The 45,219-nt window shown below is 70.7% G+C and carries 42 protein-coding genes and 1 tRNA gene; 11 read left to right on the top strand and 32 right to left on the bottom strand.

Annotated elements, in window-relative coordinates; all coding sequences use genetic code 11:
• The 4 genes from ACFHNC_RS22370 to ACFHNC_RS22355 all read left to right on the top strand — a co-directional run.
• Positions 1-1,379, top strand: a 1,379-nt coding sequence (locus ACFHNC_RS22370) for an HWE histidine kinase domain-containing protein (RefSeq protein WP_437171459.1), incomplete at its 5' end; no start/stop codon positions are given.
• Between the two features lie 66 nt (positions 1,380-1,445).
• Positions 1,446-2,693 (top strand): phosphoglycerate dehydrogenase, encoded by a 1,248-nt coding sequence (gene serA / locus ACFHNC_RS22365; RefSeq protein WP_437171458.1) that lies wholly within the window; start codon positions 1,446-1,448, stop codon positions 2,691-2,693.
• Between the two features lie 67 nt (positions 2,694-2,760).
• A complete protein-coding gene (locus tag ACFHNC_RS22360) occupies positions 2,761-3,999 on the top strand; it encodes an Hsp70 family protein (RefSeq protein ID WP_437171457.1) in 1,239 nt (412 codons plus the stop codon).
• Positions 3,996-4,910, top strand: a complete 915-nt coding sequence (locus tag ACFHNC_RS22355) for a DMT family transporter (protein WP_437171456.1) — start codon at positions 3,996-3,998, stop codon at positions 4,908-4,910. The genes ACFHNC_RS22360 and ACFHNC_RS22355 overlap by 4 nt, the downstream gene beginning before the upstream one ends.
• Before the next feature lie 69 nt (positions 4,911-4,979).
• Here the strand turns inward: ACFHNC_RS22355 and katG are convergent, their stop codons facing one another.
• From katG to ACFHNC_RS22335, 4 genes are all read right to left on the bottom strand, one after another.
• Positions 4,980-7,190 carry a catalase/peroxidase HPI gene (katG, locus tag ACFHNC_RS22350; protein ID WP_437171455.1) on the bottom strand — a complete coding sequence of 737 codons (2,211 nt, stop codon included), beginning with the start codon at positions 7,188-7,190 and terminating at the stop codon, positions 4,980-4,982.
• Between the two features lie 332 nt (positions 7,191-7,522).
• Positions 7,523-7,598: transfer RNA gene (locus ACFHNC_RS22345), tRNA-Glu, on the bottom strand.
• A 41-nt stretch (positions 7,599-7,639) separates the two neighbouring features.
• Positions 7,640-7,843 (bottom strand): DUF2256 domain-containing protein, encoded by a 204-nt coding sequence (locus ACFHNC_RS22340; RefSeq protein ID WP_437171454.1) that lies wholly within the window; start codon positions 7,841-7,843, stop codon positions 7,640-7,642.
• A 7-nt stretch (positions 7,844-7,850) separates the two neighbouring features.
• Positions 7,851-8,093: a DUF6476 family protein gene (locus ACFHNC_RS22335; protein ID WP_437171453.1), complete on the bottom strand. Its 243-nt coding sequence runs from the start codon at positions 8,091-8,093 to the stop codon at positions 7,851-7,853.
• Here ACFHNC_RS22335 and ACFHNC_RS22330 point away from each other — a divergent pair.
• The 4 genes from ACFHNC_RS22330 (at position 8,092) to ACFHNC_RS22315 (ending at position 12,695) form a co-directional block, all read left to right on the top strand.
• Positions 8,092-9,147 carry an RluA family pseudouridine synthase gene (locus ACFHNC_RS22330; protein WP_437171452.1) on the top strand — a complete coding sequence of 352 codons (1,056 nt, stop codon included), beginning with the start codon at positions 8,092-8,094 and terminating at the stop codon, positions 9,145-9,147. The genes ACFHNC_RS22335 and ACFHNC_RS22330 overlap by 2 nt on opposite strands.
• A gap of 271 nt (positions 9,148-9,418) precedes the next feature.
• Positions 9,419-10,303, top strand: coding sequence for an RNA polymerase sigma factor RpoH (gene rpoH / locus ACFHNC_RS22325; RefSeq protein WP_437171451.1), 885 nt, complete (start codon positions 9,419-9,421; stop codon positions 10,301-10,303).
• A gap of 142 nt (positions 10,304-10,445) precedes the next feature.
• Positions 10,446-12,083: a histidine kinase famiy protein gene (locus ACFHNC_RS22320; RefSeq protein ID WP_437171450.1), complete on the top strand. Its 1,638-nt coding sequence runs from the start codon at positions 10,446-10,448 to the stop codon at positions 12,081-12,083.
• A gap of 93 nt (positions 12,084-12,176) precedes the next feature.
• Positions 12,177-12,695: a VOC family protein gene (locus ACFHNC_RS22315; protein WP_437171449.1), complete on the top strand. Its 519-nt coding sequence runs from the start codon at positions 12,177-12,179 to the stop codon at positions 12,693-12,695.
• A gap of 12 nt (positions 12,696-12,707) precedes the next feature.
• Here ACFHNC_RS22315 and ACFHNC_RS22310 read toward each other — a convergent pair whose 3' ends face one another.
• From ACFHNC_RS22310 to ACFHNC_RS22290, 5 genes are all read right to left on the bottom strand, one after another.
• The gene (locus ACFHNC_RS22310) at positions 12,708-13,817 is read right to left on the bottom strand and encodes an MFS transporter (protein WP_437171448.1); all 1,110 of its coding nucleotides are present in this window, start codon (positions 13,815-13,817) and stop codon (positions 12,708-12,710) included.
• Positions 13,818-14,031: 214 nt separating this feature from the next.
• Positions 14,032-14,397 (bottom strand): cupin domain-containing protein, encoded by a 366-nt coding sequence (locus ACFHNC_RS22305; RefSeq protein ID WP_437171447.1) that lies wholly within the window; start codon positions 14,395-14,397, stop codon positions 14,032-14,034.
• A gap of 17 nt (positions 14,398-14,414) precedes the next feature.
• Positions 14,415-15,704, bottom strand: coding sequence for an adenylosuccinate synthase (locus tag ACFHNC_RS22300; RefSeq protein ID WP_437171446.1), 1,290 nt, complete (start codon positions 15,702-15,704; stop codon positions 14,415-14,417).
• Positions 15,705-15,709: 5 nt separating this feature from the next.
• On the bottom strand, positions 15,710-16,852 hold the full coding sequence (locus tag ACFHNC_RS22295) for an ATP phosphoribosyltransferase regulatory subunit (RefSeq protein ID WP_437171445.1): 1,143 nt from the start codon (positions 16,850-16,852) through the stop codon (positions 15,710-15,712).
• A gap of 84 nt (positions 16,853-16,936) precedes the next feature.
• Positions 16,937-17,563, bottom strand: coding sequence for a hypothetical protein (locus ACFHNC_RS22290; RefSeq protein WP_437171444.1), 627 nt, complete (start codon positions 17,561-17,563; stop codon positions 16,937-16,939).
• A gap of 85 nt (positions 17,564-17,648) precedes the next feature.
• Between ACFHNC_RS22290 and ACFHNC_RS22285 the strand changes: the two genes are divergently transcribed.
• Positions 17,649-18,182 (top strand): hypothetical protein, encoded by a 534-nt coding sequence (locus tag ACFHNC_RS22285; RefSeq protein ID WP_437171443.1) that lies wholly within the window; start codon positions 17,649-17,651, stop codon positions 18,180-18,182.
• Positions 18,183-18,346: 164 nt separating this feature from the next.
• Positions 18,347-18,661 carry a hypothetical protein gene (locus ACFHNC_RS22280; RefSeq protein ID WP_437171442.1) on the top strand — a complete coding sequence of 105 codons (315 nt, stop codon included), beginning with the start codon at positions 18,347-18,349 and terminating at the stop codon, positions 18,659-18,661.
• A gap of 55 nt (positions 18,662-18,716) precedes the next feature.
• Here the strand turns inward: ACFHNC_RS22280 and serA (ACFHNC_RS22275) are convergent, their stop codons facing one another.
• From serA (ACFHNC_RS22275) to ACFHNC_RS22165, 23 genes are all read right to left on the bottom strand, one after another.
• Positions 18,717-20,309 (bottom strand): phosphoglycerate dehydrogenase, encoded by a 1,593-nt coding sequence (gene serA / locus ACFHNC_RS22275; RefSeq protein ID WP_437171441.1) that lies wholly within the window; start codon positions 20,307-20,309, stop codon positions 18,717-18,719.
• Positions 20,306-21,478: a phosphoserine transaminase gene (locus ACFHNC_RS22270; RefSeq protein ID WP_437171440.1), complete on the bottom strand. Its 1,173-nt coding sequence runs from the start codon at positions 21,476-21,478 to the stop codon at positions 20,306-20,308. Before ACFHNC_RS22270 ends, serA (ACFHNC_RS22275) begins: the two co-directional genes overlap by 4 nt.
• Before the next feature lie 95 nt (positions 21,479-21,573).
• A complete protein-coding gene (locus ACFHNC_RS22265; RefSeq protein ID WP_437171439.1) occupies positions 21,574-22,677 on the bottom strand; it encodes a hypothetical protein in 1,104 nt (367 codons plus the stop codon).
• Positions 22,674-23,537 (bottom strand): PhzF family phenazine biosynthesis protein, encoded by an 864-nt coding sequence (locus ACFHNC_RS22260; protein WP_437171438.1) that lies wholly within the window; start codon positions 23,535-23,537, stop codon positions 22,674-22,676. The genes ACFHNC_RS22265 and ACFHNC_RS22260 overlap by 4 nt, the downstream gene beginning before the upstream one ends.
• Positions 23,534-24,364, bottom strand: a complete 831-nt coding sequence (gene thiD, locus ACFHNC_RS22255) for a bifunctional hydroxymethylpyrimidine kinase/phosphomethylpyrimidine kinase (RefSeq protein ID WP_437171437.1) — start codon at positions 24,362-24,364, stop codon at positions 23,534-23,536. The genes ACFHNC_RS22260 and thiD overlap by 4 nt, the downstream gene beginning before the upstream one ends.
• Positions 24,361-25,752, bottom strand: coding sequence for a phosphoglucosamine mutase (glmM, locus tag ACFHNC_RS22250; RefSeq protein WP_437171436.1), 1,392 nt, complete (start codon positions 25,750-25,752; stop codon positions 24,361-24,363). The genes thiD and glmM overlap by 4 nt, the downstream gene beginning before the upstream one ends.
• An 86-nt stretch (positions 25,753-25,838) precedes the next feature.
• Positions 25,839-27,431, bottom strand: a complete 1,593-nt coding sequence (locus tag ACFHNC_RS22245) for a hypothetical protein (RefSeq protein WP_437171435.1) — start codon at positions 27,429-27,431, stop codon at positions 25,839-25,841.
• Between the two features lie 159 nt (positions 27,432-27,590).
• Positions 27,591-28,637 (bottom strand): dihydropteroate synthase, encoded by a 1,047-nt coding sequence (gene folP / locus ACFHNC_RS22240; RefSeq protein WP_437171461.1) that lies wholly within the window; start codon positions 28,635-28,637, stop codon positions 27,591-27,593.
• A 139-nt stretch (positions 28,638-28,776) separates the two neighbouring features.
• Positions 28,777-30,705 (bottom strand): ATP-dependent zinc metalloprotease FtsH, encoded by a 1,929-nt coding sequence (gene ftsH, locus ACFHNC_RS22235; protein ID WP_437171434.1) that lies wholly within the window; start codon positions 30,703-30,705, stop codon positions 28,777-28,779.
• Between the two features lie 139 nt (positions 30,706-30,844).
• Positions 30,845-32,119 carry a tRNA lysidine(34) synthetase TilS gene (tilS, locus tag ACFHNC_RS22230; protein WP_437171433.1) on the bottom strand — a complete coding sequence of 425 codons (1,275 nt, stop codon included), beginning with the start codon at positions 32,117-32,119 and terminating at the stop codon, positions 30,845-30,847.
• The gene (locus ACFHNC_RS22225; protein WP_437171432.1) at positions 32,091-32,984 is read right to left on the bottom strand and encodes a tetratricopeptide repeat protein; all 894 of its coding nucleotides are present in this window, start codon (positions 32,982-32,984) and stop codon (positions 32,091-32,093) included. Before ACFHNC_RS22225 ends, tilS begins: the two co-directional genes overlap by 29 nt.
• Before the next feature lie 97 nt (positions 32,985-33,081).
• Entirely contained in the window at positions 33,082-33,561 is a 480-nt protein-coding gene (gene pal, locus ACFHNC_RS22220; protein ID WP_437171431.1) for a peptidoglycan-associated lipoprotein Pal, read from the bottom strand.
• A 173-nt stretch (positions 33,562-33,734) separates the two neighbouring features.
• Complete coding sequence (tolB, locus tag ACFHNC_RS22215) at positions 33,735-35,102, bottom strand: Tol-Pal system beta propeller repeat protein TolB (protein ID WP_437171430.1); 1,368 nt, start codon at positions 35,100-35,102, stop codon at positions 33,735-33,737.
• Positions 35,099-36,331 carry a hypothetical protein gene (locus tag ACFHNC_RS22210; protein WP_437171429.1) on the bottom strand — a complete coding sequence of 411 codons (1,233 nt, stop codon included), beginning with the start codon at positions 36,329-36,331 and terminating at the stop codon, positions 35,099-35,101. The genes tolB and ACFHNC_RS22210 overlap by 4 nt, the downstream gene beginning before the upstream one ends.
• 10 nt (positions 36,332-36,341) lie before the next feature.
• The gene (tolR, locus tag ACFHNC_RS22205; RefSeq protein WP_304809285.1) at positions 36,342-36,815 is read right to left on the bottom strand and encodes a protein TolR; all 474 of its coding nucleotides are present in this window, start codon (positions 36,813-36,815) and stop codon (positions 36,342-36,344) included.
• A 3-nt stretch (positions 36,816-36,818) separates the two neighbouring features.
• Positions 36,819-37,547 (bottom strand): protein TolQ, encoded by a 729-nt coding sequence (gene tolQ, locus ACFHNC_RS22200; RefSeq protein WP_437171460.1) that lies wholly within the window; start codon positions 37,545-37,547, stop codon positions 36,819-36,821.
• An 83-nt stretch (positions 37,548-37,630) separates the two neighbouring features.
• The gene (locus ACFHNC_RS22195) at positions 37,631-38,047 is read right to left on the bottom strand and encodes a YbgC/FadM family acyl-CoA thioesterase (protein ID WP_437171428.1); all 417 of its coding nucleotides are present in this window, start codon (positions 38,045-38,047) and stop codon (positions 37,631-37,633) included.
• Positions 38,048-38,056: 9 nt separating this feature from the next.
• Complete coding sequence (gene ruvB, locus ACFHNC_RS22190; protein WP_437171427.1) at positions 38,057-39,106, bottom strand: Holliday junction branch migration DNA helicase RuvB; 1,050 nt, start codon at positions 39,104-39,106, stop codon at positions 38,057-38,059.
• Complete coding sequence (ruvA, locus tag ACFHNC_RS22185) at positions 39,103-39,729, bottom strand: Holliday junction branch migration protein RuvA (protein WP_437171426.1); 627 nt, start codon at positions 39,727-39,729, stop codon at positions 39,103-39,105. The genes ruvB and ruvA overlap by 4 nt, the downstream gene beginning before the upstream one ends.
• Before the next feature lie 85 nt (positions 39,730-39,814).
• Positions 39,815-40,339 (bottom strand): crossover junction endodeoxyribonuclease RuvC, encoded by a 525-nt coding sequence (ruvC, locus tag ACFHNC_RS22180; protein WP_437171425.1) that lies wholly within the window; start codon positions 40,337-40,339, stop codon positions 39,815-39,817.
• 25 nt (positions 40,340-40,364) lie between these two features.
• Positions 40,365-42,401: an acetate--CoA ligase family protein gene (locus ACFHNC_RS22175; RefSeq protein ID WP_437171424.1), complete on the bottom strand. Its 2,037-nt coding sequence runs from the start codon at positions 42,399-42,401 to the stop codon at positions 40,365-40,367.
• Positions 42,398-43,180, bottom strand: a complete 783-nt coding sequence (locus tag ACFHNC_RS22170) for an enoyl-CoA hydratase/isomerase family protein (protein ID WP_437171423.1) — start codon at positions 43,178-43,180, stop codon at positions 42,398-42,400. Before ACFHNC_RS22170 ends, ACFHNC_RS22175 begins: the two co-directional genes overlap by 4 nt.
• A gap of 14 nt (positions 43,181-43,194) precedes the next feature.
• Positions 43,195-44,181: a Bug family tripartite tricarboxylate transporter substrate binding protein gene (locus ACFHNC_RS22165; RefSeq protein ID WP_437171422.1), complete on the bottom strand. Its 987-nt coding sequence runs from the start codon at positions 44,179-44,181 to the stop codon at positions 43,195-43,197.
• 126 nt (positions 44,182-44,307) lie between these two features.
• Here ACFHNC_RS22165 and ACFHNC_RS22160 point away from each other — a divergent pair.
• Positions 44,308-45,219 (top strand): LysR family transcriptional regulator (locus tag ACFHNC_RS22160; protein ID WP_437171421.1); only part of this gene is annotated, 912 nt, incomplete at its 3' end.

Here is a 45,219-nt window from a genome sequence, read left to right as displayed (position 1 = left end):
CGTCGTTGGCCGCGGTCTACCGCCTGATGATGCATTCGCGGCAGCCCATGTTCCTCGCCTGGGGCCCGGACCTGACCTTGCTCTACAACCTGCCCTATGCGGCCATGCTCGGCCCCCGCCACCCGGATGCCTTTGCCCGCCCGTTCGAACGCGTGTGGCCCGAGATCTGGCCGGACCTCAAGCCGCTGGTGGACCGCGCCTTGGCCGGGGAGGCCATCTGGCGGGAGAACATGCACCTCGTGATGTCCCGCCACGGCTACCCGGAGGACACCTGGTACACCTTCTCCTACAGCCCGCTGCACGATGACGAAGGCCGCATCGTCGGGATGTTCTGCAGCGGCATCGAAACGACCGGCCAGGTCCTCGCCGAGCGGGCCTTACGGGAGAATGAGGGGCGCTTCCGCTCCCTTCTGGATGCGGCACCGGCCATGATGTGGGTGACCGACCGGCATGGCGACTGCACCCATCTCAACCGCAGCTGGTACGCCTTCACCGGCCAGACCCCCGCCACCGGCCTCGGCCATGGCTGGCTGGATGCGGTGCATCCGGCGGACCGGCCGGAGGCGGAGCGGAAATTCGAGGAGGCGATCCTCGACAAGGCGGCGCTGCGCTTGGACTACCGGCTGCGCCATGCGGATGGAAGCTGGCGCTACGCGATCGACGCCGCGCAGCCGCGGCTGGATGAGAAGGGCGGCTATCTCGGCCATGTCGGCTCCGTGCTCGACATCACCGACCGGCGGAAGGCGGAGGAACGCCAGACCCTGCTGGCGCGGGAGGTGGACCACCGCGCCAAGAATGTGCTGGCCGTGGTGCAGGCGATGATCCGGATGACGCGGGCCGGGGATGTGGATGGCTATGCCGAGGCCCTGCAGGGCCGGGTGTCCGCGCTGGCCCGCGCACATACGCTGCTGGCCGCCGATAGCTGGGCAGCGGCGGATCTCGGCGCGCTGCTCGCCGGCGAGCTCACCGCCTTCCTGGGCGCGGAGCGGGCGGTGCGGGTGGTCCTGACCGGGCCGACCGTGGCGCTGCCGCCCGGCACGGCGCAGCCGCTGACCATGATCGTGCATGAACTGGCGACCAACGCCATCAAGCACGGCGCGCTTTCGGTGCAGGCGGGCCGGCTGGATGTGCGCTGGTCGCTGCAGGACGGACGCCTGCGCCTGGACTGGACCGAGCGCGGCGGCCCGGCGCTGGCCGGCGCCCCAAGGCGCCTCGGCTTCGGCACCCGGGTGCTGGATGGCACGGTGCGGCGCCAGCTTGGCGGCTGGCTGCAACTGGATTGGCGGGCGGAGGGCCTGGCCTGCCGGCTGGAGGTGCCGCTGACCCCGAAGGCGGCAGAGACGGCGGAACAGCCCGGGCTGATGTGGGGCGCGGGCTGAGGCCAGGCCCTTGCCGGGGCGGCCCGCAGGGCGCAGAACGCGGCGTTTTCCATACGGCCAGGCGCAATGAACGACCGCATCTCCCTCCCCAAGGACCGCATCAAGATCCTGCTGCTCGAAGGCATCGCCGACAGCGCGGTGGACCTGTTCGGCCAGGCTGACTACGTCACCATCCAGCGGGAAAAGAAGGCCCTGGAAGGCCAGGCGCTGATCGAGGCGGTGAAGGGCGTGCATATCCTCGGCATCCGGTCCCGCACCGAGGTGACGGAGGACGTGCTGGCCGCCGCCGACCGGCTGATCGCGATCGGCTGCTTCTGCATCGGCACCAACCAGGTGGATCTGCAGGCCGCCGCCCGGCGCGGCATCGCCGTATTCAACGCGCCCTTCAGCAACACCCGCAGCGTGGCGGAGCTGACGCTGGCGGAATCCGTAATGCTGATGCGCGGCATCGTCGACAAATCGAATTCGGCCCATGCCGGCGGCTGGGACAAATCCGCGGCCAATAGCTGGGAGATGCGCGGCAAGACGCTGGGCATCATCGGCTACGGCAATATCGGCAGCCAGCTCTCGGTGCTGGCCGAGGCCTTCGGCATGCGGGTGCTGTACCACGACCACACCGGCAAGCTGCCGCATGGCAACGCAACGCCAGCGGCCAGCCTGCACGACCTTCTGGCGCAATCGGATGTCGTGACCATCCATGTGCCGGAGACGCCGGACACGATCGGCATGATGGGCGCGCGCGAATTCGCCGCGATGAAGCCGAGCGCCATCTTCATCAACAATGCCCGCGGCACCGTGGTGGATGTGGCGGCCCTGGCCGCGGCCCTGCGGGAGAAGCGCATCCTGGGCGCCGCGCTGGACGTGTTCCCCGAGGAGCCGAAGCGGAACGGAGAGGCCTTCGTCTCGCCGTTGCAGGGCCTGCCCAACGTCATCCTGACGCCCCACATCGGCGGCAGCACGGCGGAGGCGCAGGACCGCATCGGCCAGGAAGTGGCGCGCAAGCTGGTGGATTATTCCGACACCGGCGCCACCATGGGCAGCGTCAACCTGCCACAGGTGCAACTGCCGGCGCGGCCGACCGGCGCGCGCTGGACCCATCTGCACCGGGATTCGCCCGGCATCCTGTCCCAGATGAACACCTGCTTCGCCCGGCGCGGGCTGAACATCACGGCGCAGTACCTGCAGACGGATTCGGAACTCGGCTACGTCGTGATCGAAAGCGTCGAGGCGCGGGCGGAGGCGGAGCTGATCCTGGCCGAGCTGCGCGCTTTGCCCGGCACGGTGCGGGCACGGCTGATCTACGAGCGGCATTAGCCGCGGGGTTGCCAGGGGCGTCCGCGTGGGGTCTAAGCCGCCGCCCTCCCCGGCCAAGGTTTTCGCCATGCAACCCGTCATCGGTATCGATTTCGGCACCACCAACAGCGTGGTCACGGCGCTCGCCGCCGATGGCAGCGTGCGCGTGCTGCGCCATGCCACGGATGACGTGTTCCGCAGCGTCATCTGCTTCTGGAACGGCGCCGATGGCCGCGTGAAGCACGCCGCCGGGCCGGCGGGGATCGAGGCCTATCTCGATGACCCGCTCGATTCCCGCCTCATCATGTCGATGAAGAGCTACCTGGCGCAGCGCAGCTTTCAGGAGACGCGCATCCTCGGCCAGCCCTGGGCACTGGAGCCGCTGGTGGCGGTGTTCCTGCGCGAACTTCTGTCTCCGTTCCGGGACGATCTGGCCGGCGCGCAGGTGGTGGTGGGCCGCCCGGTACGCTTCGTGGGCGAATCCGCCGACGATACATTGGGCGAGCGCCGGCTCCGCGCCGCCTTCGGCCTTGCGGGCATGGAGCATGTCCAAGTGGCGCTGGAACCGGCCGCCGCCGGGCACCGCTTCGCCGCCGGGCTGGACCGGCCGGCCACCGTGCTGGTGGCGGATTTCGGCGGCGGCACCAGCGACTTTTCGCTGTTGCGCTTCGACCCGGGGCCGCCGCGGCGCGTGACAGCACTGGGCCAGGCCGGCGTCGGCGTGGCGGGCGATGCCTTCGACTACCGGATCATCGACCGCGTGGTGTCCCCGCTGCTCGGCAAGGGCGGCACCTATCGCGTCACGGGCACCGATTTGCCGATCCCACCCGCCTGGTACAGCAGCTTTGCCCGCTGGCATCTGCTGTCCCTGATGCGCGCGCCGAAGACCATGCGGGACATCGAGGCGGTGGCCCGGACCGCCGAACACCCCGAGCAACTGCACCGCCTGATGCGGCTGGTGAAGGATGAGGCCGGCTACGCGCTGTACCGCGCCGTCTCCGCCGCCAAAGCCGCGCTGTCCGGCGCCGACCACGCCACCCTGTCCTTTCGCCACGCCGATTTCGAGGTCTCGGCAGAGATCGCGCGCACCGATTTCGAGGCATGGATCGCGCCGGAGCTCGGACAAATGCGCGTCGCGGTGGATGCGGCGCTGGCCGATGCCGGGCTGCCGGCCTCGGCCGTGGACCGCGTCTTCCTCACCGGCGGGTCGTCCCTTGTCCCCGCCGTTCGTCGCATCTTCGAGGACCGCTTCGGGGCGGATCGCGTGGTGGCGGGCGGTGAGTTCGTCTCGGTGGCGGAGGGGCTGGCCCTGATGGGCAGCGCGTGACCGCCCCGCGCGAACACCCCTTGTGGGGCATCGCGCTGCGCCTGTCGGCGACGCTGCTGTTCACCGTGATGGGGCTGCAGGTGCGGCTGGCCTCGGCGGAGGCGCCGGTCGGGCAGATCGTTTTCCACCGCAGCGCCTGGGCGCTGATTCCGGTGCTGGCCTATCTGGCCTGGCGCGGCCAGTTCCCGCGGGGGCTGCGGACGCGCAATCCGCTCGGCCATGTGCGGCGCAGCCTGTACGGCTGCGCCTCGATGTTCTTCTCCTTCCTGTCGCTGTCCAAGTTGCCGCTGGCGCTGGCCACCGCGCTGAGTTTCCTTGCGCCGCTGCTGGCGGTGCCGGTAGGCATGATTTTCCTGCGCGAAAGGCCGGGGCTGCTGGTCGGCGGCGCCGCGGTGCTCGGCTTCGGCGGCGTGCTGCTGATGCTGCTGCCCGCCTTCATCGGCCCGACGCTGGACGCGGATACGCTGATCGGCGTCGGGGCCGGGCTGGCCACCGCTGCCACCGTGCTCGGCGCCAGGGTGGAGGTGAAGCGACTGACGGCAACGGAACTGCCGGGCACGATCGTGCTGTATTTCTCGCTGGTCTGCGCCGCTGGCGGGCTGGCGACCTGGCCGTTCGGCTGGGCCGATGTCTCAGGGCAGGCCTTCCTGTACCTGGTTGGCGCCGGCTTCGCGGGGGGGCTGGCGCATATCTGCATGACGGAGGCGGTGGCGCGCGCGTCGATCTCGCTGCTGGCGCCCTTCGAATACACGGCGCTGCTCTGGGCGGTGCTGTTCGACCTGCTGATCTTCGGCCTGGTGCCGGCACTGCCGAGCCTGCTGGGCGCGATGCTGATCGTGGTCGCGGCGGTGCTGGTGGTGTTCGCGGACCGGCTGGGGCCGGTGCTGGCGCGGTTGGTTAAGGGGAGGTAGCGCCGGGTGGCGCTGCCCCCCCTCACCCAACCCCCTCCCCCCGTCGGGGGGAGAGGGCTTTGGCGTGGGTCAGGCGAGGTCGAAGCGGTCCAGGTTCATCACCTTGGTCCAGGCGGCGACGAAGTCCTTCACAAAGGCCTCCTTCGCATCCTCGCAGCCATAGCGTTCCGCCAAGGCGCGAAGCTGGGAGTTGGAGCCGAACACCAGATCCACCCGCGTGCCGGTCCACTTCACCGCGCCGGTCGCCCGGTCACGGCCCTCGAACACCTCGGCCGCCTCCGAGGTCGGGCGCCAGACCGTGCCCATGTCGAGCAGGTTGACGAAGAAGTCGTTGCTCAGCGTCTCCGGCCGCTGGGTGAAGACGCCATGCTGCGCCTGGCCGGTATTGGCGTTCAGCACGCGCAGGCCACCCACCAGCACCGTCATTTCCGGCGCCGACAGCGTCAGCAACTGCGCCCGGTCGACCAGCAGTTCTTCCGCCGTCAGGGTGTAGCGGGTCTGCTGGTAGTTGCGGAAACCGTCCGAGGTCGGCTCCAGCACGTCGAAGGATTCGACATCCGTCTTCTCCTGCGCGGCGTCGGTGCGGCCCGGGGTGAAGGGCACCTCCACCTCATGCCCCGCCTTGCGGGCTGCCCGTTCGATGGCGACGCAACCGCCGAGCACGATCAGATCCGCCAGCGAGACCTTCTTGCCGCTGGTTTGCGCCGCGTTGAAGTCCTGCTGGATCGCTTCCAGCTTCGCCAGCACGCCGGCGAGCTGGGCCGGCTGGTTCACCTCCCAGTCCTTCTGCGGCGCCAGGCGAATGCGCGCGCCATTGGCGCCGCCGCGCTTGTCGGACCCACGGAACGTGGAAGCCGAGGCCCAGGCGGTGGCGACCAGCTGATGGATCGGCAGGCCCGAGGCCAGGATGCGGCCCTTCAGCGCCGCGATGTCCTGCGCATCGACCAGCTTGTGGTCCACCGGCGGCACCGGGTCCTGCCACAGCAGTTCTTCCTGCGGCACCAGCGCGCCGAGGTAGCGGTCCTTCGGCCCCATGTCGCGATGGGTCAGCTTGAACCAGGCGCGGGCAAAGGCATCGGCCAGCTGGTCCGGGTTCTCATGGAAGCGCTTGGAGATGGGCGCGTAGGCCGGGTCCATCTTCATCGCCATGTCGGCCGTGGTCATCATCGGCGCGTGGCGCACCGACGGGTCATGCGCGTCCGGCACCGTGCCATCGCCGCTGCCATTTGCCGGAGTCCACTGCCAGGCACCGGCCGGGCTCTTCGTCAGTTCCCATTCATAGTTGAACAGGTTGTCGAAGTAGCCGTTGTCCCACTGCACCGGATTGTTGGTCCAGGCGCCCTCGATGCCGCTGGTGATGGTGTGCACGCCGACGCCGCTGCCGAATGTATTGCGCCAGCCGAGGCCCTGTTCCTCGATGCTCGCGCCCTCCGGCTCCCGCCCCACCTGCGCGGCATCGCCCGCGCCGTGGCACTTGCCGAAGGTGTGGCCGCCAGCGACGAGCGCCACCGTCTCCTCGTCGTTCATCGCCATGCGGGCGAAGGTCTCGCGGATGTCGCGGCCGGAGGCCAGCGGGTCCGGCTGGCCGTTCGGGCCTTCCGGATTCACGTAGATCAGGCCCATCTGCACGGCGGCCAGCGGGTTCGCCAGCTCACGGTCGCCGCTGTAGCGGGCATCGCCGAGCCAGGTGTCCTCGCTGCCCCAATAGACGTCCTCCTCCGGCTCCCACTGGTCGACGCGGCCGCCGGCGAAGCCGAAGGGCTTCAGGCCCATGGATTCGATGGCGCAGTTGCCGGCGAAGACCATCAGGTCGGCCCAGGAGAGCTTGTCGCCGTATTTCTGCTTGATCGGCCACAGCAGGCGGCGGGCCTTGTCCAGATTGCCGTTGTCCGGCCAGCTGTTCAGCGGCGCGAAGCGCAGCGTGCCGGCGCCGGCGCCACCACGGCCATCGCCGGTGCGGTAGGTGCCGGCGCTGTGCCAGGCCATGCGGATGAACAGCGGGCCGTAATGCCCGTAATCCGCCGGCCACCAGGGCTGCGAATCCTTCATCAGCGCGAAGATGTCCTGCTTCACAGCCTCGAGGTCGAGCTTCTTGAATTCCTCGGCGTAGTTGAAGGCCGGGTTCATGGGGCTGGAGGCGGGGGCGTTCTGGTGCAGGATGCGCAGGTTGAGCTGGTTCGGCCACCAGTCACGGTTGGACCTGCCGCCGAAGCTCGTATGCCGCGGTGCGTTGTGCATCACGGGGCATTTGCCGGCGCCGGGGGCGCTGTTTCCGTCCATGGTTTCTCTCCGATCCTGTTCGTTCTGCCGCGGCGGAGGGGAGTGTTGGCGGCCCGCTTCGGCGCGGCGCAAGCCCGGCCAGACCGTCCTCCGGTGACGTCAGTGCGGGCAGGCTAGACGTTCCGCCTGCATCAATGGAAGTCTGGCACTTCAATGGGATCGATTGAGCAGGACTATAGGGTCAGGGGCGCTGACAGGTTCGCGCCAACCGCGGCGCGAAGCCGGATGCGATGTTGGCCGCGGAGCGCCATGCATTCACCACGGGCGGGGCGCGGGACTGAATCCGGCACCCGGCCTGCAACGCATCATACCCATTAAGTATTCAAAAGGAATGGCGTCCCCTAGGGGATTCGAACCCCTGTTACCGCCGTGAGAGGGCGGTGTCCTAGGCCTCTAGACGAAGGGGACCCAGACAACTCGCGTCGCCGAAGCATCGCGAGGCGCGCTGATTAGCCGCCCGGCGGCTTGGGATCAACCCGGTCCGCGGCAGATTTTTCGGACCCACCCCGCGCCGCATCCCGTCGCCCGCTGCGGCAGGCGTCGGAGCAGTAGCGCACGCTCTCCCAGTCCCGCGCCCATTTGCGGCGCCAGGCGAAGGGGCGACCGCAGGCGGCGCAGATCTTCTCCGGCAGGTTCGGCTTGCGATGCGCCATCAGGCCCTCACTCCGCCGCCCGCAGTTCCCCGACCACGCGGCCCCGCGCGGCATCCAGCAGCAGCAGGCGCTCCGTCCCATCCGGGCGGGCCACCAGCACGGCAATGCGCCCTTCCGCCGCGGCCACCGAGAGCAGCCGCGTGCCGGCCGGCTGGCCGAGCGAGGCTGGTGGCAGCGTCACCTCCACGCTCGCCGCGCCCATGCGCTGGACGAGAACCAAAACCAGGGCCACCGTGCCGAGGATAATCATGACCCCCATCACCCCGACCAGCCATTTGAGCGCCGCCACGCAAACCCCCCTCTCCGACCCCGATGCAGGTCAAACCCTTGAAATCCTGGCCCCGCCGGAGGCCGCGGGCCTGCGCGCCGATCGGTTCCTGACCGATGCGCTGGCCCCCGGGATAGGCGGCCTGTCGCGGTCCCGGGTCAAGGCCCTGATCGAGTCGGGCCAGGCGATGCGCGACGGTGTGCGGGTGCACGACCCGGCGGAGCCCGTACGCCCCGGTGCCCGCTACACGCTGCACCTGCCGCCACCCGATGATGCGGTGCTGCAGCCGCAGGACATTCCGCTGACCATCCTGTTCGAGGATCGGCATCTGATCGTCCTCGACAAGCCCGCCGGCCTGGTGGTTCACCCCGCCCCCGGCAATCGCGACGGCACGCTGGTCAACGCCGTGCTGGCCCATGCGGCGGAGGATCTGACCGGCATCGGCGGGGAGAAGCGGCCCGGCATTGTGCATCGGCTGGACAAGGACACCTCCGGTGTCATGGTGGTGGCGAAATCCGAACGTGCCCATACAGCGCTGTCGCTCGCCTTCGCCAACCGGGACCTGGACCGCGAATACCTTGCCCTGGTCTGGGGCCTGCCCAGCCCGGTGGAGGGGGAAATCGTGGGCGACATCGGCCGCCACCCGATGGACCGCAAGCGGATGGCGGTGGTTACCCGCAACGGCAAACATGCGCTGACGCGCTACCGCACCGAACGCGCCTTCGGCACATCTTGCGCCCTGCTGCGCTGCCGGCTTGCCACCGGGCGCACCCACCAGATTCGCGTCCATCTGGCGCATATCGGCCACCCGGTAGTGGGAGACCCGGTCTATCTGCGCCGTATTCCGGCGGCGGCGCGTAACCTTGCCGGCCCTGCGCGCGAAATGCTGACTGGGTTTCCGCGCCAGGCGCTGCACGCGGCCACCCTGGGCTTTAACCATCCGGTCACAGGTGCCGCCCTAAGTTTCAGCGCAGAACTGCCGCCGGACATGGCTGCGCTGATCGCCTGCCTCGATGGAAATGTTACCGGCCGGTAACCGAACGTAAACCTACCTTGCAGGTCGGTTTTTCTTGATCACCGTCTGAATACGCTCTAAGAATCGCCAGCCAGCTACGGTCGGGTGCCGCTTCGCACCCCCAGGCCCCGGGTCATACCCCGGGCGCCAGGAGCGCCCCTCCATCATCACCCCGTCGTGACCGGGGTCGGGATGGAAAGGGAGGGCCCGTCCCACGTTGGCAGAACAGCACAGCCGTCATGGGCCCCGCCGTCACGGGGGGCACCAGGCGACCGAGGAGGCAGTTCTCACCATGGCTTCCACTATGTCCATTCCGATGGCGCCCGAAGGCAACCTGTCCCGGTATCTTCAGGATATCCGCAAGTTTCCGATGCTGACGCCGGAGGAGGAGTACAACCTCTCCAAGCGCTGGAAGGATGAGGGCGACGAGCCCTCCGCCCACCGCCTGGTCACCTCCCACCTCCGCCTCGTCGCCAAGATCGCCATGGGCTACCGCGGCTATGGGCTGCCGGTCGGTGAGCTGATCTCCGAGGGCAATGTCGGCATGATGCAGGCCGTCAAGCGGTTCGACCCGGACCGCGGCTTCCGCCTGGCGACCTACGCCATGTGGTGGATTCGTGCGGCGATCCAGGAATACATCCTGCACAGCTGGTCCCTCGTGAAGATGGGGACGACCGCGGCGCAGAAGAAGCTGTTCTTCAACCTCCGCCGGCTGAAGGGCCAGATGGCGGCGCTGGAGGAAGGCGATCTGAAGCCGGAGCAGGTCGAGAAGATCGCCCGCGTTCTGGCCGTGCCGGAAGCCGATGTGGTGTCGATGAACCGCCGCCTCGCCTCGCCCGACAACAGCCTGAACGCCCCCGTCCGCGCCGACAGTGATGGCGAGTGGCAGGATTGGCTGGTCGATGACGGAGAGAGCCAGGAGACGGAGCTCGCCGAACGGCAGGACATGTCCAACCGCCGCGAGCTGCTGGGCGAGGCGCTGAAGACGCTGAACGACCGGGAACGCCACATCCTGATCGAACGGCGCCTGAAGGACGAGCCGACGACGCTGGAGGAACTCTCCCAGCAGTACAACATCAGCCGCGAGCGCGTGCGCCAGATCGAGGTGCGCGCCTTCGAGAAGCTGCAGAAGAGCATGAAGACCCAGATCGTCGAGCGCCGCCTCGGCGTCGTCTGACGGGCCATAGACCGGCTCTTCCCAACGCCCCGCGCCAACCGGCACGGGGCGTTTTTTTTTGCCCGGGGGTCCGGCTGGCATGAACTAAAGGAAATGTTTGGACAACGCGGAACTGGCTGCGCCCGTGCCGGCTTAACCTCTGGTGACCACCCCACCAACTCAAGCCGACCTGCCCGCTCTGCCGCCGCATAGCGCGACGCTGCCAGCGCCCCTCACCGCGCCAAGCCCGTTCGGCGGCGGCGACCTGTTCTTCGCCGCCATCGAGGTCACGCGCATGCCCATGCTCGTCACGGACCCGAACCGGCCGGACAATCCCATCGTCTTCGTCAACCCGGCCTTTCAGCAGATGACGGGCTATGCGGCGGAGGAGCTGCTCGGCCGCAACTGTCGATTCATGCAGGGACCAGCCACGGACCGCGCCGCCGTCACCCAGCTGCGCGATGCCATCACCGCACGCACGGATATCGCGATCGAACTGGTGAATTACCGCAAGGACGGCTCGGCCTTCTGGAATGCGCTGTTTCTCAGCCCGGTCTTCGGCAGCGATGGCAAGCTGCTGTACTTCTTCGGCAGCCAGCTCGACGTCTCCCGCCGGCGGAAGGCGGAGGATACGCTGCACCAGGCGCAGCGGCTGGAGGCTTTGGGCCAGCTCACCGGCGGCGTGGCGCATGATTTCAACAACCTGCTGCAGGTGGTTGTCGGCTCGCTGGAGGTGTTGCGCCCGCTCGTGGCGGAATCCGGCAACCCCCGCGCCCAGCGGCGGCATGATGGGGCGCTGGAGGCCGCGCGCCGTGGCGCCACCCTCACCCGCCAGCTTCTGGCCTTCGCCCGGCGGCAGCGGCTTGAGGGGCAGCCGCTGGATATCAACGCCTCCCTCAAGAACCTGTCGGCACTGCTGGCCCGTGTGCTGGGCGGCGCGATCCTGCGGCTGGACCTGGCGCCTGGGCTGCCGGCGGCGCGGCTGGATGCCGGGCAGCTTGAGGCCGCGCTGGTGAACCTGATGCGCAATGCCGGCGCCGCCATGCCCAGCCGCGGCGAGGTGACCATCAGCACCGCCCACCCGCCGCAGCCGGAGACGCCGGAGGGCGATGCGGCGCCGCATGGATTTGTCGAGCTCGCGGTCCGCGACAGCGGCATCGGCATCCCCCGCGCCATCCTCGATCGGGTCACGGAGCCTTTCTTCACGACGCGTGAGGTCGGCCAGGGCTCAGGCCTCGGCCTGGCCCAGGTCTATGGCTTCGTGCGCCAATCCGGTGGCTTCCTGCTGATCGAGAGCACGGAGGGCCAGGGCACCACGGTGCGGATGCGCTTCCCCGCCCTGGCCCCGGACGCCGCGATACCCGCCGACGCCGCGGCGCCCGGCGAGACGGAGGGCGAGCCGCGCGGCCATGGGGAATGGGTGCTGGTGGTGGACGACAATGCGGAGGTGCTGGACCTCGCCCAGGGCCTGCTGCACGACCTCGGCTACCAGGTGGAGACGGCCAGCGACGGACCATGCGCGCTGCGGCTGCTGGATGATCCGGCGCGGCACTACGACCTGCTGTTCAGCGACGTGGTGATGCCCGGCGGCATCAATGGCATCGCCCTGGCTACCGAGGCGCGGCAGCGCCAGCCGGACCTGCGGGTGCTGCTTTCCACCGGCTTTGTCGATCCGCGGGACGAGGCCGCCAGCGCCGGCCTCCGCCCGCATGGCTTCCCGGTGATGCAGAAGCCCTATTGCCGGGCGGAGGTGGCGCGCCGCATCCGCCATGCCCTGGAGGACAACGCCAGGCCGGGCTGAGGCCATCATCCGGAGCGATATGGCCCATGCGGCAACCCGATTGGACCGGGCCGCCCCGCGGGACCACTCTCAGGGACCAGAAGGAGCCCCGTCATGTCCCTCACAATCGAAGGTGAAGCCCCCATCGCTCCCTATGTGATGCCGGCTGGCGCCCATATCGGCCACGTGCACCTGAAGGTGGCGGAGCTGGAGCGCAGCCTGCGCTTCTGGCGCGACCTGATCGGGCTGGAGGTGCAGCAGCGCATCGGCGACCAGGCGGTGTTCCTCTCAGCCGGCGGCTACCACCACCACATCGCGCTGAACACCTGGGAGAGCGCCGGCGGCAGCCCGCCTGGCTTCGGCACCACCGGCCTGTATCATGTGGCGCTGCTGCTGCCGGACCGCGCGGCACTGGCCCGCGCGCTGCGCCAACTCGTCCAGGCCGGCTGGCCGCTGGAAGGCGCCAGCGACCATGGCGTGTCGGAGGCGCTGTATCTGCGCGACCCGGATGGCAATGGCGTGGAGCTGTACCGAGACCGGCCGCAGGCCGATTGGCCGCGCGGCGCGGATGGCAAGCTGGTGATGTGCACCAAGCGGCTGGATTTGAAGGCGCTGCTGGCCGAGGCGGGCTGAGCCGCACCCCGCCTATCGGCGCAGCGCCGCCAGGGACGCGGCGGTCAGCAGCGCCGCGGCGCCGAGATACAGCCAGACCGCCGGCACCAGGGGCAGCAGCACCCCCGCAACCAGCGGCCCGATTCCGGCGCCGATATCCCGCCAGGTCGCCAGCCGCGCCAGCGCCGCCACCCGGTCCTGCGGCGCCGCCCGGGCGGCGGCGACGGGGGCCGGTAGCGGCTGCAATAGCCCGCGCAGACCAACCACCAGCAGGCTGCCGACCCAGAGCCACCCCACCCCGATCACCGCCAGCCCGGCGGCGGAGGCGAGCGAGACCAGCAGCAGCAGCGGCGCCGCGCCGAATCGTTCCGCCAGCCGCCCCGCCGGCGCGCCCAGCACCACCTCCGCCAAGTAGCGCGCGGACAGCGCCGCACCGGCGGCCAGCGCCGCACCCTGCGGCAGGGCGGCGGCGGCGAGAAAGGCGAGGCCGAGCACGAACAGCCCATCCAGCGCCAGCCCCTGCACGAAGGACCAGACATCCAACGGCCTCGGCAGCGCGAAGCGCGGGCCGGCGGCACGCAGGCGCGGCCCCTCCCCGCCCGGCAGGCGCCAGGCGAAGGGCAGCGCGACCAGGGACAGCAGGCCGAGGCCCAGGAACACCACCTGCGGCCCCGCCACCTCCGCCACCACGGCGCCGGCCAGCAAGCCGAGCATCGGCCCGGTGGAGATGATGGCGCGGGAGACGCCGCTGCGGCGTGCGGCGCCGGAAGCCTCCGCCGTGGCCAGCGCCTGGGTGGCGATGTTCATCGCGGCGAAAGACAGGCCCCAGACCAGCCGCGCCGGCAGCAGCCACCAGACCCCCGGCAGCACCGCATAGCCCCCGGTGGCACAGGCGGCGCCCAGCACCGCGAGCAGGCAGGCATGGCGTGGCCCGGAGCGCTCATAGAATCGCGCCACCCAGCCATAGCCGATGATCCGCACCAGCCGGTTCGCCGCCAGCAGCAGCCCGGCCTCCGCCAGCGTCACCCCGAAAGCGGCGGCATGCAGCGGCAGCAGCAGGTACAGCACCGCATCACCCGGCAGCGTCAGGCCGAGCACGATGGAGGCATCGCGGGAGGCGCGGTCGGCCTCGGGGCGGGTCACGGCGAAGGCGGCGACGGGACCGCCGGGAAGGCGGTGATGGCATCGGCAGGGATGTCGCGGCGCGTCGGCATGGCGGGAGCCTGCCATCGTGACGATCTCGTGACAACCGGATGTCTAGATGAATTGAGCCGCCGCCTTCAGCGGTGGTGGTTCAGTTGGACGCCCCTGTGCCCCACCTCTCCCCATGCGGGGGAAAGGTGGGGGAGGAAGGGTGTCAGCCGAAGCCCTTGCCCTGCTTGCGATAGGCCTCGCGCGGCGGGGAGAAAATATCCAGCACCCGGCAGCCCTCCGGCCCCGCCTTCATGGTGTGCGGCACACCGCCCGGGGTGCGCCAGAAATCGCCCTTCTTCACGGCAATCTCCTCGCCACCCTGGATGCGGATGGCGCTGCCCTCCAGCAGCACGCCCCATTGCTCCTCCGGATGGTCATGCACCGTGCCCATGGCATTGGGCGCGATGCTGACGATGGAAAGCATGGCTTGCTCGCCCGGGAAGATCCGGGTGGTGACGCCGGGTGCGAGCTCGCGGGCGAGACCGGCGGTCTCGTCATCCAGATTGTGGAATTCCTCGGCCTGGCTCATCGCTGGGTTCCCCTGGTTCAGCCCGCGAACGGGTCGCGCAGCATGATGGTGTCGTCGCGGTCCGGGCTGGTGGACAGTAGCACCACCGGCGCCTCCACCAATTCCTCGATCCGGCGGACATACTTCACCGCCTCGGCCGGCAGTTCGGCGTAGCTGCGGGCGCCGCGGGTGGAGCCGGACCAGCCGGTCATCACCTCATAGACCGGCTTCGCCTTCTCCTGCGCCGCGATCGAGGCCGGCAGGCGGTTCACCAGTTGGCCATCCACCTCGTAGCCGGTGCAGATGTGCAGTTCCTTCATGCCGTCCAGCACGTCGAGCTTGGTCAGCACCAGGCCCTCCACGCCGCCGACCTTCACCGCCTGGCGCACCATGCAGGCGTCGAACCAGCCGCAGCGGCGCGGGCGGCCGGTGACGGTGCCGAATTCATGGCCACGCTCGCCCAGCAGGCGGCCGGTCTCGTCCTTCAGCTCCGTCGGGAAGGGGCCGGAGCCGACGCGGGTGGTGTAGGCCTTGGCGATGCCGAGCACATAGCCGATCTGCTTCGGCCCGACGCCCGACCCCGCCGCCGCATTGCCGGCCACGGTGTTCGAGGAGGTCACGTAGGGATAGGTGCCGTGGTCCACATCCAGCATCACCGCCTGCGCGCCCTCGAACAGCACGCGCTTGCCGGTGTGATGCGCCTCGTCCAGCAATTGCCAGACCGGCTCCGAGAAGGGCAGCAGTTGCGGCGCCAGTTCCAGCAGCCGGTCGAGCAGCGCCTGCTTCTCGAACACCGGCGCGCCCAGGCCCTTCAGCAGCGTGTTGTGGTGCAGCAGCAGCTCATCCAGCTTGTGCGACAGCACCTCCGGCTCCGCCAGGTCGGACAGGCGGATGGCGCGGCGCGCCACCTTGTCCTCATAGGCCGGGCCGATGCCGCGCCCGGTGGTGCCGATGGCGGACGCGCCGCGCGCCACTTCGCGCGCCTTGTCCAGCGCCGGGTGCAGCGGCAGGATCAGCGGCACATTCTCCGCGATCCGGAGATTCTCCGGCGTCACCTTCAGGCCCTGCGCCGTGACCTTGGCGATCTCGGAAAGCAGGTGCTCCGGGTCCAGCACCACGCCATTGCCGATGATGCCGAGCTTGCCGCGCACCACGCCGGACGGCAGCAGCGACAGCTTGTAGACCTGATCGCCCACCACCAGCGTGTGGCCGGCATTATGGCCGCCCTGGAAGCGCACCACGATGTCGGCCCGGCTGGCGAGCCAGTCCACAACCTTCCCCTTGCCCTCGTCGCCCCATTGGGCGCCGATGACGGCGACATTGGCCATCGCGACTACTCCTGAACCGGGTTCAGCGCGCCGGCGCTGTCCATCACATGGGTGCAGCGCAGGGACTGCGCCGTATCGGTGGGGGCGAGCGGCGCCACCGTGGCATAGCCAAGCGCCCGCAAGGCCGCGGCCTGCCCGGCCGCCGCGCCACGCGGCACGAAGACGCGCAGGCGCGGCGCCGCCGGCGGCACGGCGCGCAGCACGGCATCCGGGTACAGCGTCATGCCCGTGGCCGGCTCCTCCCCCGAAAGGTAGCGGCCGCCGCGCGCCAGTTCCCCGGTGCGGCCGGCGCCGAAGATCGTGAAGGCGACGCCGGTGTGGTAGTGCAGGCCGCGGAATTCCAACGGGTCCAGCGTGATCCGCAGCGCCGGCGCGAGTTCACGCACCGCGGCGACCACGGCGGCGGCATGGTCCGCGATCTGCCGTGCGGCCGGCGGCAGCGCCTCCGCCTCCAGCACCGCCAGCGCCGCATCGGCCGGGCCGGCGGCGGCGAGCAGGGCGGGCAGCAGCAGCGCGGCACCGCCGGATTGCGCGGCGTATTCAGTCACGGCGGCGGCATCCTTGCGGTCCAGCGCGCGGGCCAGCTTGCGCCGCGCCTCGCCCTGCACCCCGGCCTCGTCCAGCAAGGCAGGTGCCAGGCGCGGCAGGGTGATGTCGAGCGACGCGTCGAGAATGCCGACGGCGGCCAGCGCCTCCGCCGCCACGGCGGCGACCTCGGCATCCGCCGCGGCGCTTTCCGGGCCGATCAGCTCGATCCCCGCCTGGGGAATCTGCCGCGCGGGGGCCAACTGCGTGCCCTGCACCCGCAGCACCTGGCCGGCATAGCTCAGCCGCAGCGGGCGGGTTACGCGGGCGAGCCGCGTGGCGGCGATGCGGGCGACCTGCGGCGTGGTGTCCGCGCGCAGGCCCATCATGCGGTGGCTGACCGGGTCCATCAGCCGGAAGGTCTGCTCCGCCACGGCGGCGCCGGAGCCGGCCAGCAGGCTGTCCTCGAATTCCAGCAGCGGCGGCTTCACCCGTTCATAGCCGTGCCGGGCGAAGGTCTCGGCCAGCACCTCGACGAGCATCGCCTCCCGCTCCGCCTCGGGCGGCAGGACGTCGGACAGGCCAGCGGGCAGCAGAGCGGGGTTCGGAGGATCGTCGGTCATTTATTGTTTCAGCGCCGCGGAAAGGCGGCGCGTGTGTGGCAGGGGGGCGGCCCCTCTGCAACCCCCAGTGCTCAAACGGGGGGCCTAGGTCAGGATGATATCGAAGGCCGCGCGCTGGCCTTCATCGGTCGCGGAAAGCTGGGCCATGAGTAGCGCGCGGCGCGCTTCCTCCACGCGGCGCAGCAGCCCGTCGCGGGCATTCAGCGGCTCATCCGGGAAATAGACCTGCGTGGTCAGGGCGGGGCCACCACCAGGGGGATGGGCGCGCAGATGAATATGCGGCGTGCGGCCAGGGTATTCGCCGGGGCGGATGGTGCGGAAGGCGTAGTGGCCCTGGGCATCGGCGCGGGTCCGGCCATAGCCCTGGAAGCCCGCATCGCGCTGCGCCAGCCGGCCTTCCCGCGGGTGCAGGTAGATGCCGGCATGGTCGGCCTGCCAGATCTCCACCACGGCACCCGGCACCGGGGTGCCATCCAGCGTCCGCACCTGGCCCGCCAGCAGCAGCGGCCGGCCCTGCGCCACCTGCCCGAGACCGGTGACGCGGCGCAGATCGGCATCCGCATCGGCGGGGATGGCGCGCGGATAGTAGGGGCCTTCCATCTGCGCCGGCGTGCCGCCCGCCGGCTGGGCCTGGGCGCAGCCCGGCAGCAGAAGGGCCGGGGCGGCCAGGATCAGGCCGCGGCGGGGGAAGCGGGGCAGGTGCAGGGTCATGTCGCAGCAATCCCGCATCCCGCCGCGAGGGTCACGTGACGAAGCGTGACTTGTCGCGGCGGCGGCGGCCCACCAGACTCGCTGTATGCGCCTCACCCTTCTCCCCCTGCTGTTCGCCGCCGCCTGCGCCGACCCGGCGGCACAGCATCTGGGTGGCTTCGGAGACCCCGTTCGCGGCGCGGCGCTGTCCGCCCCCTGGTGGCTGGCCGATACCTCCCGCCTCGCCGGCAACCCGGCCCAGGCCGCCCGCGCCGCCGTGCAGCTGGAGGTGGTGGCCGATGCCTTGCGGCAGGATCCGCGCTACCGGCACGAGGCCTCCGGCCCCGCCCTGCACGCGACGCGGCTGGGTGTGGCGGAGCTGCGTCAGGCGATCGGCGTCGCCCCCGAAGCGCCGCCCGCCGCCGTCATCGCCGCGCTGCGCGACGCCGCCACGGCGCTGGACCAGGGCCGCCCGGCGCGGGCGGAGGCGGCGCTGAGCGGGCCGGACTTCCCACTAGGCCCGCTGGCCACGCTGGCCCGCCTCGGCGCCCTGCCCCGCCTGCCGCGCGTCTCGGAGGCTGCGGCAGCGGCCTATGGCGAGATCCGCCGGCTGGATGGCGGTGGCCGCAGCCGCAGCTGAGAGCACGACACCGACGCTTCGCTTAATGCGGACCAGTCGTTCGCGTAGCGCAGTCTGCCGCGCCGCAAGCCCTGGATGGCGAAAATATCCCCCGGAAACCAGTGTCCTGGCGCCGCGCTTCCGCCTTGAACCGGCGCATGCCGCACCGGCGGGAGACAGGCGAGATGCCGCAATTCGCAGCGACCATCAAGCATATTAGCGAAGGCGTGAAAGGCTTCACCATCAATACCGCGGTGAAGAACATCGAGGGCTGGGAGAAGAACTTGGAAGACGTGGAAACACCTGGTGCCAAGGGCATCATCCGCGACCTGGAGCGGCTGAAGAAGCTGATCCAGTCGGACGAGATCGACGGTGAGGCGGTGAAGAAGGTTGTCAGCGCCCTGGGCGAGTCGACGGTCAAGATGGCCGGCCGCAGCGAGGGCGCGAAGGCCGACCAGATCAAGAACCTTGGCGAGGCGCTGTCCGGCGCCGCGAAATGATCGCGCGCTGCCCGGCGGCCTGACCCATAAGGGGGGCCACCGGGCGGGACGCGGTTCAGAAGGCCAGCGGCGTCGCCCGCACCACCAGCGGCAGCGCCCGCACGGTTGCGAGCACCGCATCTGGCACCGGCGCATCCAGGCCCACCAGGCAGATCGCATCCCCACCCGGCGTGTTGCGACCGAGGTGGAAGGTGGCGATGTTGATGCCGGCATCGGCCAGGGTGGTGCCGAAGCGGCCGATGAAGCCGGGGCGGTCCTGGTTCGTCACATACAGCATGTGCGGCGCGAAATCGGCCTCCACCGCAATGTCCTTCACCTCCACCAGCCGCGGCTTGCCGGTGCCGACCAGCGTGCCGGCGACAGACCGCCGCAGCGCCTCCGTCACCACCGTCACGCGCAGCAGCGTGGCATAGTCGCCGCTGCGTTCCAGCACCGTCTCCGCCACCTCGATCCCGCGTTCGCGGGCGACCACGGGCGCGTTGACCATGTTCACCGCGCCCATCATCGGCGTCAGCACGCCGGCGAGTGCCGCGGCCGTCAGCGGCCGCTGGTTCAGCTCCGCCGCCTGGCCCTCATAGGCCACATGAATCGCCTTGATCTCCTCGCCCTGCGCGGCGGTGAGCTGGCCGGCTAGCGCGCCGAGCTGCCGGGCCAGTTCCATATAGGGCCGCAGGCGCGGCGCCTCCTCCGCGGTGACGGAGGGCATGTTGATGGCGTTGGAGACGGCGCCGGTGAGCAGGAAGTCGCTCATCTGCTCCGCCACCTGAAGCGCCACATTCTCCTGCGCCTCGGCGGTCGCGGCACCGAGGTGCGGGGTGCAGACCACATTCTCCAGCGTGAACAGCGGGCTGTCGGTGGCCGGTTCCGTCTCGAACACGTCGAGGGCTGCGCCGGCCAGGTGGCCGGCGGCGAGCGCCTCGAACAACGCCCTCTCATCCACCAGGCCGCCACGGGCGCAGTTGATCAGCCGCGCGCCCTTCTTCATGGCGAAGATGCGATCGCGCGAGAGGATGTTCTTCGTCTGCTCGGTGAAGGGCGCGTGGATGGTGATGAAGTCCGCGCGCGCCACCAGCGCATCGAGATCCACCTTCTCGACGCCCAGTTCCAGCGCCCGCTTCTCCGACAGGAAGGGGTCGTAGGCGATGACCTTCATGTGCAGGCCGACGGCGCGGTTGGCGACGATGCTGCCGATATTCCCCGCCCCCACCAGGCCGAGCGTCTTGCCGGAGACCTCCACGCCCATGAAGCGGTTCTTCTCCCACTTCCCGGCCTTGGTGGAAGCCGAGGCTTCCGGGATCTGCCGGGCGAGCGCGAACATCATCGCGATCGCATGTTCCGCCGTGGTGATGGCATTGCCATGCGGCGTGTTCATCACGACGACGCCGCGCGCGGTGGCGCTCGACACATCGACATTGTCCACGCCAATACCGGCGCGACCCACCACCTTCAGGCGCGGCGCCACATCCAGCACTTCGCGGGTCACCTTGGTGGCGCTGCGGATGGCGAGGCCGTCGTAGTTGCCGATGATCTCCCGCAATTCGGCGGGCTTCAGGCCGGGCTTGAAATCCACCTCGATGCCGCGGCCCTTGAAGATGGCGATGGCGGCGGCGGAGAGCTTGTCGCTGATCAGAACCTTGGGCGCATTCATGCCGCCACCGCCTTGTGCTCGGCGGCGACCGCGGCGAAAGCCCAGTCGAGCCAGGGCAGCAGCGCCTGGATGTCGCTGGTCTCCACCGTGGCACCGCCCCAGATGCGGAGGCCCGGCGGGGCGTCGCGATAGTTGGCGGCGTCCAGCGCCACGCCTTCCTTTTCCAGCATCGCGGACAGCTTCTTCGCCGCCGCAGCCTGGCCTTCGGCATCGAGCGCGGTGAACCACGGCGCCACGATCTTCAGGCAGATGGAGGTGCAGGAGCGTGTCGCGGCATCCTCCGCCAGGAAGGCGGCCCAATCGCTGCCGGCGACCCAGTCCGCAATGGCGGCGAGATTCGCCTCCGACCGCGCGACCAGCCCCTTCAGCCCGCCGACGCCCTCGGCCCAGCGCAGCCCGTCGATCGCGTCTTCCACGCAGAGCATCGACGGCGTGTTGATCGTCTCGCCCTTGAAGATGCCTTCGTTCACTTTGCCGTCCTTGGTCATGCGAAAGATCTTCGGCATGGGCCAGGCGGGCTTGTGGGATTCAAGACGCGCGACGGCGCGCGGCGAGAGCGCCAGCATGCCATGCGCCGCCTCCCCGCCCAGCACCTTCTGCCAGGACCAGGTCACCACATCGAGCTTCGGCCAGGGCAGGTGCATGGCGAAGGCGGCGCTGGTGGCGTCGCAGATCGCCAGACCCTCGCGGTCATCCGCGATGAAATCCGCATTGGCCAGCCGCACGCCGCTGGTGGTGCCGTTCCAGACGAAGACCAGGTCGCGCGTCTTTTCCACCTGCGCGAGGTCCGGCAGCTTGCCGTAACCCGCCGAGATCACCCGCACATCATCCAGCTTCAACTGCTTGGTGACATCCGTCGCCCAATCCTTGGAGAAGGATTCCCAGGCCAGGATATCGACACCCTTCGGCCCGAGCAGCGACCACAGCGCCATCTCCACCGCGCCGGTGTCCGACGCCGGCACGATGCCGAGCCGCCAATCCTTCGGCATGCCGAGGATGGACTTCGAGAGTTCAATGGTCTCGGCGAGCTTCGCCTTGGGGTCCTTGGCGCGATGGCTGCGCCCGAGCAGCGCGCCCTCCAGCGCCGCCAGCGACCAGCCGGGGCGCTTGGCACAGGGACCGGAAGAAAAACGGGGATTGTTCGGACGCAGGTCCGGCTTGGCGGTCATATGCGGCTCCCTTCCAGAAGCGAATGCGCTCCGGTGGGGGAGCGTGGCCCACCACGAGGGTTAATGCCCCGCGCCGGGCCGCGCAAGCATCCGCTTCAGTGCGCCTCGGGCTGCAGAAACACGCCGGCCCGCGCCGCCCGCGCCGTGCGCCAGGCGACCCAGCCGGTCAAGCCCGTGTTCAGCGCCAGCGCCAGCCAGCCGAAGAGCGGGTGGAACCCAAGCCCCATCAGCATGATGGCGAAGGCGGCGGAGGGAAAGGTAACCCCCCACCAGGACAGGCTGAACGGCACCCGCGCCAGTTCCCCCGCCAGCGACACCACCGCCGCCGCGACCAGCAGCGCCACGCCGGTGAAGGCCAGCGCCGGTCCATGCGTATTGCCGGTCAGCACCGCAACCGCCAGCGCGCCTACCGCGGGCGGTGCCACGAAGATCGCGACGCTCGGCCGCATCGCCAGCGGCAGCGGCGGCCCTGCCACCAGCCGGTGCAGCAGCAGCGGCAGCACCGCCAGCCACAGCAGCACGCCGACGCCGAACATCATCCAGGATGCATCGAGGTAGCCCATTCGCACGCCGAAGACCGGCGCCAGGATGTTGCCGACGAAGGGGATCAGCAGCGGCGGCGCCAGCATTGCCGCCTCCCCCCGCCCCGCGAACACGCGCCGCAGCAGCAGCATCGCCACCACCAGATGCAGCGCCACCGCCACGCCCCACAGCCCGGCGCCGAAGCCTGGCGCATAGGGCCAGATCGCACCGGCCAGGATCATCAGCCCGACCGTCGGCGCCGCGGCGAAGGCGACGCGCACCGGGTGGCGCAGCTCGGCCAGCATGGCGTCCGGGTAGCGCAGCGCCCGCAGCGCCTGGGCGCCGACCACCAGCAGCCAGACCAGCGCCGTCAGCAACAGCAGCGCCTCGCCCGGGAAGGCGGGCGCGCCGAGCACGGTGGCGGCTTCGCGCCACGACAGACCCAGGCCGCCCAGGCCCATCGGCAGCACCAGCAGCGGCAGCGGCAGATGCGCGAGGCCGGGTGGTGCGGCCGGCACCGGCACGGCGGCGATGACGGGCGCCGCGACCGGGGGCGGCACGGCCTCGCTCGGCACGGCCAGCGCCGGCCCGTCCTTGGGCGCATCAACCGGTGCGGCGGTGCCGGGCACGGCGCGCTTCGGCGCGCGCGGCTTGGTGGGGCCGCGTTTGCCGCTCACAGGCTGATCTCTCCGCGCAGCATGGGCACGCAGCCGCCACCGACCGTGGCGCGGATGCCATCGGGCGCGCGACGCGCGGTGGTGCGCAGCAGGCTCGGCCGGCCCATCTCGACGCCCTGGGTGATGTCCCAGGCGCCCTGTTCCTGGCCCGACAGTTTCAGCAGCAGCGCGGCCAGCGGCGTCGCCGCGCTGCCGGTTGCTGCATCCTCCACCGTACCGCCGAGCGGGGCGAACATTCGCGCCCGCACCGCGCCATCCTCCGGCGCATACAGATACAGGGCAAAGCGCCCCTGCAGCGCCGGCACCGCCTCCAGCCCCGCGCGGAACCCGGCGAAATCCGGCTGTGCGCGGCCAAGGGCTTCCGGCGTCACCTCGGCGAGCACGAAGAAGTTGCCGGTGCCGGCACGCACCGGCGCATGGCGGGCCAGCACGATATCGCTCTCCGCCAGCCCCGCCGCACGGGCTACCAGGGCGACGGGCAGTTCCACATCCAGCGTCAGCGGCTGCGGCGCGGCGATGGTGGTGCCCTGCCCGTCCACCCGCACCTCCACCAGCCCCGCGATCTCCTCGAAGCGCAGCACGCCCTTCACCGCGCGATCGGCGAGCACGAAGCCGGTGCCGACATTGGGGTGGCCGGCGAAGGGCATCTCATATTGCCGGGTGAAGATGCGGACGCGGGCGGTGTTCGCCGGGTCCTCCGGCGGCAGCACGAAGGTGGTCTCGGAGAGGTTGAACTCCGCCGCCAGCGCCTGCATCTCGGCCTCCGTCAGGCCGCGCGCATCGGGGAACACGGCCAGCGGATTGCCGCCGAAGCGGCGGTCCGTGAAGACATCGACGGTCACGAATTCAAAGCGTCTCAAGGCATCAGCTCCAGGCGGGACGGGTCCATGGTGATGCCATGGCCGAGCGGCCCATGTCCCTGCCCGAGCCCGGGTGCGGCGCGCATGGCAGCCCGCACATAGGCACGGGCGCGAATAACCGCCTCGCGCAACGCCATACCCTGCGCCAGGCCGCAGGCAGTGGCCGAGGCCAGCGTGCAGCCGGTGCCATGCGTGCTGGTGCTGGCGATGCGTGGGCTTTCGAAGGTCTCGCGACCCGCCGCGGTGGCCAGCACATCGGTCAGCACCGCGCCATCCAGATGCCCGCCCTTCACCAGCACCGCGCGCACGCCCATCCGCAGCAGCGCATCGGCCGCGCGATGCATGCCGGGCACGTCCACCACGGGAAAGCCGACCAGCGCCTCCGCCTCCGGCAGGTTCGGCGTGATCAGGGCGGCCATGGGCAGCAGCCGCGCCGCCAGGGTTGCCACCGCATCCTCGGCCAGCAGCCGATGCCCGCCCTTGGCAACCATCACCGGGTCCGCCACCAGCGGAATCCCCGCGCCGTATTCGGCGAGCGCATCGCACACCGCCTCGATGGTGGCGACATCGGCCAGCATGCCGGTCTTGATCGCGTCCGCGCCCAGATCCTCCAGCACCATGCGGATCTGGAGCCGGATGAAGGCGGGCGGCACGCCCATCACATCCTGCACGCCGAGCGTGTTCTGCGCCGTCAGCGCCGTCACCGCGGTCGCCGCATAGCCGCCCAGCGCGGTGACGGATTTGATATCCGCCTGGATGCCCGCCCCGCCGCCCGAATCCGATCCCGCGCAGATCAGCACCCGGCCCCTAGCCTGTGGCCCGATCATTCCGCGGCGCCGGCCTTCTTCACCGCACCCGCCGCCGCACGCGCCCGGATCAGCGCGGACAGATCCGCCACCGTGCGACGCATCTCCCCCGCATCCTCGGCCTCCGCCATCACCCGGATCAGCGGTTCGGTGCCCGAGGCGCGCACCAGCACGCGGCCACGATTGCCAAGCTTGTCGCCCGCCGCCGCGATCGCCTGCTCCACCTCCGCGTCGCTCAAGGGGGATGTGCCGGTGTAGCGGATGTTCTCCAGAAGCTGCGGCATCGGCGTGAAGCGGCGGCAGACCTCGCTGGCCGGGCGCCCTTCCTCCACCAGCAGCGCCAGCACCTGCAGCGCGGCGAACAGACCGTCCCCGGTGGTGGCGAAATCCGAGAGGATCACATGGCCGGATTGCTCACCGCCCAGGTTGCAGCCGGATCCGCGCATCTTCTCGCCGACATAGCGGTCACCGACCTTGGTGCGGTGCAGCGCCAGGCCGAGCCCCTCCAGATGCCGCTCCAGCCCCAGATTCGACATCACCGTGGCCACCACGCCGCCGCCCGTCAGCTTGCCTTCGCGGTGCCAGGCGCCGGCGATGGTCGCCAGGATCTGGTCGCCATCGATGATTCGCCCATGCTCGTCGCACAGCGCCAGCCGGTCCGCATCGCCATCGAGTGCAATGCCAAGATCGGCGCGGCGTTCGCGCACCAGCTCCCCAAGCTTCTGCGGCGCCGTGGCGCCGCAATCGCGGTTGATGTTGAAGCCATCCGGCGAGACGCCGATGGAGACCACCTCCGCCCCCAGCTCCCACAGCACGGTCGGCGCCACCTTGTAGGCGGCGCCATGCGCGCAATCGACGGCAATGCGCAGGCGGTCCAGGCTGCGGCCACGCGGGAAGGCGGCCTTCGCGGCCTCGATGTAGCGGCCCGGCGCATCCTCCAGCCGGCTGGCGCGGCCGAGCTTGGCCGGGGCGGCCAAGCCTTCCGGGAAATTCGGCGCATCCATCAGCGCTTCGATCGCGGCTTCCTGCGCATCGGACAGTTTCAGCCCATCAGGGCCGAACAGCTTGATGCCATTGTCCTCATACGGGTTGTGGCTGGCCGAGATCATCACGCCGAGATCGCAGCGCAGGCTGCGTGTCAGCATGGCGATGGCGGGCGTCGGCAGCGGCCCGACCAGCACCACATCCATCCCGGCGCCGACGAAGCCCGCCGTCATGGCCGGCTCCAGCATGTAGCCGGAAAGCCTTGTGTCCTTGCCGATCACCACGCGGTGCTTGTGCGCGCCGCGATTGAAGAACTTGCCCGCCGCCTGTCCGAGGCGGAGCGCTGTGCCGGCATCCATCGGCGGCTTATTGGCCGTGCCACGGATACCATCGGTGCCGAATAGCCTGCGGGTGGGTGCGTTCATGCACCGCTTATAGCGCCCGCATCAGGGTTTGAAATCTGCGCCGTGGTTGCATCCGGCTTTCGTCATCACGCTGCCGCGACCGGCCCCTACTGGCGCACCAGAACCAGGGCCCCGCCATCCAGCCGCCGCCCTTCGCGCCGCAGCACCACATTGGTCTCCGGCAGTGTCAGGATCAGCCGCTGCCCGGCAATCTCCTCATAGCTGCCGGCGACCGTCATCTGCGTCGCCGCCTGGGTCATCAGCACGCGGCTGGCATCGAGGAATTCCAGCCGCATCGCGCCATCCGCCGTGGCATAGCGGCGCCCTGCCAGTGGCCCGGCCTCCCGCGCCGCCTCCGCCTCCGCCGCGGCGGCGATCTTGGCTTCCAGCGCCGCGCGGCGATCCGCCAGCGCCGCCGCATAGCGGGTGGCGAAGGGCGGTGGCAGCGCGGCCAGCCAGGCCGGCGCGTGCAGCGAATCCAACGCCTCCGCCGGCACGGACGCCAGCATCGCCTCGAATTCCGGCAGGGCGGCTTCCGCCATGGCGGCGATTCGGCGGGTGCTGGACCGCTCGAAGGCCGCCAGCGCGCCGGCTTCGGCATGGGGCCGCAGCGCCGCCGCCACCCGCTGGCGCAGCAGGACCGAGGGGCCGAGCGCCTCCAGCGTCTCCGGCTGCTCCGCCAGGTTGCGCTCCACCCGGTCAAGCAGCGTGGCGGCCAGGCTGCGGGAATGCGCATCCAGCTCGGCGGTCAGCGCGGCGCTACGGTCCGGGGGCAGCGCGCCGAAGGCCGCATCGCGGCGGATCGCGGCCAGCATGCCGAATGCCATCGGGCTGGCCGGGACCGTGGTGATGCGGCGGCGTAGCGCGCCCTCCATCTCATCCAGCAAGGCCGCACGCCGGGATTGCTGGGCGGCGATGACCTCCGCGCGATCCTCCGGCCGCAGCACCGGCATCACCGCGCCCTTCTCCAGCGCCTCCAGCGCCGCCAGGCCGCGCGGGGTGGCGGGCAGCTCGGCCAGGGCATCGAGGCTGACCTGCCGCGCCTCCGCCAGGCGCTGCGTCCGCTGGCGCTCCAGCTCAGGCAGCAGCAAACGGGGGCGATCCTCGGGCAGCAGATAGGGCACCAGGCGCAGCAGGTGGCTGCCGGTGCCGCGCGCGGGCCCCGGCAGGTCACGCAAGGCCGGCTGCGCCGCCTGCCAGCCCGATTGTTCGCCGGCCTCGGCCAGCCCGGCCAGGAAGGGCAGCAGGGGTGGCGAGAAGGGCTGTTGTGCCAGCCTGCCAAGCTGCACCGGCAGCTCGTCCAGCACCCTTTCGCGGTGTTCCAGAAAGGCGGTGGTCGCCCCAGCCACAACGCTTTGCGCCTCCGCCAGCGCCGGCCGGTGCGGGATCATCTCCCGGTCCCGGACGCAGGCCCGCAGGCGGGCATTGAGGGTGCGGAGGTCCTGCCGCCCCCATTCCAGCGCCGGCTTGCCGAAGGTGGCGGTGGTGACGGGGGCGAGGAACAGGCCCGGCAGCGTCACCTCCCGCCGCGGCGCCAGCTCGGCCCAGCCGAGACTGACGCCGAGATCGGCATGCACCGCATGCTCCCGCGCCCAGGCCACCAGTTCAGGGCAGGTCGTCTCGCCGAGCTGCGCGCGCGCAGCGGCGCCGGGCAGCAGCAGGGGCAGGATCAGCAACAGCGGCCTCAGCAACTTCGGCACGGGGGTTTGCTCCGTCTCGGGCAGATCGCGCACCGAGTAGCAGCCGCGCCGCCACCGAAATCAACCGCCGCAACGTGACACGGATGTCACGTCTCACGGAGCCATCCGGTGCGCCGACGCAATATTTTCATCCCATGCAAACAACGGCTTACGCCAAGGTCAGGGATCTTCCTCCTCCGCCCCGCCGGACAGCGCCTGCCAGATGGACAAGGCCTGCACCGTCTCCGCCACATCATGCACCCGCAGCATCGCCGCGCCGCGGGACGCTGCGGCCAGCGCCGCGGCGACGGAGGCCGGCACCCGCTCGGCCGGCGTTTCCACGCCGGAGAGCGTGCCGAGGAAGCGCTTGCGGCTGGCGCCGAACAGGATCGGGCATCCGATGCCAGCCAGCAGCGGCAGGCGCTCCATCAGGGCCAGGTTGTGCGGCAGGCGCTTGCCGAAGCCGATGCCGGGGTCCACCGCCAGCCGGTCCCGCGGCAGGCCGAGCCGTTCGGCGGCGGCGACGCGGTCCGCCAGGAACTGCGCCACTTCCAGCGCCACATCGCCGTAGCGCGGGTTCTGCTGCATGGTGCGCGGGTCCTCGCCCAGCATGTGCATCAAGATGACGCTGGCCTCCGACCGCGCCAGCACCCGCGCCGCCGCCGGGTCATGGCGCAACGCGGTGATGTCGTTGACGATCTCCGCACCCGCCTCCAACGCCGCCAGCATGGTCGCGGCGTTGCGTGTGTCGACGCTGATGGTGGCGGCCTTCGCCAGTTCGCGGATCACCGGCAGCACGCGCCGGCATTCCTCCTCCGGCGCCACCGGGTTCGATCCGGGGCGGGTGGATTCGCCGCCGATATCCAGCAGATCCGCGCCGGCCTCCAGCATCGCATGACCCGCGGCGATGGATTCGGCGATGCCGCGGCCGCCATCGGAGAAGCTGTCCGGCGTGACGTTGACGATGCCCATCACCAGCGGCCGCCCGCTTTCGCAGGGCATGGGCAGGCCGGCGAAGCGCGGCAGCGCGCGGGTCAGCGCCAACACCTGGGCGTGCCAGGCCTCCGGCACATCGGACAGCGGCAGCGCGTTTGGCGGCGCCTCCGGCCCGATCAGCCGCACCATGGTGAAGGCCAGCGGCCCACCCGCCAGCGGCAAGGCAAGGTCCGCGGCCAGCGCGGCGGCGGCGGCCTGGCCCTCGATCAGGCCCAATGGCTCGACCCACATCTCGGTCACGACTCGCTGGCCCCCGATTGCGCTGGTTTGCAACGATGCCCCGGTGTGCCGGTGTGGCAAAGCGGCGTGTTGGTGGAAACGAAAACGGCCCGCTTGCGCGGGCCGTTGAAGATGTGGCGGAGGGTCCGCCTCAGGTACCGGGCGCCGGCGCCAGGCCTGGGCCGGGGTTCGGCCGGGGTGTCGGGCGCCCGCTGCTCGGCACGCTGCCGCGGCCCTGGTTCACCGGCTCATCCGGACGGACGCGCACGATCGGCTCGCCCTTGATGATCAGCCTGATCTCGTCGCCCGAGATGGTCTCATGCTCCAGCAGGCCCTTGGCCAGCAGGTGCAGCTCGTCGATGTTCTCGGACAGGACCTTGGTGGCGCGGGCATAGGCGTTGTCGATGATGGTGCGGATCTCGCCATCGATCTTCCGCGCCGTCTCCTCCGACAGGTTCTTCGATTGGGTCACGCTATGGCCAAGGAACACTTCCTGGTCGTTCGAGCCATAGGCGATCATGCCGAGATTTTCGGACATGCCCCATTCCGTCACCATCCGGCGGGCCTGGTCGGTCGCCATCTTGATGTCGCCCGATGCGCCGTTGGAGACCTTCTCCGGGCCGAAGATCAGTTCTTCCGCGACGCGGCCGCCCATCGCCATGGCGAGCTCAGCCTTCATCTTGGACTTGTGCTTCGAGTAGCGGTCCCCGGCCGGCAGGGACATCACCAAGCCCAGCGCGCGGCCGCGCGGGATGATGGTGGCCTTGTGGACGGGGTCGCATTCCGGCTCATGCATCGCGACCAGCGCGTGGCCAGCTTCGTGATAGGCGGTCATCCGCTTTTCATCCTCGGACATGACCAGGCTGCGGCGCTCCGCACCCATCATCACCTTGTCCTTTGCCGCCTCGAACTCCGCCATGCCCACCGTGCGGCGGCCGGTGCGGGCCGCAAGCAGCGCGGCCTCGTTCACCAGGTTGGCGAGGTCGGCGCCCGAGAAGCCCGGCGTGCCGCGCGCAATCACCTTCGGCTCGACGTCGGAGGCCAGCGGCACCTTACGCATATGAACCCGCAGGATCTTCTCCCGCCCGTTCACGTCCGGGTTCGGCACCACGACCTGGCGGTCGAAGCGGCCCGGGCGCAGCAGCGCGGGGTCCAGCACGTCCGGCCGGTTGGTGGCGGCGATGATGATGACGCCCTCGTTTGATTCGAAGCCGTCCATCTCCACCAGCATCTGGTTCAGCGTCTGCTCACGTTCGTCATTGCCGCCGCCGAGGCCGGCGCCGCGATGGCGACCCACGGCATCGATTTCGTCGATGAAGATGATGCAGGGGGCATTCTTCTTGCCCTGTTCGAACATGTCGCGCACGCGGCTGGCGCCGACGCCCACGAACATCTCGACGAAGTCGGAGCCGGAGATGGTGAAGAACGGCACATTCGCTTCACCGGCGATGGACCGCGCCAGCAGCGTCTTGCCGGTACCCGGCGGGCCGACCAGCAGCACGCCCTTCGGGATCTTGCCGCCGAGCCGCTGGAACTTCTGCGGGTCCCGCAGGAATTCGACGATCTCTTCCAGTTCCGCCTTGGCTTCCTCGATGCCCGCCACGTCGTCAAAGGTCACGCGGCCCTGCTTTTCCGTCAGCAGCTTGGCCTTGGACTTGCCGAAGCCCATGGCCCGGCCGCCGCCGCCCTGCATCTGGCGCATGAAGAAGATCCAGACGCCGATAAGCAGCAGCATCGGGAACCAGGAAATCAGGATCTGGAACAGCGGGTTGACGTCGCTCTCCTCCGGCCGCGCCACGACGCGCACGCCACGTTCCGTCAGGCGGCTGACCAGCTGCGGGTCTTCCGGCGTGAAGGTGGAGAAGCTGCGGCCATCATTGAGCTGCCCGGTGACGGTGCGACCCTGGATGGTCACGTCCCGGACCTGGCCGGCATTGACCTCGTTCAGGAAGTCCGAATAGGCGACCTGCTGAGCTGCCCGATTGCCCCCGCCATTGGAGGGTTGGAACAGGTTGAACAGCGCCACCAAAAGCAGCGCCACGATGACCCAAAGCGCCAGGTTCCGGCCAAAATTGTTCACGTTTGCATCCCTTCGGGGCTTCCCACGCTGGATATTGCCAGCCCAGAGGAGGCCCGCTCCGCACTCAAGATAGGTGCGCCAGCGCCGGCTTCCATCCCGTGAATGAGACAACGTGGACGGATGCCTGCAAAGGCGGCGCTTAACCCACCGCGCCGCCCGGCGGCGCAAGGCGCATCCGGAAGCCGTAGCTGGTTTCCGCGGCAGGATAGGGCAGTGCGGGCACCGCGACCAGCACAGTGTCGCGACCATCGGTAACGGGCTGCCACAACGCCGGCAGGGTCCGGGCCACGGAGGAAGGCAGCCCGCCGGGCCGGTCCAGCCGCGCCGCGGCCGCGCCCAGCGCGCCCAGCATCAGGCCGGGGGGCGGGGTGCCGGACAGACGGAACCGGCCATCCCAGATCACGCCGTCCTCCGCCGGCACGTGCGGCGCCATCGCCGCTTCCTCCCGCAGCAGCAGCCCCTGTCGGGTCAACCTTGCGCCGCCAAGCGTGCCCGCCTGGCGCGCCAGCAGCCCGGCCACCGCCCCCGCCGGGGGCGCATAGGCGGCGCCCCCGATCAGCCGCACCATTGCGGCCAGCGCCGAGATCGCCACCCCATCCTGCCCCAGCGCCGCCAGATCGAGCCGCGCGAAGCCGTGCTCGGACAGCATAGCGGCCCGCGCCAGCCGCGCCGCCACCTCGGCTTCCCGCGCGGTGCGGCGCCGGGCGAAGGCGTTGGCGGCCTGGACCAGCGCGGTGGTCGCCGGTCCCTCCCCCTCATGGTCGGCCAGGCTGGCGCGCAGCCGGGCGCGGGTGAAGCGCGGATCGGCGTTGGAGGGGTCGCGCACCGGATGTAGCCCGGCCGCCGCCACCACCGCCTCCAGCCGGGCCGGGCTGGCGCCCAGCAGCGGGCGGATCAGCAAGGCGGCGCCGGCGCTGCGCGCGGGAGCCATGCCGGCCAGCCCCGCGGCGGCGCTACCCGCCAGCGCCCGCAATAGCAGCGTCTCCGCCTGGTCCGCGCGATGCTGGCCGAGCGCCAGCCAGCCGGCCCCGACCTCCGCCGCCAGGGCGAGCAAGGCGCGCAGCCGCCCGTCCCGCGCCCGCGCCTGCACCGCCGCGCCTCGCGGCATGTGCAGCGGCAGGATGCGGCAGGCGATGCCTCGCGATTCGAGCCAGCTTGCGACGGTCGCCGCCTCCGCCGCGCTTTCGGGCCGCAGACCGTGATCCACGATGCCGGCTGTCAGCGTGCCGCCGCGCGCCGCGAGCCAATCCGCCAGCAGTAGCGCCAGGGCCAGGCTGTGCGGGCCACCGGACACGCCGGCGATGATCCGCGGCGCCACACCGAAGGGGCCGAGCGGCAACATCCAGCGGGCGAAGTCGGCCTTGGTCAGAGGGGGAGTGAGTGCCTCAACGGCACTGGGCGCGGCGCCGGGCATCGGCCGCACGCTCCGCCACCGCGCCACGCAGGGCCGGGAAGCGGGTTCGCAGATCATTCAACTGGTTGCAGGCGTCGCGATTGTTGTTCAGGCCGATCAGCGCATTGGCGACACCGAGCATCGCCTCCGGCGCCCGGCTCCCCGTGGGGCTGCGGCGGAAGGCATCGTCATAGGCCACGGCGGAGCCGGCGAAATCCCGCTTTCCGGCCAATGCGGCGCCGAGCAGGATCTGTGCATCGCCCGCACGGGCCGCATCGCGGGAGGCGACAACCTCCCGCGCCGCAGCTTCCGCGGCCACCCAGTCCCGCCGCCCGAGCGCCGCCTGGCCATCGGCCAGGGCGCGCTGCGGCGGGCGGCGCAAGGCGGCGGGCGCAGCGGCGGCGGGGGTGGCCGCTGCGGGCGCTGCCGGGGGCGGGGCGGCCGCGGTTGCGGGGGCGCGGGTCGGCGGGGTGGCGCTGCCCTGGCGCTGGCCCTCGATCTGCTGCAGGCGGAAGTCGATATCGCCTTCCAGTTTCTGCAGCCGTTCCTGCAAACTGCGCTCGCGGAATTCCGACTGCTCGGCGCGGCCACGCACGCTGCGCAGTTCTTCCTCGAGTCGTGAAACGCGGTCGAGCAGCGCGCCCACCAGTTCGGTCTGCGGCGCGCCTCCCGGCGGTACCGGGCGGCCCCCGAGGGCGGAGGGAGCGGCCATCGGCGCGGGCATGGCGGTGGTACCGCCACGACGCAGCATCTCCACCTCCTGCCGCAATTGCAGGATCTGGTTCTGCAGCGCGATGCCTTCGCGCGTCTCCATCTGCGCCTGGGCGGGCAACAGGCCAAAGATCGACAGGCCAAGGCCGAGCAGGGCGGTTCGTACTAGTCGCATGCGGGGCTCCTTCATGCCTGCGGCAACACCCCGGATACGGCAGCGCCGCATCCGGGGCCAGTGGCCGCGGGGACGAAGTCCCGTGACCTTTAAAGTCTCAGCGCACCACCGTGACGGCGCGGCGGTTCTGCGACCAGGCCTGGTCGTTCGAGCCGAGCGCGGCCGGGCGATCCTTGCCGTAGGAGATGGTGTCGACGCGCGCCGGGGCGACGCCGCCGGCCACCAGCACGTCACGCGCCGCATTGGCGCGGCGCTGGCCGAGCGCCAGGTTGTATTCGCGGGTGCCGCGTTCGTCGGCATGGCCCTCGACGGCGACCTGCACCTGCGGGAAGCGCGCCAGCCAGCCGGCCTGGCGGTCCAGCACCACGCGCTGGTCGGCGCGGATGCTGGTGCGGTCGGTGTCGAAGAACACGCGGTCACCGATATTGGCCACCAGATCTTCCTGGCTGCCCGGGCGCGGGCCGCTGGTGGTGGTCTCGGCGCCGCCGCCGGTGGCAGCGGAGGATTGTTCGGTGCTGCTGCCGCAGCCAGCGAGCAGGACCACGGCGGCGAACGCGCCGAGGAGCTTGGTGTTCATCGGGATCGCAATCCTTCAAGGGGTGACATGGAACAGATTGAAAGCACAGATCGGGGCACGAAACGCGCGGGCCTCGCCGACGGCGTTACATGATCAACAAACTGTGCGGCAGCAACAAGGCAAGGTGCCTCTGCCCCGCCCAAATTGGCGCGACAGAGGTCAGCAGCCGGTTTTCACGATAGCAATGGGCTCCAGGCCGGGTCGGACGCGTCCGTCGGCGTCACGATCTGCCGCTCGTTGAACCCGGCGATGTCGATCTGCGAGAGGCGCGAGGAATAACCGCCGCCGCGCGCGTCACGCGCCGGAGTCTCCCGGTAGAAGGCCAGCACGCGGCCATTCGGCGCGAAGGTCGGGCCTTCCATCGACCAGCCCTCGCTGAGAATCCGCTCCCCCGAACCATCCGGCCGCATCACGCCGATGGCGAATTGGCCGCCGCTGATCCGGGTGAAGGCGATCAGGTCGCCACGCGGCGACCAGACCGGAGTCGCATAGCGACCATTGCCGAAGGAAATGCGTCGCGCCCCGCCACCATCGGCGGACATGACGTAAAGCTGCTGGTCGCCGCCACGATCCGAGTTGAACACGATCTGCGTGCCATCCGGCGAATAGCAGGGCGAGACATCCAGCGATCCGCCGGAGGTCAGCTGCCTCTCCCGCCGGCTGGCGATGTCCACCACGAAGATGTTCGCATCGCCGCCGCGGCTGCTGGAGAGGATCACGCTGCGGCCATCGGGGGCGAAGCGCGGGCTGAAGGTCATGCCGCCGAAGCTGCCCAGCACCTGCTGCTGGCCACTGTCCAGGTTGAACAGATAGACTCGTGGCTGGTTGCGGAAATAGGACATGAAAGCGACCTGCCGCGCCGTCGGGTGGAAGCGCGGCGTCAGCGCCTGGAAGCTGCCATCGGTCAGGAAGCGGTGGTTCTGGCCATCCTGGTCCATCAGCGCCATGCGGCGCGTACGGCGGTCGCGCGGGCCGGATTCGGCGATGTAGACGATCTGCGTGTCGAAATAGCCCTTCTCACCCAGCAGCCGCTCATAGATCACGTCGCTGATCAGGTGGGCGATGCGGCGCCATTGCGCGGCCGGCGCGGTGAAGGCGGTGCCCTGCAACTGCGTATCGGCCAGCACGTCCCACAGGCGGAATTCCACCCGCAGCCGCCCACCCGATTCCTCGACCCGGCCGGTGGTCAGCGCATGCGCGCCGATCACCCGCCAATCCTGGAATCGCGGATTGGCGGCCGCCATCTCCGCCGTCTGGATGAAGGCCTGCCGGGCTACGGGCCGGAACAGCCCGGAATTGCGGAGGTTCTCCTGGATCACGCGGGCGATGTCGCGCCCCACGCGCTGCGCATCCGGCCCGGCGCCGGCCATGTCCGGCACGGCGATCGGCACTGGATCCGTCCGTGCGCGCGTCACATCGATGACGGTGGTCGGCGCCGCCTGCTGGCCCAGGGCGAAATCGGGAAGCAGGCTGGCGACGACCGCGCCACCCACGCCCGCGAAGACTCTGCGCCGCGTGAAGCCGAAATACGGCAAGGTCATCGGAGAAATCCCCTCGGCGAGAAATTGAACTGGAAGCGGTTTTCACCCGCCTGCAGACGGCCCGGCGGCACCGGAAGCGGGCTGCAGGCCGGGTCCCGCAACGCACGACGCGCCTGTTCATATAGCGCGCGAGCGCGCGGTTCGCTCGGCACCCCATCGGGTCCGGGCAACACATTCCGGATCACGCCTTCACGATCCACGATGGCGACCAGGCTGACGCGCATCTCGCTCAGCCCGAGCATGCCCTGGTCCACCCGCCAGCATTCGCCAACACGTTCGCCGATCGCGGCGCGTTCCCCGGCATTGAGCTGGTCCGACGCATTGGGCGCGCCACCGGGCGCGGCCGGGCGGGCGGCCTGCGCCGCGGGACGCGCCGTGGGCGGGCGGTTGGCGGATTGCTGCTGGCGCAGCCGCTCCAGCGTGTTCAGCACACTGGTCGAGCGTTCCTCCGGCCGCGCCACCGGCGGCGTCGCGCTGGTACCGGGCGTGGTGACCGGCGTGGGCGGTGCCGGGGCGGGCGGCGGCGGCAGGGGCACGGCCGTCTGCGCCGGCGGCGCATTGGGCGGCGCGGCGGGAGCAGCCGGGGCGGCAGGCGCCGGGGCCGCCGGCGTCGGCGGTGTGGGTCGCGCGGGGGCCGGGGCGGGCGGCGTCGGGTTCGGCGCGACCGGCGCGGCGGAGGGCGGCGGCGGTGGCGGCATCGGCAGCGGTTCCGCCGGCTGCGGCGGCGGGGCGGAGGCGGCCGGGCGCGGCGGCGCGGCCGGCGTCGGCGGTGCGGGGGCCGGGGGGGCGGCAGGCGGGGCTGCGGCCACGCGCGGCGCGGCCGGCGGGGCGGCGGGCGGTGCGGGCGGCGGCGGAATCAGGGCCGGCGCGGTCGGGCCGGCCACGGGCGGCGCGGCGGCGGCGGGCGGCGGCGGGGGTGGCGGCGGCGTTGGCTGCGGCGGCGCGTTGGTCGGTGGCTCCGGCACCGGCGGCACCGGTGAGGGATCGGGCGGCGCCGGCACGGCATCGGCCGGCGCGGCGGGGCCAGGCTGGTCGCCGCGCGCCTGCGCGGGCGGCTCGGCGGAGGTGAATTCCACCGACATCGCCATCTCGACCGGCGGCGGCAGCGGCCGCGCATAGCCATACAGCAGCCCGGCGACGCCGAGCAGCACATGAAGGCCGAGCGAGATTGCCGCCCAGCGCTTCAGCGCCCGGTCATCATCCCCGAATTGTAGGACGGCGCCTGACAAACCGGCCCCCTCAGCGCCTCGCCGGCGCCGCTTGCGGGCTTTCCGCCAGCAACGCGACGCGGGTGAAGCCGGCGGAACTGACCGTGCCCATCACCTCCATCACCCGGCCATAGCTGATGGCGCGGTCGCCGCGCACGAAGATGCGGCGTTCCGGTTGGCCCGGCTGCTGCTGGTTGCTGGCCAGGATGGCGCGAAGCTGCGCCACCAGCGCCTCCAGCGGCACTTCCGTCTCCTGCAGGAAGATGGCGCCCTCCGCGGTGACGGAAATGGTCAGCGGGTCCTGCTCCTGGTTCAGATTGCTGGCCTGGGTGCGCGGCAGATCGACCGGCACGCCCACCGTCATCAGCGGCGCGGCCACCATGAAGATGATGAGCAGCACCAGCATCACGTCCACCAGCGGGGTGACGTTGATTTCACTCACCGGCCGGAAGCTGGCCCGCCCGCCGCGCCCCACCTTCCTGCCGCCGAAGCTGCCGCCGGCCATGGCTCAGCCCTCCGCCGGCTGGCGTGCCGGGACCGGGGCCGCCGGATCGGCCGCCGCGGCTTCCGACTGACGGGACAGGATGGCGCCGAATTCTGCGGCGAAGGCATCCAGCCGCCCGGCAAAGCGCCCGAGGTCGGAGGACAACTTGTTGTAAGCGATGGTCGCCGGGATGGCGGCGACCAGGCCGATCGCGGTGGCGAACAGCGCCTCCGCAATGCCTGGCGCCACGACGGCGAGGTTGGTGCTCTGCATGCCGGCAATCGCCGAAAAGCTGTTCATGATGCCCCAGACCGTACCGAACAGGCCGATGAAGGGGGCTGCGGAGGCAACGGTGGCGAGGAACACCATCCAGCGCTCCAGCCGGTCCATCTCCCGCGTGATGGCGACCGACATGGCGCGTTCCACGCGTTCCTTCATCCCGGTCACCGCCAGGTCGCTGGTCATGGTGCGGCCGGAGGAGCGGCGCCATTCGCGCATGGCGGCGCCGAAGACGGCGGCGATCGGGTTGCTGGGCTGCTCGCCTTCCTTGGTGAACAGCTCCTCCAGGCTACCGCCCGACCAGAAGCGGTCCTCGAAGCCATCCGCCGCGCGGTTCACGCGGCGCAGCGATGTCATCTTCTCGAAGACGATCGCCCAGACCCAGACGGAGGCGAGCAGGAGCGAGACCATCACGGCCTTCACCACCCAATCCGCCATCAGGAACAGCGACCACAGCGACATGTCGTGCGCCATCGGCGCCAGGGCCTGTGCGGTCACATTGTCCAAAGCGCAATCTCCTCATCCACCAACCGCGCACCCACCGGGGCCGCCGCATCTCAGACCAGCCCCTCCAGCGCCGCGCGCCAGGGCGCGGGCAGCCGGGTGGGCCGCAGCGCATCGGCGCGGACGCAGACGAGCCCAACCAGCAGCTTCGCCAGCACCGCCTCGCCCCGCAGAACGCGCTGCGAAACCTCCATGGTTGCAGCGCCGACACTCACCACACGAGTCGCCACCACCAGCGCATCGTCGAGCCGCGCCGGGGCCACATACTCCACTTCAATGCGCCGCACCACGAGCATCGCATTGTAACGCACCATCATAAAGGAATGCGGCAAGTCCATGGCCCGCAACGATTCAGTCCGCGCCCTTTCCGCCCATTTCAGGTAGTTGGCGTGGTAGGCGACACCGCCCGCATCCGTATCGTCAAAATAGACGCGCAGCTCATGGCGGTGCTCTGTCGTATCTTTGTCCACCGGCCGGCCTCATTCCTCGTGCGGCGGCGCCTGCGCCAGCAGATCGAGTTGAGCCGCGATGGCCCGCGGCGGCATCAGGCCGAGATGGCGCCAGCCTGGCTCCCCCAGCATGCGGCCGCGCGGAGTGCGGAGCACCAGGCCTTCCTGGATCAGGAAGGGTTCCACCACCTCCTCCAGCGTGTCCCGGCTTTCGGCGAGCGCCGCGGCCAGGGTTTCCACGCCCACGGGGCCGCCATTGTGGTGTTCGGCGATGCGCTTCAGGTAGCGACGGTCCTGCGCGTCGAGGCCCAGCGCATCGACCTCCAGCCGCAGCAGCGCGCCATCGACCATCGCCCGGTCGGCGGCGCGGCCGGAGACCAATGCGAAATCGCGGATGCGGCGCAGCAGCCGGCCGGCGACGCGGGGCGTGCCGCGGGACCGCCGCGCAATCTCCAGCGCGCCATCCTCGGTCAGCGCGAAGCCGAGCTTCTCGGCGCCACGGCGGACGATCCGCAGCAGCTCCTCTACCTCGTAGAACTGAAGACGCAGCGGGATGCCGAAGCGGTCTCGCAGCGGTTGGGTCAGCAGGCCGGCGCGGGTGGTCGCACCCACCAAGGTGAAGGGCGGCAGGTCGATCCGCACGGTGCGCGCGGCGGGGCCCTCCCCGATGATGAGGTCGAGGCAGTAATCCTCCATCGCCGGATAAAGCGTTTCCTCGATGGCCGGCTGCAGGCGGTGGATCTCGTCCACGAACAGCACGTCGCGCGGCTGCAGATTGGTCAGGATCGCGGCCAGGTCCCCCGCCCGTTGCAGGATCGGGCCGGAGGTCGCCCGGAATCCGACGCCGAGCTCGCGGGAGACGATCTGCGCCAACGTGGTCTTGCCGAGGCCGGGCGGACCGAACAGCAGCACATGGTCCATCGCCTCCGCGCGCTGGCGGGCGGCGCCAATGAAAACCTGAAGGTTCTCGCGCAAAGGCTTCTGGCCGATGAAATCGGACAGGCTCTGCGGGCGCAGGCTGCCCTCCGCGCCGTCTTCCTCCTGCCGCGCGCCGGCCGTCAGGCGATCGGTTTCGCTCATCGCGGCGCCATCTCCTTCAGCGCCTCGGTGATCAGCGCGGCCAACGCTGCGTCATCGCCGAGGCGGCGGGCACCGCGGGCGACGGCGGCGGCGGCCTCCGGGCGCTTCCAGCCGAGATTGACCAGGGCGGAGACCGCATCCGCCTGCGGGCCGGCGGGTTCGGGGGTGGGCAGGCCCTCGCCGGCGCCGATCCCATCAGCCTCCGGCATGGCGCGGCCGACCGCCCATTTCTGCATCGCCGGCTCATCCACGATGCGGGTGGCGGTGGCGGCGCCGAGGCCCTTCACATCGGCCAGGCGCTTGCGTTCCTTAGTGGCGATGGCCCGCGCGAGGTCCGCCGGCGCCAGGCCGGACAGCACCAGCAGCGCCTTCTGGGGACCGACCGTCTTGACCTCGATCAGCGCCAGGAAGGCATCGCGTTCCGTGGCGTCGAGGAAACCGAACAGGGTGATGGCGTCCTGGCTGACGCGGGTTTCGACCAGCAGCTTCTGGACGCCCTCGCGCGCCGTCAGCCGGTCCAGCGTCTTGCGGGAGCAATGCACCAGGTAGCCGACGCCGTTGACGTCAAAGACGCAGGCGCCGTCCTGGACCTGATCCACCAGGCCGCGGAGGGAGCCGATCATGGGAGGGGTTTCTCCGCCCGACACCGGGAAGCCCTCTCCACCCGCAGGGGGGGGAGGGTCGGGTGGAGAGGGGGCGTCTCGATCCTCACGACGCAGCCCTCGCCACTGCCGCCGAGAAGGCGTTGCGCGTGCTCCGGTGATGCGCGTGGCAGATGGCGATCGCCAGCGCATCCGCCGCATCAGCCCGCTTGAAGGTCACGCCCGGAAGCAGGTGCCGCACCATCGCCTGCACCTGTTCCTTCGCCGCATGGCCATTGCCGACCACGGCGCGCTTCACCTCCATCGCGCCGTATTCCCGCACGACCAGCCCCGCCAGCGCCGGCGCCAGCAGCACCACGCCGCGCGCCTGTCCGAGCTTCAGCGCCGATTCGGGGTTGCGGGCGACATAGGTGTGCTCCACCGCCGCCTCATCCGGCGATTGCGCGGCAATCACCGCCTCCAGCCCACGATGCAGCGTCAGCAACCGGTGGTGCAGGTCGTCCCCGGCCTGGGTGGAGACTACCCCCTCCGCGCAGAAGCGCAGGCGGTAGCCGTCATGCTCCACCAGCCCCCAGCCGGTGTGCTGGAGGCCAGGGTCGAGGCCGAGAATGCGAATCGGGCGGGATGCCATGCGCCTTCATAGCAGAAGGCCGCCCCTACCCCAGCACCGCCAGCCCATCCGCCGCCCGCACCCCCTGCCCTTCCGGCAGGACGAAAAGCGGGTTGATCTCGGCTTCCAGCAGCCGGTCACCCAGCGCCTCCCCCATTCGGGAGAAGGCGAGCACGGCATCGACCAGCGCCGGCACATCGCCCGGCGGTGCGCCACGGAAACCGGCGAGGACGCGGGCGATCTTCAAGCCGCGTACCATCGCCTCCGCATCGTCGCGGGACAGCGGCAGCATGCGGAGCTGCGTATCGCCGAACACCTCCGCCGCCGTGCCGCCGGCGCCGAGCAGTACGGCGCTGCCCAGATGCGGGTCGCGGACGATCCCCAAAATCATCTCGATGCCGCCGGAGATCTGTTCCTGCACCAGTAGCCCCTCGGCGTCCGGCAGCTTGGCCAGTAGCGCAGTGCCAACCTCCGCCACCCGGTCCGGCGTCACGTTCAGCACCACGCCGCCGATGTCCGATTTGTGGGCCAGGTCGCGCGCCAGCAGCTTCACCACCAGGCGCGGGCCGAGGCCCTGGGCGGCCTGTTGCGCCGCTGCGGGGGTGACGGCGCTGGCTTCCCGCGTCGCGGCGATGCCGAAATGGGCGAACAGCGCCTTGCTTTCCGCCTCGTTCAGCTTGCCGTGCGGAAGGCCGGGCGGCACGGACCCCGCGCTGGGCGCTGCGGGCACGAAGGCGGGGCGCGCGAGTGCTGCCAGGATGGCGGCGATACCCTCCGGCGTGGTGCTGGCCGGCACGCCGCGCGCGTTCAGCCCGGCGGCGATGTGCGGCGCGTGCGGGCTGACATAGGCGATCACCGGTTTTTCCGAGTCGCCACGCGCCTCCAGCATCGCATCCGCCACCAGTTCCGGCTGCGCCAAGGCGGAGCTGCCGACGATGACGACAAGCGAATCGTAGGACGCGCTCGCCAGCAGTGCGCGGATGGCGCCGCGGAACAGATCGGGCCGCAGCCCGGCCAGGGTGACATCCACCGGGTTGCCGACCGGCGCCTCCCCCAGCAGGGCGGCCAGGTTTGCGCGCACGGCCGCATCCGGCGCCGGCAGGCTGCCGCCGGCCAGGCCCACCGCATCCGCCACCAGCGCGCCTGCACCGCCCGTCGAGGTCAGCACCGCCACCCGGAAGCCCGCGGCACGGCGGCCCTGCGCCAGGGCGGCGGGCACTTCCAGCAGGTCCGAAAACCGCTCGGCGCGGATCACGCCGAGGCTGGCGAAGAAGGCGTCATACATCCGGTCCGCCCCGGCCATGGCGCCGGTGTGGGAGATGGCGGCCAGCGCCCCGGCCTCCGACCGTCCGACCTTGAAGGCGACCACCGGCTTGCCGGCCTCCGCCGCCCGGCGCGCGGCGGCGCGGAAGCGGGCGGGGTTGCGAAGGCCTTCCAGATACAGCGCGATGGCGGTGGTGTCGGGGTCGTCCACCAGCGCATCCAGCACCTCGGCGACCTCGATATCACCCTCATTGCCGGTGGCGACCAGCTTCGCGAAGCCGATGCCGGCCGCAGCACCACGCGACAGCAGCGCACCCAAAATGCCGCCGGATTGCGAGACCACCGAAAGCCCGCCGGGCGGAAGATTCTCGAATTCCAGCGCGCCGGAGGCACTCAGCACGATCCGGTCCGAGAGGTTCACCACGCCGATGGTGTTCGGCCCCAACAGCCGCATGGACCCGGCCGCACGCTTCAGGGCGGATTGCTTTTCCGCGCCCGCCTCGCCCGTCTCGCCATAGCCGCCCGCCAGCACGATGGCGGCCTGGCAGCCCTTCGCCGCGAGGTCCCGCACCGCGGCCTCCGCACGCTCCGGCCCGACCAGCACGATGCCCACATCCGGCGCGCCGGGCAGACTCGCCACATCCTTGTAGCAGGGCAGGCCGGCGATCTCGGTCGCACGCGGATTTACCGGCCAGACATCGCCCGAAAACCCGTGCCGCAGCAGGTAGCCCACGGGCCGCCCGCCGGTCTTGGTGGCGTCGGCGGAAGCGCCGACAACCGCCACGCTGCGCGGCCGCAGCAGCGCCTGGAATGCGCTCACTTCTTCGACTTCTCAAGAAAGGCGGCGACCGAGGCGCGGTGCTCGGCAGTGGTGTAGCAGATGGCCTGGGACTGGCTGCCGATCGCCAGCACCTGTTCGAAGCTGGTCTCCAGGCTGCGGTCCAGCGTCGCCTTCGCCAGCGCCAGTGCCGCGATGGAATGCGTGCCCATCTGGGCCGCCCATTCCTGCGCCGCCGTGGCAAGTTCCGCATCCGGTACCACGCGATCCGCCAGGCCGATCGTCAGCGCCTCCGCCGCATCGACACGCCGCGCGGTGAAGACCAGTTCCTTCGCACGCGCCAGCCCGACGCGCCGCGGCAGGAAATACATGCCGCCACCATCCGGGATCAGCGCGCGTGCGAGAAAGCTCATGGTGAAGCTGGCGGATTCGCCGCAGAGAAGAAAATCGCAGGCCAGCGCCACATCCGCGCCGAGCCCCGCCGCCGGGCCGTTCACCGCGGCGATCACCGGCTTCGGCATGTGATGCAGCAGCGTCACCGCGCGGTGGGTACGCGCCTGGCGCCGCCAGCCATTGATGGCGACATCCTCGGGCGGCGCCTCCAGCCGGCTTTTCATGCCGCGCACATCGCCGCCGGCACAGAAGGCGGTGCCGGCGCCGGTGACGACCAGCGCCTTGATTGCCGGGTCCGCCGCCACCGCCTCCAGCGCCTCGATCATCTCGCCGCGCATGGCATCATCGATGGCGTTGCGCACCTTCGGCCGGTTGAGTGTCAGCGTGGCAATGCCGGCTTCGGTGGTGAGCAGGATGGCGTCGGACATATTTAAGAGAATCCTTACTGGACGCGAAGATTGGCGCGCTCGACCACGCGCGACCAACGCTCCCGGTCCGAGGCGAGCAGGCGGGTGAAATGCGCGGGCTCCGGGCTTGGCGCGATTTCATCGACGCCGGAGGCGATCAGGCGGCGCTTGATATTCGGCTCGTTGATCGCGGCGACTGCGGCGGCGTGCAGCACCGCGATGCGGTCCGCCGGCGTGCCACCGGGCGCAAGGAAGCCGTACCAGGTGGAGCTGTCCAGTTCCGGAAAGCCCTGTTCTAAACTCGTGGAAAGGTTCGGCAGCGCGACGCTGCGCGACTGGCCGGCAATGGCGATGGCGCGAATCTTATCGGCCTCGATATGCGGTTGAAGCGGGGCGGAGGCGTTGGTCAGCAGATCCAGCCGCCCGGCGATCAGATCGTTCAAGGCCGGGCCCGTGCCGCGATAGTGGATCGGCTCCATCTCGATGCCCAGCACAACCCCGATCATCGCGCCCAGCGCATGGCCATTGGTGCCGACACCCGGCGTGCCGAAGCGCAGCGGCTCGCCGCGCGCCTTCGCCAGCGCCTGCAACTCGCGCAGGTTGGTCGCCTGGATGCTGGGGTGGACGGTGATGACGTTGGGCGAGGCGCCGAGATAGGCGACGGCAGCAAAGTCCTTCACCGGATCATAGGGCAGCCGCGTTTGCACCAGGGAGGAAATCACGAAGCTGCCGGAGCCCGCGAGCAGGATGGTGTGGCCATCCGGTTCCGCCTTCGCAACCGCATCATTGCCGATCACGCCGCCGGCGCCGCCGCGATTCTCCACCACCACGGCCTGGCCCAGGCGCTGCGCCATGGCTTCGGTCAGCATACGGCCGACCACGTCGTTGCTGCCGCCGGCGGTGAAGGGAATGATCATGCGGACCGGGCGGTTCGGGAAGCCCTGGGCCGCCGCGCCACGGGTCAGGGTAACGGGGGCGGCCAGGGCGGCGAGGCCCAGCAGGGCGTCTCGGCGACGAATCATGGGGTGTCCTCCGGTTGATGGCGGGCCTTCAGGCGGGCCTGCGCTGCCGTAGGTCTCGCGCGATGAGGCGCGCGGCGCCAGCGCGCAATGCTTGCCCTACCCCAAGCCGGTCTTATGCTGGGCGGCATGCCTGACCTGCTCCCCCCCCTCGCCGCGCTGCGGACCTTCGCCCTGGTGGCGGAAACCGGCAGCCTGACCGCGGCGGGCGCCCGGCTGAACCTGACCCAGCCCGCCATCAGCCGCCGCATCCGGGAATTGGAGGCGGCGCTCGGCGTGACGCTGGTGCATCGCGGTGCCAATGCGCTGCGACTGACCGAGGACGGGCTGCGCTATGCCGCCGCCCTGCAGCAGGCCTTCGCCGGCATCGCCACGGCGACGCTGGAGCTGCGCGGCACCGCCGCCGCGCCGCTGCGGATTCGCGCCTTCACCACCTGGGCGATGCGCTGGCTGATCCCCCGCCTGCCCGGTTTCCGCGCTCGGCATCCGGGCCTGGAGGTGGAGGTGGTGACCTCCACCAGCCCGGCGGTAGATTTTGCGCGGGAGGGTCTGGACGCCGCCATCCGCACCGCCCCCGCCGGCACGCCGCCGATGCGCGGCGCGGTGCGGTTGCAGGCGGTGCATGTAGCGCCCTTCGCCGCGCCCGCCGCCGCGCGCCAGGGCCTGGACCGGTTGACTTGGCTCGGCAGCCGGGTGCGGCCGCGCGACTGGGCGAGCTGGTGCGACGCCGCCGGCCGCACCATGCCCGCCGCGCCGCCCTTGCTGTTCGAGAGCACTTCGCTCGCCATCCAGGCGGCGCTGGAGGGGTTGGGCGCGGTGATCTGCACGCCCGATTTTGTGGAGGAGGAAATGCGCCGCCGCCGGCTGCGGCGCCTCTCCCCCATCTCGGCGAATACGGGCGACCATTACTGGCTGCTGCAACCCCCCGGCGCGCCACGTGCGGGTGGGGAGGCGCTGCGCGAATGGCTGCTGGATGAGGTGGCCGCCCTGCCGGGTCGTGTCCCTGGTGTTGGTGTAGGAGGCCGCCACCGTAATGGTGGC

The organism is Falsiroseomonas sp. E2-1-a4 (genome assembly GCF_051433165.1).
Classification (GTDB): Bacteria; Pseudomonadota; Alphaproteobacteria; order Acetobacterales; family Acetobacteraceae; genus Falsiroseomonas.
This window is presented reverse-complemented; position numbering and strand designations above follow the sequence as displayed.

Bases quoted from the DNA above. Each gene is read 5' to 3' on its own strand.
- serA (WP_437171441.1), bottom strand. From the start codon at position 20,309: ATGAATGCGCCCAAGGTTCTGATCAGCGACAAGCTCTCCGCCGCCGCC.
- ACFHNC_RS22165 (WP_437171422.1), bottom strand. From the start codon at position 44,181: ATGATTCGTCGCCGAGACGCCCTGCTGGGCCTCGCCGCCCTGGCCGCC.
- rpoH (WP_437171451.1), top strand. From the start codon at position 9,419: ATGGCTTCCACTATGTCCATTCCGATGGCGCCCGAAGGCAACCTGTCC.
- ACFHNC_RS22225 (WP_437171432.1), bottom strand. From the start codon at position 32,984: ATGCGACTAGTACGAACCGCCCTGCTCGGCCTTGGCCTGTCGATCTTT.
- tolB (WP_437171430.1), bottom strand. From the start codon at position 35,102: ATGACCTTGCCGTATTTCGGCTTCACGCGGCGCAGAGTCTTCGCGGGC.
- ACFHNC_RS22285 (WP_437171443.1), top strand. From the start codon at position 17,649: ATGCGCCTCACCCTTCTCCCCCTGCTGTTCGCCGCCGCCTGCGCCGAC.
- ruvA (WP_437171426.1), bottom strand. From the start codon at position 39,729: ATGATCGGCTCCCTCCGCGGCCTGGTGGATCAGGTCCAGGACGGCGCC.
- ACFHNC_RS22315 (WP_437171449.1), top strand. From the start codon at position 12,177: ATGTCCCTCACAATCGAAGGTGAAGCCCCCATCGCTCCCTATGTGATG.
- glmM (WP_437171436.1), bottom strand. From the start codon at position 25,752: ATGAACGCACCCACCCGCAGGCTATTCGGCACCGATGGTATCCGTGGC.
- ACFHNC_RS22330 (WP_437171452.1), top strand. From the start codon at position 8,092: ATGACCCCCATCACCCCGACCAGCCATTTGAGCGCCGCCACGCAAACC.
- katG (WP_437171455.1), bottom strand. From the start codon at position 7,190: ATGGACGGAAACAGCGCCCCCGGCGCCGGCAAATGCCCCGTGATGCAC.
- tolR (WP_304809285.1), bottom strand. From the start codon at position 36,815: ATGGCCGGCGGCAGCTTCGGCGGCAGGAAGGTGGGGCGCGGCGGGCGG.
- tilS (WP_437171433.1), bottom strand. From the start codon at position 32,119: ATGCCCGGCGCCGCGCCCAGTGCCGTTGAGGCACTCACTCCCCCTCTG.
- pal (WP_437171431.1), bottom strand. From the start codon at position 33,561: ATGAACACCAAGCTCCTCGGCGCGTTCGCCGCCGTGGTCCTGCTCGCT.
- ACFHNC_RS22170 (WP_437171423.1), bottom strand. From the start codon at position 43,180: ATGTCCGACGCCATCCTGCTCACCACCGAAGCCGGCATTGCCACGCTG.
- ruvB (WP_437171427.1), bottom strand. From the start codon at position 39,106: ATGAGCGAAACCGATCGCCTGACGGCCGGCGCGCGGCAGGAGGAAGAC.
- ACFHNC_RS22280 (WP_437171442.1), top strand. From the start codon at position 18,347: ATGCCGCAATTCGCAGCGACCATCAAGCATATTAGCGAAGGCGTGAAA.
- tolQ (WP_437171460.1), bottom strand. From the start codon at position 37,547: ATGGCGCACGACATGTCGCTGTGGTCGCTGTTCCTGATGGCGGATTGG.
- thiD (WP_437171437.1), bottom strand. From the start codon at position 24,364: ATGATCGGGCCACAGGCTAGGGGCCGGGTGCTGATCTGCGCGGGATCG.
- ACFHNC_RS22295 (WP_437171445.1), bottom strand. From the start codon at position 16,852: ATGACCGACGATCCTCCGAACCCCGCTCTGCTGCCCGCTGGCCTGTCC.
- ACFHNC_RS22305 (WP_437171447.1), bottom strand. From the start codon at position 14,397: ATGAGCCAGGCCGAGGAATTCCACAATCTGGATGACGAGACCGCCGGT.
- ACFHNC_RS22270 (WP_437171440.1), bottom strand. From the start codon at position 21,478: ATGACCGCCAAGCCGGACCTGCGTCCGAACAATCCCCGTTTTTCTTCC.
- folP (WP_437171461.1), bottom strand. From the start codon at position 28,637: ATGTGGGTCGAGCCATTGGGCCTGATCGAGGGCCAGGCCGCCGCCGCC.
- ruvC (WP_437171425.1), bottom strand. From the start codon at position 40,339: ATGGCATCCCGCCCGATTCGCATTCTCGGCCTCGACCCTGGCCTCCAG.
- ACFHNC_RS22300 (WP_437171446.1), bottom strand. From the start codon at position 15,704: ATGGCCAATGTCGCCGTCATCGGCGCCCAATGGGGCGACGAGGGCAAG.
- ACFHNC_RS22340 (WP_437171454.1), bottom strand. From the start codon at position 7,843: ATGGCGCATCGCAAGCCGAACCTGCCGGAGAAGATCTGCGCCGCCTGC.
- serA (WP_437171458.1), top strand. From the start codon at position 1,446: ATGAACGACCGCATCTCCCTCCCCAAGGACCGCATCAAGATCCTGCTG.
- ACFHNC_RS22290 (WP_437171444.1), bottom strand. From the start codon at position 17,563: ATGACCCTGCACCTGCCCCGCTTCCCCCGCCGCGGCCTGATCCTGGCC.
- ACFHNC_RS22335 (WP_437171453.1), bottom strand. From the start codon at position 8,093: ATGATTATCCTCGGCACGGTGGCCCTGGTTTTGGTTCTCGTCCAGCGC.
- ACFHNC_RS22360 (WP_437171457.1), top strand. From the start codon at position 2,761: ATGCAACCCGTCATCGGTATCGATTTCGGCACCACCAACAGCGTGGTC.